The organism is Frankia sp. AgPm24 (assembly GCF_023243055.1).
GTDB lineage: Bacteria > Actinomycetota > Actinomycetes > Frankiales > Frankiaceae > Frankia > Frankia umida.
Genome location: NZ_JALKFW010000209.1, coordinates 1 through 57,671, shown reverse-complemented (window position 1 = coordinate 57,671; position 57,671 = coordinate 1). Strand labels below are relative to the sequence as shown.

The following is a 57,671-nucleotide window of genomic DNA, read 5'->3' as shown; positions in this document are numbered from 1 at the left end:
GACGCGTTGCGCAGTATCGACCTGGCGGTCTGCCCGCTGGCACCGGAGATGGTCGCCGCCTTCGCCGCCGGAGTCTTCTTCCTGCCCGCCGCGCGGCTGGCCGCGGTGGGCGACGAGCCGGCGGCCCTGGTCTCGACGGCGAGCGCGCCGTGGACGGAACCCGTGCTGGCCCGGTTCGGGGTGCACACCATCGCGGTTCCCTTCGACGAACACCACAAGCACTTCGGCAGCCTGCACCGGGCGCTGAACACCGTGCCAGAGCCACGGATTCCGATGCCGCGGCAGTGACGGTCGGATACCGAACTCCCGGCCAGTCGCGGGTTATGCTGGTGTCGCATTCGAGACAGGTGGGAGAACCACGTCATGAATTCCCGCGAGCCAGTGGGCGCATCCGATCCCGGCCCGACGGATCAGAACATCATCGACCACATCGCACTGGAACTCCAGCTGATACTCGGTGCCCACCACGGTCAGGGTTACGGTGGTGTGGTGGTCTCCGCCGCCCGGGGTGTGGTGACGGTCTACCGGACGGAGGAACACGCTGCTGGAATTGACGCGGTCATCGCCGGGAGATCTGACGCGCGTCATATCCGAGTCGCATCGGCTCGCCACTCCCACGCCTGTCTCAGCGAGATCCGCGATCGTGTCTCGGCGGACCTGGACTACTGGCGGCGACGCGGAACTGTCCTCACGTCGCTGGGCATCGGGGCGCGGGGCGAAGCCGTGGACATCGGCGTCGAGAGCCTGGTCGAGGTGGCCGCTGTCGAGCAGCGGTACGACGGTCTGCCGGTCGCGGTGACGGTGGTGCGGCCCATTCCGTTCTGAGCCCCACGCTTTCCTCCTCGCAGGCGCTATCGGGGCTTGCGGCCCTCGACGCCACGGGTGCGCGGGCGGCGGCCCGCGGGGTGGGAACCGGGGCCGGTGCGGCCCGCGGGGCGGAAGCGGCCGGCCGGGCGGGGGCGACGTCCTCGTCGGCGCATCACGCGGTGACCGACGAGGCTGGGACGCCGTCGATGTGTGTGGCGGTGATCGCGGTGATCAGCAGGCCCTCGCCGACGAGCCAACGTCCGTCGAAGCCGGTCAGGGTGCCTGACCCGAGCGCGGGACCCGCGACCAGCAGTCGTGCGCTGAACGTTCCTTCGGCTCGCACCAGCTTCTGCGTGGCCGTGAGGCCACCGTGGCTCCCGCCCGCATGCCCCGCCGCTGTCACCGCGGCGCCAGCCGTCGTGACCGGGCCGACCGGGCCGACCGGGCCGACCGGGCCGTCGAGGGCGTCGATGGTCTGGGCGAGCGGTGCGGTGCCGGGCTCGAGGCTCAGGTGGGCGTCCTCGAAACCCAGCCAGCGTTGAGCCAGCGGGAACCAGGCCTTGTACACCGATTCCTTGGCGCTGAACAGCAGGCGGTCCCACCGGACGGCCGGGTGGGACGCGGTCAGCGCGGCGAGGCGGTCCGCCTCGTCCGCGACGGTGATCTCGTGGGTGACACCGGGCGGGTTCGGCTCGTTCGGCTCGGCGTCGATACCCAGGGTGTAAACGTCACGGGACCAGGCGACGGCGGCCGCCCGGTAACCGGCACAGTGGGTGATGCTGCCGACCACGCCGGCGGGCCACCCGGGGGCGCCGCGCGGGCCGGGCAGGATCGGCGCCGGCGGCAGGCCGAGCTGGCGCAGCGCCTTGTGCGCGCAGATGCGGGCGGTGGTGAACTCGCGTCGGCGTTTCTCCACCGCCCGGGCGAGCAACGCCGACTCCTCGGGGAACAGCACGGCGGCCGGTTCGTCCTCGAACGCCTCGACCGCGATGGCCGCAGCGGGTAGCAGGCTCGAGAGCACCGGGCGTCAGCCTCGCGCCGACGCCGTCGCCGACGCGTCGCCGGACGCGGTGCCCACCCGTTTACGCTCGGGCCGCGGTACGTACGGCAGGATCTGACGCGGCCCGATGTACGGCCGGCCGTACGCCTCCCACGCGGCCCGTTCCCGCGGATACCCCATCGAGACCTCCTCGAAGCGGACATCGTCGTACCAGGTCGTGCGGGGAATGTGCAGGTGACCGTAGACGGCCGCCGCCGCGCGGAAACGCAGGTGCCAGTCGGCGGTGGCGGTGGTACCGCACCACAGGGCGAACTCCGGGTACCGCAGGACGTCGCAGGGCTGACGGACCAGCGGCCAGTGGTTGACCAGCACCGGTGGAACAGCCGGATCGAGTGCCGCCAGCCGCTGCTCGGTGTAGGTGACGCGGGCGCGGGACCAGTCGTCGATCCGCGGGTAGGGATCGGCGTGCAGCAGCCATTCGTCCGTGCACACCACACCTGTGCTGCGAGCCAGGTCGAGCGCTTCGTCCCGGGTGGTGGTTCCGGCCGGACGGAAGGTGTAGTCGTACGGGACGAACAGCGGGGCGACGACCACCGGCCCGCCCTCGCCGACCCAGACCGGGTAGGGATCCTCCGGGGTGAGCACGCCGACGTCGCGGGCGGCGGCGACCAGATAGCGGTACCGGGCGTCGCCCCGTAGCCGCAGCGGGTCCTGTTTGGCCGTCCACAGTTCGTGGTTTCCGGGCACCCAGATGACCTTGGCGAAACGGCTGCGCATCAGCCGCCAGATGGCGATGATGTCGGCGGCGATCTCGCCGACGTCGCCGCCGAGGATCAGCCAGTCCTCGGGGGAACCCGCCTCGATGCTCTCGACCAGGCCCCGGTTCTCCGCGTAGCCGATGTGCACATCACTGACGGCCATCAACCTGCCAGTGGGTTGACCAGCGGACTGGCCACTGCGCCGGCCGGAGGGCACCGGCGACTCCGCGGAGGACACACCACGAAGCCTACCGGCGCCATCGCGCCTCTGTCCGCCCGTCGCCGGATCTGACAGCCGACACCACCCGCGGTCGCTACGGGTCATCGGTGGGCGCCGCGGATCGCCGGTGGGCACGGGGTGGCCGTCACCGAGGTGCCGGTGGATGTTCGAATCAGGTCACCGCGGGGCATGCCGCAGGAGATCATGGCTGCGTCGTGGGATGTCGACGACGTGCGCGGGTTCGGGCGAGGGGACGTGGACGATGGGTGACTTCGGAACCGCGCTGCTGATCGGCCTCGGTGTGCTCGTGGCGGTCGGCCTTGTGCTGGCGATCGCCGCGCTGGTGGTGATCCGGCGCTACGACCTGCCGGTGCGCGGGATCGTGGCGACGTTGGGCAGCCTCGCCTACGTGGTGTCGCCCGTGGACGCCGTCCCCGAGATCCCGCTCGGCCCGATCGGCCTCATCGACGACCTGCTGGTGATCATCGGGGCCGTCGTGTACGTGCACGGACTGATCCAGTCCCGCCGCGGCGGCGGGAACGCGTCCGGCCTGTCCGGCGGTCTGCCCCACCAGCCCGCCCCGCCGCGGCTGGCCCGAGGCCAGCGCGGCCGACGCTGATCAGCGGCCCGGCGCGATCAGACGTCCAGGGCGATCAGACGTCGAGGCCGTAGGAGCGGGCGATCGCGGTCAGATCCTGCACCCCGCCCTCGCCGAGCGCCCGGAAATGCCAGCCGTCACCCTCGCGTAGCAGGTCACCGAACAGCATGGAGGTGTCGCGGGCAGCGGAGGAGGACAGATCGTAACGGACCAGCTCGGTGTCGGTGTCGGTGTTGACGACACGAATGTAGGCGTTGTGCACGTCACCGAAACTCTGCCGACGATACTCCGCGTTGTGGATGGTCACCGGGAACACGATCCGGGTGATCGCGCGCGAAAGCAGATCGAGACGCACGTCGATCTGTTCGTCGTCGCCGCGGCCCTCCCCGGTGAGGCTGTCGCCGCGATGCACGATCTCCCCGCGCGGCGTGCTCAGGTTGTTGTAGTAGACGAAATAGCCCCGGTTCGGGGCGAGGCCGTTGTCCTGTAGGGCGATCGCGCTCGCGTCCAGGTCGAACTCCTGCGCCCCCGGGCTGTTCGGGTCCCAGCCCAGACCGACCCTGATATGGGTCAGGACGCCCGTGGTTTCGACGAGGGCGGTGCTGGCACCCTTGGCGAGATCAATACCCACTGTTGTCCACACTCACTGTCGTCGTTTCCTACCTGCGCCTGCGGCCTGCCTGCTCCCGCCCCCGGCTCACCGAAGATCCACGTTGGACGCGGGATGCGTGATCAGCCAAGCACATACCGCCGGCTGGGGGCGTGGCAACGCGGATACTTGCGCATCTGCCATCCGGATACGGGCGCGGTGGAACGCACTGGTACCACCGCGGGCCACAGCCGCACCGATGGGGGTGCGGTCGGCCCGTTCCACGGGCGCGTGGTAGGGGTGATTGGCTAACGTCGTCAGGTGTGGATCAGCTTCCGCTGCTTGTCGGCTCCGGCGACATCGCCCGTGCGCTCGGTCTGACCCGTCAGGCGGTGGACCATCGGATGCGCGTCGACCCGGCGGCACCCAGACCGGCCGCGGTGGTGAACCGCACCGCCACCTGGGGCGGCACCCGGATCTGGTGGCGCGCCGAGGTCGACCGTTGGCTGCGCCTCGAACCCGAGCACTGGCACCTGCGCTGACGTCCGCTCTCCCGCGCCACCCGGGTCGCATGCGGTTGACCACGCTGACCTCGGATGGTTGACCTCGAGCGCACTCCAGGTCCTAGCGTCTGTGGCATGGCCACGCTTGAAGCGTCCGTATCGCCGCCGGTGCGGCCGTCCACCCACGTCGGCACGTCGACCGACGGCCACGCCGGTGACGGCGAGTCGACCTGGACGATCGCCCAGGCCGCCCAGGCCACCGGGGTGAGCGTGCACACCCTGCGGTACTACGAGCGGGCCGGGCTGATGCGGGAACCGGTCGCCCGGGCCGCCTCGTCGCATCGTCGTTACACCGCCTCCGACATCGCCTGGGTGAGTTTCCTGACCAGGCTGCGGCTGACGGGCATGCCGATCCGCGAGATGGCCCGCTACGCACGACTGGCCCGCGCCGGTGCCGGCACCGAGACGGACCGGCTGGCCCTGCTCACCGAGCACCGCCGTCGGGTGCTCGACCGGTTGCACGAGGAACAGCGCAACCTGGCCGCCATCGACCACAAGATCGCCCACTACGAGAGGATCCTCCGTTGATGCGTACCGTCACTCTCGGCTCCGCGGGCCTGCGGGTTTCCCGGCAGGGCCTGGGCTGCATGGGTATGTCCGACTTCTACGGCGCGACCGACGACACCGAGTCGATCGCGACGATCCACCGCGCCCTGGACCTCGGCGTCACCTTCCTGGACACCGCGGACATGTACGGTCCGCACACCAACGAGCGGCTCGTCGGCACCGCCCTCGCGGACCGCCGCGACGAGGTCGTGCTGGCCACGAAGTTCGGTATCATCCGGGACCCGGCCAACCCGGCGGCCCGTGGGATCAACGGCCGGCCTGACTACGTCCGGGCCAGCGTCGAGGGCTCGCTGGCCCGCCTCGGCGTCGACCACATCGACCTCTACTACCAGCACCGCGTCGACCCGACCGTGCCGATCGAGGAGACCGTCGGGGCGATGGCCGACCTGGTCACCGCCGGCAAGGTCCGCTACCTGGGCCTGTCGGAGGCGTCGGCGGCGACGATCCGTCGCGCCCATGCCGTCGCACCGATCAGCGCGGTGCAGACCGAGTACAGCCTGTGGACCCGCGATCTTGAGCGGGACATCCTGCCGACCCTGCGTGAGCTCGGTATCGGCCTGGTCGCCTACAGCCCGCTGGGCCGGGGTTTTCTCACCGGCGCCCTGCGTTCCACGGCGGACGTCGCCGCCGACGACTTCCGTCGCGGCCTCCCGCGACTGCAGGGCGACAACCTCGAGGCGAACCTCCAGCTGGTCGCCGAGATCGAGAAGATCGCCACCGACAAGGGGGTGACCCCGGCCCAGCTCGCGCTTGCCTGGGTGCAGCATCAGGGCGACGACGTCGTGCCGATCCCCGGCACCAAGCGCCGTCGCTACCTCGAGGACAACGCCAGCGCCACCGAGATCACCCTGACCGACGCCGAAGCGGACCGTCTGGGAACCCTTGGTGCGTCCGTCGCCGGCGACCGCTACCCCGACATGTCCACGATCGACAGCTGACGCGGAACCCTTCCCCCGGGAGCCCTCACCTCGGACGTCCGCTCGAGGGACGGGTGCCCTTGTGCTCGCCGGGGGTCAGTCGCCACCGGAGGGAGCGCAGACGCGGTAGCCGATACCGCGCACGGTGAGGATGTGGGTGGGCGCCGAGGGGTCCACCTCCACCTTGCGGCGCAGCCGCCGGACGTGGACGTCGAGCATCCGCGCCCCGCCGAAGTAGTCGTAGCCCCAGATCCGTTCCATCAGCTGCCGACGGCTGACCGCCTGCCCGCCGGCCACGGCCAGCTCGCACAGCAGACGGAACTCGGTGCGGGTCAGAGCCTGGTCCTCGCCGTGGCGACGCACCACCCCCTCAGCCGGCCGGATCTGCAGTTCGCCGACGCTGAAGGCCCGGCCCGGACCCTGCCCGGCGGGGCGGGTACGGCGCAACAGGGCGCGTAGCCGGGCCAGTGCCTCCGCGGACAACGGCGGAGCGGTGATGAAGTCGTCGGCGCCGGCCTCAAGACCCGCGACGATGCCCTGCGGGTCAGCGCGATCGGCCACCACGACCAGCGCGACGTCGCAGCCCGCCCGGACCTGCCGGCAGAACTCCAGCCCGCTCATCGGCGCCAGCTCTGGCTCCACCGCTGGCCCCGGTGCCTGTTCCGACGTCCGGGCCGAGGTCGGCATCGGCGTTGCCGTCGCCGTCGGGACGGGGAAGCTGACCGATGGGGGTCCGGCCGGGCCGTAGACGAGCGTGTCGAGTCGTTCCGCGGCGAGTGCGGCCCGCTCGGGTGGCGGTAGCTGTTCGCGTGCGGGCGGCCGGCTCGTCCCCCCGGGCCAGACCGGACGGTCGAACCAGGGATCGTCAAGGGCGGCCAGGTCGTCGGGCAACGGCAGGGCGCCCGGCTCGGTGCCCAGTGGGAGGCAGCTCAGGACCAGATCCACCGACCGGGAGGCGAGCACGGCGAGGGCATGGTCCGCCGAACGGGCGGTGTCGACGCCGTAGCCCTCGTCCACCAGCGTGGTCAGCAGCTCGCGGCGGGCCGCCGCCTCGTCACCCACCAGCAGAAGAGTCGTCCGCACCTTGGCCATTTTCCCCGAAGCCCACGCTGATTCCCAGCGGGCCTGCGCGGGTGGTGGGACCGCCGGCCCGTCCGACACCGGCTGATGGGCCGGGCAGCGCTCCGTTGTGGCTGGTAGGCGGGCCGCACGTGCCGTTGGGTAGGGGCGGCGAAGGGACGGACGGCCTCCAGCGGGGGTAGCCCTGGCTCCCCGACTGGGGACTGTGGTCCCGGCTCGATCGCGCCGCCTGGCCACCCGGGCGGTCCGGTCGTCAGGGCTACCGCGGCGGCCCCGCGGCGGGTTCGGTGGCGGCCGTGGTGTCCTCCAGCTGCCCCTCGGTCCGCAGGTAGAGCTCCTGGAGGCCGTCCAGCGTGGCCGGTTCGGGATGCTCCCACAGGCCGCGGGCGGCGGCCTCGAGCAGACGTTCGGCGATGCCGTGCAGAGCCCACGGATTCGACTCGAGGAAGAACTTCTGACTGTCGGCGTCCAGGGCATAGGTCTCGGCGAGACGCTCGTACATCCAGTCGGCCACGACTCCCGCGGTGGCGTCGTAGCCGAACAGGTAGTCCACGGTGGCGGCCATCTCGAACGCACCCTTGTAGCCGTGGCGGCGCATGGCGGCGAGCCAGCGGGGGTTCACGACCCGGGCGCGGAAGACCCGCGAGGTCTCCTCGGACAGGGTCCGGGTGCGTACCGCCTCCGGCCGGGTGCTGTCGCCGATGTAGGCCGCGGGTGCCCGGCCGGTCAGCGCCCGCACGGTCGCGATCATGCCGCCGTGGTACTGGAAGTAGTCGTCGGAGTCGGCGATGTCGTGCTCGCGGGTGTCGACGTTCTTCGCGGCCACAGCGATCCGCCGGTAGGCGGCTTCCATGTCGGGACGGGCCGGTGTCCCGTCGACGCCACGACCGTAGGCGTAACCACCCCAGGTGGCGTACACCTCGGCGAGGTCGGTGTCGTCACGCCAGTTCCGACTGTCGATCAGTGGCAGCAGGCCCGCGCCGTACGCCCCCGGACGTGACCCGAAGATCCGCAGGGTGGCACGCCGCTCATCCCCGTGATCGGCCAGGTCGGCGCGGGCGTGGGCCCGCACATGGTTGTCCTCGTCGGGCTCGTCGAGGTCCGCGACCAGCCGCACCGCGTCGTCCAGCATCGCCACGACATGCGGGAACGCGTCGCGGAAGAATCCGCTGATACGCACGGTCACATCGATGCGCGGCCGGCCGAGTTCCGCGAGCTCGATCGGCTCGAGTCCGTGCACCCGGCGCGACGCGTCGTCCCACAGCGGACGGACACCGAGCAGGGCCAGTACCTCGGCCACGTCGTCGCCGCTGGTACGCATCGCGCTCGTGCCCCAGACCGACAGGCCGACCGACTCCGGCCAGCGCCCGGTATCCGCCCGGTAACGCTCCAGCAGGCTGGACGCCATGGCCTGCCCGGTCTCCCAGGCGAGTCGGCTCGGCACGGCCTTCGGGTCGACCGAGTAGAAGTTACGCCCGGTCGGCAGCACGTTGACCAGTCCCCGCAGCGGCGATCCGCTCGGCCCCGCCGGTACGTACCCGCCGTCCAGGGCGTGCAGCACGTTGCCGATCTCGTCGGTGGTCCGGGCCAGCCGCGGGACGATCTCGGTCGCGGCGAACCGCAACACCGCCGCCACCGCCTCGTGCCGCCCGGCCAGCTCACCCGCCAGCTCCACCTCGTCGGACGGCTCCACCTCGTCGGACGGTTCCGCGGAACCGCTGCTCGCCGCGTCGATGTGCGGCTTCGGGCTGGCCGGCTCGCCGAGGATCGCGGTGACGGTGGGGTCGACAGCGGCCGGGTCCCAGCCCTGGCGCTCCAGCTCGGTGACCAGGGAGAGGGCGACGCGTTCGGCCTCGTCCACGGTGGTGCGCGACGCCGCCTGAGCGCCTTCGTCGAGACCGAGTGCCTCACGCAGACCGGGCAGGGTCTGCTGCCCGCCCCACATCTGACGGGCCCGCAGCATCGCCAGCACCAGGTTGACCTGGGCCGCACCAGTCGGTGCGACGCCGAGGACGTGCAGGCCGTCGCGGATCTGCGCGTCCTTGACCTCGCACAGCCAGCCATCGACGTGCAGCAGGAAATCGTCGAACTCGACGTCATGCGGCCGGTCTGCGAGGCCCAGATCGTGATCGAGGCGGGCGGCCTGGATGAGCGTCCAGATCTGGGCGCGGATCGCCGGCAGCTTCGCCGGGTCCATGGCGGCGATCGAGGCGTGTTCGTCCAGGAGCTGTTCGAGGCGGGCCAGATCGCCGTAGCTTTCCGCCCGGGCCATCGGCGGGACGAGATGGTCGATGAGGGTGGCGTGCGCCCGCCGTTTCGCCTGAGTGCCCTCGCCCGGGTCGTTCACCAGGAACGGGTAGATCATCGGCAGGTTGCCCAGCGCCGCGTCCGACGGGCAGGAGGCGCTCATCCCGACCGTCTTGCCGGGCAGCCATTCCAGGGTGCCGTGCTTGCCGAGATGAACCAGGGCATGCGCGCCGAACCCGCCCGCCGTCGGGGCGGCGGACAGCCAGCGGTAGGCGGCCAGGTAGTGGTGGCTCGGCGGCAGATCCGGATCGTGGTAGATCGCGACCGGGTTCTCCCCGAATCCACGCGGCGGCTGGACGAGCAGCACGACGTTGCCGGCCCGCAGCGCGGCCAGCACGATGTCACCGTCCGGGCTCGCGTTCGCGCCGTGGTCGACGTACAGCTCGCCGGGCGCGGGGCCCCAGTGCCGCTCGACGCGGTCGCGCAGATCGGTCGGCAACGTGTCGAACCAGGCCCGGTAGTCGTCGGCGCGGATGCGTACCGGGTTGCCGGCGAGCTGGGCTTCGGTGAGCCAGGCCGGATCCTGCCCGCCGGCCTCGATGATCCCGTGGATGAGGGCGTCGCCGTCGCTGGCGGCGACCCCGGGCAGCGCGTCCGGGCCGTCGGCGGGCCCGATGTCGTAACCGGCCGCGCGCATCGCGTGCAGGAGCCGCACGGTGCTCGCGGGGGTGTCCAGGCCGACGGCGTTGCCGATCCGGGAGTGTTTCGTCGGGTAGGCCGACAGCATCAGTGCGATCCGGCGATCCGCCGCCGGGACGTGACGCAGCCGCCCGTGCGCGACCGCCAGGCCCGCGACCCGGTCGGCCCGCTCGGTGTCGGCGACGTAGCTGGTCAGGCCGTCGGCGTCGACCTCCTTGAACGAGAACGGCACGGTGATCAGCCGGCCGTCGAACTCGGGGATCGCCACCTGGGTGGCCGCGTCCAACGGGGACAGCCCGTCATCCGAACCGGCCCACGTCGCCCGCGCGCTGGTCAGGCACAGGCCCTGCAGAATCGGGATGTCCAGGGCCGCGAGCGCGCCGACGTCCCAGGCCTCGTCGTCACCGCCGGCTCCGACCTTCGCCGGCTGACTGCCGCCGGCGGCGAGCACGGTGACGACCAGCGCGTCCACCCGGCCAAGGACGGCGAGCAGTTCCGGTTCGGCGGTCCGCAACGACGCGCAGAACACCGGCAGGGCCACCCCACCGGCACGTTCCACCGCCGCGGCGAGTTCCGCGACGAACGTGGTGTTGCCGGCGACGTGATGCGCCCGGTAGTACAGGATGCCGACCACCGGCCGCCCCGCCGGCACCGACAGCGCCTCGGCAGCCGCCGGATCGGCCGTGGCAACCGGATCGGTCGTGTCACCCGGGTCGGCGGCGAAACCCGGCAGGACCCCCCAGGACGGTGTGACCACCGGCGGGTCGAAGCCATCGCCGGTGAGCAGCAGGGTGTCGGCGAGGAAGCGGTGAAGCTCGCGCAGGTTCGCCGGGCCGCCCTCGGCCAGGTAGGCGTGCGCCTGGGCGCAGATCCCCCCGGGGACGGTGGAGGCGGCCATGAGCTCCGCGTCCGGCACCCGCTCCCCACCGAGGACGACCACCGGTCGCGGCCCGGCGAGCAACGCCGCCAGGCCCTCCTCCCACATCCGCCGCCCGCCGAGGATGCGCACCACCACGACGTCGACCCCGTCGGTCAGCCCAGGCAGGTCGGCCACCCCGAGCCGGGCCGGATTGCCGAGCCGGTAGCGGGCGCCGCTGGCCCGCGCGGACAACAGGTCCGTATCGGAGGTGGACAGCAGCAGCACCGCGGCGTCGAACTCGGTGTCGCCGCTGCCACCCGGGCCGCCGGACGCGACAGCCGTGGTGGGAGGTACCTCGGGGCGTGCGGGGGTCATGAAGTTGCCTCTCCCGGGGGATCCGCGTCCCCGTGTCAGCTGGCGCCAACGCTGCGCCGGCGGTGCCGGACGGCGACCCTGACCCGACGTGGACGCGCCGGCGGAAAACATGACGATGCCGTCACCCGCGGTGGCGCACCCGAACCGTTATCGGGACCTGCCGTGCCCCTGACGGCCGAGCCGAGTATCCCGGCTCCCGGGTGCCCGCCGAGCCTGCCCGAACCCGCGGACCGCGCTCGCCCGCCTGTGGCCACCGGTGACTGTGGCCACGGTGGTGCGGTGCCGAGTGCGTTCCTGGCCGACCTACCATGACAGATCGGCCACCCACACTGTCAAGCCGTGCCCACGTCAACGGACGTATCCCGGCCACTTTTCCCGCTCCGCCCGGCTGTGGGCAGTGACCGGATCGGCCGCGCCTGTCCCGGGGTTGCACGTATGCTCCGCCGGTGTCCACCAGCCGGCGGGAGCGCACCCAGGATGCCTGCCCCGGGGTGCTGCGAACGCATCCGGCCGCTGACGGCGCGCTCGCCCGGTTACGGCTGCCCGGGGGCCGGCTCGCCCCCCGAGCGGCGCGTGAACTCGCGGCGTGTGCCCGTGAACTCGGCGACGGCCACCTGGAGCTGACCTCCCGCGGCAACGTGCAGATCCGCGGCCTCGCTGACGGCGCCGCCGTGGCTCTGGCCGGGCGGGCCAGGGCGGTGGGCCTGCTGCCGTCGGACACCCATGAGCGCATCCGCAACATCGTGGCGTCTCCGCTGTCGGGGCGCGGCCCCGGTGGGCGGGACGTGCGGGGACTCGTGGCCGCCCTCGACGAGGGCCTGCGCGCCGATCCGGTGCTGGCGGCGCTGCCCGGACGAGTCCTGTTCGCGGTCGACGACGGTAGCGGCGACCTGGAGGGCATCCCGGCGGATCTGGCGCTGCGGGCGCAGCCGGGCGGCCGGACCCTGGTGTGTGTCGCCGGCGAGACGCTGGCACTGCGGGTCCCCGACCTGGTGGCGGTGCCCGCGCTGCTCGCCGCGGCTCGGGCCTTCGTGGACCGGGTCGCCGCGGGCGGACCAGCCGCGTCCGCCTGGCGGGTCGCCGAACTGCCCGACGGCCGCGATCAGCTTCTTGCCGCCGCGGCCGGCGTCGCCGCGACCGCCGGCGCACTCGTCGCCGACGACCGGCCGGTGACCCCGGGTACGTCCATCCCGGGTATGTCGACGGGGAGGTCGAAGCGGCCGGCGTCGCCGGGGGCACAGCCTGGGGCCCATGCCCAGCGGGACGGACGCTGGGCGTTGACGGCGCTCGTACCGCTGGGTCGGCTGCGGGCCGACCAGCTCGACCTGGTCGCCGGGATCGCCGAGCGGCTCGAGGATGCATCCGTCGGCGGCGACCAGGGCACGGCGGGTGCCGGCGCGCTGGTGGTGACGCCATGGCGGTCGGTGGTGCTGCTGGATCTGACCGCGGCGCAGCTGGCGGATGTCCGTACGCGGCTGGCCGCCGCGGGCCTGGTCGTCGAGGAGGACTCCGGCTGGCTCGGCGTGACGAGCTGCGCTGGACGTCCCGGCTGCGCCCGCGCCCTCGCCGACGTGCGCCGTGATGCCACCCGGGTGGCGCTGGCGGCGGGGGCCGGGGCGCGGCGGCCGGCACTGCCGGTGCACTGGTCGGGCTGCGGCCGTCGGTGTGGGCAGCCGTCCGGCGCCGTCGCGGAGGTGGTCGCGCAGCCGGACGGATATCACGTGCGAGCGGGGTCTCTGGCATCCTCGGCTCCGTTCGTGGTGACCTGGGCTCCGGATGCTCCGGTACCTGTGGGTGCGGCCGGTGACGGGGACCGCGAACCGGGTGTGGTGGACTGGTCGGCCCTCGTCGACGCGGTGACGGAGGCACGGGAGCTGCATCGACGGGAGACGGGCTGATGGAGACTGCGATGTCGGCGGGCACGCCGCGTCCGGAGTACGACTACATCCGGGACGGGGCGGAGATCTACCGTCGGTCGTTCGCGACGATCCGCGCGGAGGCCCGACTGGACGGGCTGCCCGCGGATCTCGCCCGGGTCGCCGTCCGCATGATCCACTCGTGCGGGATGGTCGACCTGGTCGACGACCTGGCCGCCAGCCCCGGGGTGGTCGCGGCGGCGCGTTCGGCGCTGCTGGCGGGGGCGCCCGTCCTGTGCGACGCGCAGATGGTCGCCGCCGGTGTGACCCGGCGCCGGCTACCGGCGGACAACGAGATCCTGTGCCTGCTGGGCGACCCGCGGGTGCCGGCTCTGGCCGCGCAGGTCGGTACCACCCGAAGCGCCGCGGCCGTCGATCTGTGGGTGCCGCGGCTGAACGGCGCGGTCGTGGCGATCGGTAACGCGCCGACGGCGCTGTTCCGGCTGCTCGAGCTGGTCGCGGCCGGAGCGGGGCGCCCCGCGGCGGTCCTCGGCGTGCCGGTGGGGTTCATCGGGGCCGCCGAGTCCAAGCGGGCCCTCGTCGAGGATCCGGTTGGCCTGGAGTACCTCGTCGTCCACGGCCGGCGCGGGGGAAGCGCGATGGCCGTGGCCGCCATCAACGCCATCGCGAGCGAAGCCGAATGACCGCCGTGCCCGAGCCGGTGGCCGAGCCGGTCGTGGACGAAGCTGCGGTGGGACGGCTGTGGGGGGTGGGGGTCGGCCCGGGAGACCCGGAGCTGATCACCATGAAGGCGGTGCGGCTCATCCGGGACGCGGATGTGATCGTGTATCACAGTGCGCGGCACGGGCGCAGCATCGCCCGCTCGATCGCCGCCACCCATCTGCGCGGCGACCAGATCGAGGAGGCCCTCGTCTACCCGGTGACCACCGGGGCGACCAGCCACCCGGGCGGTTACCGGGGGGCGATCGACGAGTTCTACGAGGACTGCGCCAAGCGGTTGGCCACCCACCTGGACGCCGGTCGCGACGTCGTCGTGCTCAGCGAGGGCGACCCGTTCTTCTACGGTTCGTTCATCCACCTGCACCGCCGGCTCGCCGATCGGTATCCGACCGAGGTGGTGCCGGGGGTGACCTCGCTGTCCGCCGGCTGCGCGGTGCTGGGTCGGCCGCTCGTCGAGGGCAACGAGGTACTGACCGTGCTGCCGGGCACCCTGCCACCGGACGTGCTGGCCGCACGGATCGCCGGGACCGACACCGCCGTCGTGCTCAAGATGGGCCGGACGTTTCCCGGTGTGCGTGAGGCGTTCACCGAGGCGGGCCGCCTCGCTGATACCTGGTATGTCGAGCGGGCCACCACCGCGGGCCAGCGCGTCGCCCGCCTGGACGAGGTCGACGCGGAGTCCGTGCCGTACTTCTCGCTGGCGGTGCTGCCAAGCCCCGTGCGCGGTCCGCGGGATCCGGCGCCGCTGCGGGCCGGGCAGGCCGAATGGGTGACATCTCCGGTCGGCGGTTCCGCCCGGCGGTCGGTCGAGGCGGTGCCCGAGGTCGTGGTGTCCGAGGTCGTGGTGTCCGAGGTCGTGGTGTCCGAGGTCGTGGGGATCGGTGACGGGCAGCCGGGGGAGGTGGTCGTCGTCGGGCTTGGCCCGGGGGACACGGCATGGCTCACACCCCAGGCCGAGGCGGCGCTCGCCGTGGCAGAGGACCTCATCGGCTACGGCCCGTACCTGGACCGAGTACCCCCCAACCCGCGGCAGCGCCGGCATCCGTCGGGCAACACCGTCGAGGCCGACCGGGCCGAACACGCCCTGGAACTCGCCGCGGCCGGAGCCCGGGTGGCGGTGGTGTCCTCGGGAGATCCGGGTGTGTTCGCGATGGCCACCGCCGTCGTCGAGGCGGCGGCGCAGGAGCGGTTCGCGCAGGTGGCGGTGCGGATCGTGCCCGGGCTGACCGCGGCCCAGGTGGTGGCGAGTCGAGTGGGCGCGCCGTTGGGGCACGACTTCTGCGTGCTGTCGCTGTCCGACCGGCTGAAGCCCTGGGAGATCATCGAGCGGCGCCTGCGGGCGGCCGCGGCCGCCGATCTCGTGCTGGCCCTGTACAACCCGGCGTCGCGGACCCGTCGGGAGCAGCTGGACCGGGCGTTCACGGTGATCCGGGAGCATCGTGCCCCGGACACGCCACTGGTGATCGGCCGTGACGTCGGTGGACCCACCGAGTCGATCACGGTGACGACGCTCGGTGACGTCGATCCCGCTGTCGTGGACATGCGCAGTCTGCTGCTCGTCGGCTCGTCGATGACCCGCATCGTGCGCCACCGCCGAACGGGCGACCTCGTCTTCACCCCGCGGAGCTATCCGGCCTCATAGCCCCGTCGAAGGCGCGGCCATGTTCTGCTCGTTGATCCTGGCGAGCGCCTCCTCGACGGAGGCCGTGAGGTCCGCGCCTGGTGGCGGTGCGGGCCGGTCGACGAGCACGACGGGCAGGCCCAGCTCGCGGGCGGCCGTCAGTTTCGCCGCGGTCATCGGTCCCCCGCTGTCCTTGGTGACGACGACGTCGATGGTATGGCTGCGCAGCAGCGTTCGCTCGGCGTCGACATCGAAGGGCCCCCGGTCGAGCAGAACGGTGTGCCGTGGCGGCAGGGGTCCCTCGGGCGGATCGACGCAGCGGATCAGGAACCAGGGGCGGGCCAGGGGCGCGAACAGCCCGAGATCGCCACGCCCGGTGGTCAGAAAGACCCGCGGCGCGGTCTCGGACCTCGCTCCACCAGGTGCGAAACCCTCGAGCAGTTCGACCGCGGCGACCATGGTCGGTACCCGCCGCCAGTCATCTCCCGGCCCCTCGTGCCAACCGGGCCGGCGCAGCACGACCAGTGGTAGCGCCACCGCGGCGGCCGCGGTCGCCGCGGATGCCTGCATCCTGGCCGCGAACGGGTGGGTGGCGTCGACGACCAGGTCGATCCGTTCGGCACGCAGAAGCGCGGCGAGCCCGTCCGGCCCACCGAAGCCGCCGATCCGCACGCGACACGACGGTGGAACCCGTGGGTCCCGTACCCGACCGGCGAGTGAGTACAGCACCTCGTACCGACTGTCCGCGACGAGCTCGGTGGCCAGTTGGCGAGCCTCGCCACTGCCACCGAGCAGCAGAATCCGGCGCGGCGCCGACGGCGCTGACCACCCGGGTGGCACCGGCCCTCCCGGCGATCCCCGCGGCGCGGCTTCCGGCGGCACCGACGACCAGCCGCTGGCGGGCGCCGGCTGCCCGTTGTCCGGCGCGAAGCGGCCCTTGGAGTACAGGAAGCTGTCCTGGAAGTCGCCCGCGGCCAGTGCCCGGCCCACGATGATCACCGCCGTCCGGGTCAGGCCCGCGGCGCGGGACCGCCCGGCGATGTCCGCGAGGGTGCCGCGCAGCACCGTCTCCCGGTCACGACTGGCCCACGCCACCACGGCCGCGGGGCAGGTCGGACCATAACGGGGGGTCAGCTCGCGGACGACCTCCTCGATCCGGTGGACCGCCAGATGCAGGACGAGGGTCGCACGCGACGCCGACAACGTGGTCAGGTCCTCGCCCGGCGGCATCGGACTGGACACCACCGACGTCCGGGTGAGAATCACGCTCTGCGCGATCCCGGGGATGGTCAGTTCCTGGCGCAGGGCGGCGGCAGCGGCCGCGAAGGCAGGCACTCCTGGCGTCACCTGGTAGGGGACACCGGCCTCGTCGAGCCGGCGTAGCTGCTCGGCCAGCGCGCTGTAGAGGGATGGATCGCCCGAGTGCAGCCGGGCAACGTCCTCGCCGGCCGCGTGGGCGGCACACAGCTCGGCGACGATCTCGTCCAGAGTCATCCGGGCGGTGTCCACGAGCCGGGCGCCAGGTGGGCACCAGGCCAGCATCTCGGCTGGTACGAGGCTGCCGGCGTACAGGCAGACCGGGCTCGAGGCGACGAGGTCACGGCCGCGGACAGTGATCAGATCCGCGGCGCCCGGCCCGGCTCCGATGAAGTGGACGGTCATCCGCGGCCCGACCTCAGGGCTGGGCGCCGTGCGGAACGGGACACGGGCCGCAACGCTAGCAGCCCGCGGCCGCACGAGCGGTCCACCGCCGGGCCAGGCAACGCCCGCACGCGCCCGTGTGGGCGGCGTGCGATCCGCCGGGCTCTCAGGCGAACAGGCCTCGAGTACCGAGGGTGATGACCTCGCTGGCCGCGCGGGGCGCGGGGACCTCCACGACCGGCGCGGCCCGGCGATCGGGCGGCAGGAGCGGGAGCGGTTCACGGACCGGCATCGGCTCCGAGCCGCGCACGACGACCGTGGCTGCGAGCAGTTCCTCAAGGGCAGGCGCGGCAGCGGGCAGGGTGGCGGCCTCGCCGGTGAACACCGCGCACAGGAACCACCGTGGCCCGTCGACCCCGACCACGCGCGCCCTGGTCGGCCCCTGATCGGTGAAAACCGGCAGATGAAGCTCGGGACCGCGCGGACCTGGCCGTTCGATCGCCTGATTCGACTCGTCCTGCTCCTGGAGGGCGCTGCGCAGATCCTCGCGGATCTGCGCCCACAGACCTTCCCCTCGTGGTGCGGCGAGCACGGAAAGCTCGATCGTGGAGGTTCCGTCCGTGACGACCAGCGCCGGCAACGGGCCGATACGGGACAGCCGCAGCCAGGTGCCGTCCACCCGTGGGATCAGCAACGCGCCGAAGTCGGCACGTTCACGTTCGTCCGCTGGCAGGTCGGCCAGATCGAAGGGACCAATGTGGGGGAGCCCATCAGCCTGTGTGATCCCTGACAGCGCGGTCAGGTCCGCATCCGCCTCGGCTACCACGGATGAGTCCTGGACCACCTCGCTCGGATCGACGGCGCCCGCCGGCTCGGCCGAGGGAGCTTCCGAGCGAGGCGTCCCGGGACGGGCGCCATCCGCGTCGCCGGACACATGGCGTCGCGTCCACATTGCAGCTCGTCCACCAAGCACTGAGCTCCACCTCCACTCCGGATCGTGAAGTGACAGGACGGCTCTTCTCGGTAGGCGCGCCGGTGAGGGGGTCGGCTTCCGCGGGGAGCGGCCCGGACTCCGTGGGCGCGACACCGCACCGGTCGCGGCCGCCCGGGCTGTCCGGCAGTCGAACCCCTCGGCGGAACATCCGCCCATCAAGTGACTTAAGGTAGTTGAATTTGTGCTCTGTGTCGCCGAGATGCGGATGTCGATCAAGGTCGAGCCGCGGTGTGTCGCGGCGTGGCGCGGTAAATCCGGTAACGGGATGGTGGAATCCCCACGCGTCCGGGACCATCAGGAGCGTGTCTGTTCCAAATCAGAAGGCGTCGCTGCCCAAGTCCTGGATGGTCTCCGAGTCGTTGAGCGGCGGCATGAAGCTTCCGTTTGTCGTCGGCCTGGACGATTCCGACACCCCGTACGACGTGGTCGACGCACTCGCCCTCGCTCCCTTCACGACAGGTGAACAGCCCTGGGCGCGTAGCGCGCGGCTTGACCGGCTGCGACCGGGGGCCACTCTCTTGCCTTCCGGGGCGAGGGTGCTGCGCTCGGTGGTCGAGGAAGCCCGCGACTCGCGTCTTGCCGTGGGCGAGGGGTGGACCGTGCGGGCGGTGCGTTGGCGCGGCGGCGGAGGTGAGGTCACCGTGACCGCGGTCACCGAGCAGCTCGCCCGTGGAGTTCTCGAGGACGTGGTGCGGGCCTCCACCACCGAGGTCGGCGCCGACAACAACGTGACCATGGGCTTCTGGTACCTGTCGAGTCAGCGAGGGCCCATCCGGACCAGCCGTCGCACGGCCACGACGAGCTGGTCGTCCATCCGCGACAACTACGCCACATCGACAGTGGGTGATCTTGAAGCGCTGATGTCAGTCCGCCGCGAGACAGTGGCCGGCAGGCTCATCCTGCTGCACGGCCCAGCCGGGACCGGGAAGACCACCGTGCTGCGCGCTCTGGCCCATGAGTGGCGATCGTGGTGCCAGGTCGACTGTGTCCTCGATCCGGAGGCGCTGTTCGCTGATCCCGCATACATGATGGAGGTCGCGATCGGCTTCGACGACGATGACGACGGTGACGGCGACAGCGACGCGGCGGACATCGCGCAGGAGTCGGCCGCGGACCCGGCGACGGTCGAAGCCGCGGGAGGCCAGGGAACCACCGGCGATGTCCAGGCATGCGGGGAGACCGATGATGCTGGCACCGGGGACGGTGATGCCGACGTCGGCGCGGCGAAGATCTCGGATTCTCCGGTGGGTGGGAGCGGGAGTGGGAGCGGTGCCGAGGACCGGATGGGCCAGCCGGTCCGTCGTCGTTGGCGGCTGCTCGTCATCGAGGACTGTGACGAGCTGATTCGCGGTGATGGCCGAGGGACCACCGGTCAGCAGCTCTCGCGGCTGCTGAACCTGACCGATGGTCTGGTGGGCCAGGGGCGAGAGGTACTGGTCGCGCTGACCACCAACGAGGATCTGCTGCGGCTGCATCCCGCGGTCGTGCGTCCTGGTCGATGCCTTGCCCAGATCGAGGTCGGCGCTCTGCCGTACGCGGAGGCGGTCTCCTGGCTCGGCACGGCGGAAGGCGTCGGTTCGACCATGACCCTCGCCGAGCTGTTCGCCCTGCGGGACGGCCGCGGCCTGCCGCGACCCGCGCGCGTCGACGCCCGTCACGGCCTGTACCTGTAAGTCACCGGTGTTCGGGGTGTCGTGCGCGAGTCGCGCGGCGCCCCGAGCCGGTATCAGGACGTGATCAGGCCAGCAGATATGACCGCATGCCCGCCGGACGAAGGCTCCTCGCTGTCGAGGGGCGGAACGCGGCTCCACGGCGAGGATCAGCCACGCTGTTGAGCTGTCACGGTGCGAAGGGCGCCGTGTACCGGCCGGACGGATCGCCCGCCAGCCCCGCGGGCCGGCTGCGAAGCGCGGGAGGACCCCGGGCCGCGTCGTGGCGGGAGCCGCGGTGACGGAAACCGCCACGGCCCGGTCGAGGTGTCGGACCCGGACGGCGACCCGCGCTGGTAGGTGGGCGGGAAGCCCGCGGTGATCGCATCTGCGCGGACGGCGGGACGCGGGTCGTCGCCGCACTGATCTCCGGTTGGCTGTGCCTGCGTCCGTGCCGGCGCTCGCCGCCCACCTGCTCGAGCGTCGGCCTCGGTGGAGCGGGACGAAGGCGAATGGGTGCGGCGGGGAAGGGATATCCCCGCAGGTGGGAGCCTCTCGCCCGAGAGCCGCTAAGGTAGCCCGCGATGGCGTCAATCATGACAATTTCGCCGGGGGCGGCGTACCGAATTCGGGGGATGGCGACGGTGCGGTGCGTCGCGTGTGGCCGCAAACGGCGGTGCGCGGTTCGATGTTCGGCGGAGGCGAGTGGATTCGCAACCTGCTGACCTGGGAAAACGTCATCATCGGCAAGATTGCGTCGACATTGTGGGGGTGTGACCGTGACCGCGGTACGCGTGGGAGACGCCGCCGGGGTGCCGACCGGTGAGATGAGTGCCGTCCCGCCGGGTGACGTTCCCGTCCTGGCCAGCCGGATCGATGCGTTCGGGGAGCAGGCGCGTCGCAACGCCGAGGCGCACTGGGACGCCGTGACGGATCTGCAGGAGCGGCTCGCCGTCGCCGCGGCCGGCGGGTCGCCGAGGGCACGTGAACGGCATGTCGAACGCGGCAAGCTGCTCCCGCGTGATCGGGTCGACGCTCTGCTTGATCGAGGGAGTCCCTTCCTCGAGCTCTCCCCGCTCGCGGCGAACGGGCTGTACGACGATCCGGTGCCGGGGGCGGGCATCATCACCGGGGTCGGACGGGTCAGCGGCCGGGAATGCCTCATCATCGCCAACGACGCGACGGTCAAGGGCGGCACCTACTACCCGTTGACCGTGAAGAAGCATCTGCGGGCGCAGGAGGTCGCGCGGCAGAACCGGCTGCCGTGTCTCTACCTGGTGGACTCGGGGGGCGCCTTCCTGCCGCTACAGGAGCAGGTGTTTCCTGATCGAGACCACTTCGGTCGGATCTTCTACAACCAGGCGCGGATGTCGGCGCAGGGCATCCCGCAGATCGCCGCCGTGCTGGGATCGTGCACGGCGGGGGGTGCCTACGTTCCGGCGATGGCCGACGAAGCGGTGATCGTCCGCGACCAGGGCACCATCTTCCTGGGTGGCCCGCCGCTGGTGAAGGCCGCGACCGGCGAGGTGGTCAGCGCCGAGGAGCTGGGTGGCGGGCTGCTGCACGCGCGCACGTCCGGCGTCACCGATCATCTCGCCGATGATGATCATCATGCGTTGCGGATCGTCCGGTCGATCGTGGCCACGCTGGCACCCCGTGCGCGGCGGCCGTGGGAGGTCGTGCCGGTCGAGGAGCCCGCTGTCGACCCCGCGGGGCTGTACGCGGCTGTGCCACCGGACGGGCGTACCTCCTACGACGTCCGTGAGGTCGTCGCGCGTATTGTCGATGGCAGCCGCTTCGTCGAGTTCAAGGCGGAGTTCGGCACCACCCTGCTCACTGGAACCGCCCGGCTGCACGGCCATCCGGTGGGCATCGTGGCGAACAACGGGGTCCTGTTCGGTGAGTCGGCGCTCAAGGGCGCGCATTTTGTCGAGCTCTGCGACCAGCGCGGGATTCCGTTGGTGTTTCTGCAGAACATCACCGGCTTCATGGTCGGTCGTGAGTACGAAGCCGCCGGTATCGCCAAGCACGGCGCGAAGATGGTCAACGCCGTTGCCTGCGCCCGCGTACCGAAGTTCACGGTCGTCATCGGCGGATCCTACGGTGCGGGGAACTACTCGATGTGCGGGCGGGCGTACTCGCCACGTTTCCTGTGGATGTGGCCGACCGCACGGATCTCGGTGATGGGAGGTGACCAGGCCGCGGCCGTGTTGGCCACCGTTCACCGTGATCAGCTTGCCGCCTCCGGTGTGGACTGGGGAGACGAGGAGGAGGCATCCTTCCGCACACCGATCCGTGAACGGTATGCGGCGCAGAGCAGCGCCTACTATTCGACGGCTCGGCTGTGGGACGACGGTGTGATCGATCCGGCGGACACCCGGACGGTGCTGGGGCTGGGGCTTTCGGTCGCGGCCAATGCTCCCCTCGATCCGGTTGGTTACGGAGTTTTTCGGATGTGACCTCTGCTCGTCGGAAAACAGTGCGGGCGACGGCGAGAGTGAGTGCAGTGGCATGCAGGGTGTGAACGGAGGGATCGACGTGACGGGCGGGAACGGTGAGAACCCGACTTCTGCTGGAGCGCTGCCCGCGCCGTCGCCGGCGGGGCCGACCACGAACGGTGTCCATGATTCAGGCATTTCCGTCTTCTTCGCGTCGCCCGCCTCGGCGGCTGGTGCGGCACCGGTGGTGAGCGAGGCCGAGACGTCACCGCCGGCCGCCGCCGACGGTGCGGCTGCGGGCGCCATCACGTCTGTCCTGGTGGCGAACCGGGGGGAGATCGCGGTCCGGATCATTCGGACCCTGCGAGAGCTCGGTGTTCGGGCCATCGCGGTGTATTCCGATGCCGATGCCGATGCGCGCCATGTCCGTGAGGCGGAGGTGGCGGTCCGCCTCGGGCCGGCGCCGGCCCGCGAGAGCTATCTCAACATCGACGCGGTGCTCGAGGCGGCCCGGGTCAGTGGCGCCCATGCGGTGCATCCGGGCTATGGGTTCCTCGCCGAGAACGCTGGCTTCGTGCGGGCGTGCGAGGCCGCCGGCCTCGTGTTCATCGGACCGGCGGTGACCGCGGTGGAGCTGATGGGCGACAAGATCGCCGCCCGGCGGACCGTGGCGGAGGTCGGCGTTCCCGTGGTGCCGGGCCGGTCGGTCCCGGGTATGGGCGATGCGGCCCTGGCGGAGGCCGCCGCCCAGGTCGGCTATCCGGTGCTGGTCAAGCCGTCGGCGGGCGGGGGCGGCAAGGGAATGCGGATCGTGCGTGAGCCCGCGCAACTCGGGGCGGCGATCGCCTCCGCCCGCCGGGAGTCGGCCGCCGCGTTCGGTGACGACACCCTGTTCGTGGAGCGGCTGATCTCCCGGCCCCGTCACATCGAGGTGCAGGTTCTGGCGGACCGGCACGGCACGGTGCTGCACCTGGGCGAACGTGAATGCAGCCTGCAACGGCGCTATCAGAAGATCATCGAAGAGGCGCCGTCGCCGCTGCTGGACGAACGGACCCGAGCGCGGATGGGTGCCGCCGCCGTCGCCGTGGCGCAGGCGGTCGGCTATGTCGGCGCGGGCACGGTGGAGTTCATCATGTCGGCGGACGCGCCCGACGATTTCTACTTCATGGAGATGAACACGCGGCTGCAGGTGGAGCATGCCGTCACCGAGCTGGTCACCGGGGTGGATCTGGTCGCCGAGCAGATCCGGATCGCGGCGGGCGAGCCGCTGCTGTTCGGGCAGGCCGACGTGCGTACCGCCGGGCATGCGATCGAGGCCCGGGTCTACGCGGAGAACCCGGCGCGCGGATTCCTGCCGACCGGTGGGGACGTGCTCGACTTTCGCGAGCCGGCTGGTCCCACCCTGCGGGTCGACGCCGGCATCGCCACCGGTGACACGGTCGGCACGGACTACGATCCGATGCTTGCCAAGATCGTGTCCTGGGGTTCGGATCGGCGGGTGGCCTTGGCGCGTCTGGACGCGGCGCTGGCCCGCACGGTCCTGCTCGGGGTCGCCAGCAACATCGGATTCCTGCGGGCGTTGCTGGGACATCCCGACGTCCGCGCCGGTCGCCTCGACACCGGCCTGATCGAACGTGATCTCGCTGGGCTGGTCCAGGACGAGCCACCCAGCGAGGCCCTCCACGCCTACGCGCTGTTGCGGCTGCTCGCCCTGCAGCCGACGGGAGCGCTGGTCGACCCGTGGGAGGTGCCCTCCGGCTGGCGTCCCGGCGAGCCCGCCTGGCTGAGCTGGGATGTGCTGCTGCCGGCCACGGTCGCACCGGCGGGGGGCGCCGTGGCGTCGCCGATCCGGACCGGCCATGCGCAGGACACCGGTGTCAACGGTGCGTCAGCGTCAGCGCCGGTGGCGGTGGCGGCGGTCGCCGGGACGGCGGCGGTGAACGGGTCGGGCGAAGCGGCGCAGGGCGTGCCGGGTCGCCATGCGACCCGGACCGTGCGGGTCTCGGCTCGAGGCACGCCCGCCGCGGCGAGGCTCCGCGTGGGCGAGGGGGCGCCGGTGGCGGGGTCCGTGCGGATCGCGGGTGACGATCTGCTGGTCACCGTCGGATCGGTCACCACCAGGTGGGCCTTCGCATGGGGTCCTGGCCCGACCGCGGGTGCGGGTGACGGACCGGGGCCGGTGTTGTGGCTCGGACGCGACGGACGGGCCTGGGGCTTCGAGTCGGCAGCCACGTCGTCCAGCCGGCGGCGTGCCACGACGGACGGTGGGACGGCGCGCAGTCCGATGCCGGGGACGGTCGCCGCTGTTCTGGTGACCTCCGGCGAGGTGGTCGCCGCGGGAGCGCCGCTGGTCATCGTCGAGGCGATGAAGATGGAGCACCCGGTGACAGCCCCGATCGCCGGCGTGGTCACCGACGTGCACGTCCATCGCGGCGATCAGGTCCGCCTCGACCAGGTCCTCGTGGTCGTCGCCGCGTCATCCCCAGACGGTCCGGCGCCAGGCCAGGTCCCGGTCCCAGGGCCAGGGCCAGGAACCGCGCTGGGAGCTGGGCTCGGAACGGGCGCGGATGCCGGCGCGGGAGAGGGACGCCTCGCCGGTGTCGAGGACGGACGTTCCGGTGAGGTCGGCACACCCGAAGGACGTGCGGCGGCCGGCTGACAGCGACGCGCCGGCCGTCACGCGTCGACCCCGACCGGCGACTGGCGACCGGCGGCGGGGTTCAGCGGGGGAGGATCGCCGAGATGCGGGCCAGGAGAGTGATCCTGGCTTCGTCCTCACCGAGATCGACAAGATCGATGATGTCGACGCCGATGGTGGACGCGGCGGGTTCGGCGGTCTCGACCTGTACCGCGACCAGCTTGTTCGTCGTCCCCGCCGGGTCGTTCGCGGTCCCCTCCTGGTCAAGGGAATGGGCGCGCGAGACGACGACGAGAGTGCGGGTCGGTGCGGCGTCCGCGTGCCGCGCGCGTTGCCCGTTGGTCCGGGTGCTGTCGGCTTCGGCGACCCGCCAGCCGGCCTTCCGAAGGTGGTACTGAAGCCAGACCGCCCAGGGCTGGTCGGTGGGCGCGTAGGAGATCACGATGTCGACGTCCGACGCCGGCCGCGGTGCCAACCGGCCGGCCGGGGTGTCCGCGGGCGATGACGGCGGTGACGGCGGTGACGTGGTGGTGGTGGCTGGGTGAGGCGCGCCCGCGGCTGGTGCCGGCGGGCCGGTCGTCGGCGTCGGGGATGGCGGGGTGGTGACGTCCCCGCTGGGCGCCGCGTGTCCGGGTACGGCGCTCTGGTGTGACGTCGGGGTGGCTGGCAGGGGGTGGCGTCCGAGGATGGCGGTGGCCGCGTTCGCGGCGAGACGCAGGAACCAGTCGCGGTCCTCCGGTCGGGTTGACGGTCTCACCATGCAGGTCAGGGCGCAGGCGAGCAGGGACAGCGGTACCTGGTCCCGCCAGTAGTCGACCAGAGAGACCTTGCGCGCCCAGTCCTCCGCGGCCTCGCGGGTGGCGCGGATGAACATCGCCAGCCAGCTGGGAAGCAGTTCTCCGGTGTTGCGCGGGTCGAGGAGCATCTCGATGGCGGCGGTGCGCCCCACCGGGCCGAGTTCGTTCAGCGTGCGGGCCAGCAGGTGAAGGACGAGGTGGGTGGGGTTACGGGTGAGCACCGCGTGGGCGGAGTACCGGGCGAGATCGATGAGCTGGTAGGACGTGCCCACGTCCTGCAGCGACATGGGCACGAGGACGTTCTCGATGTGCAGGTCGCCGTGCACCCGTCCGATGAACGTCGGCAGCACGATCGGGTCGTAGCGGTCGGTGTCGAACACCAGGCCGAACGGGTTCACCAGGGGATGGTCCTCGTCCGCGCAGGTCAGGGTGGTCCCGGGGTAGTCCTGGGCGAGCCTGGTGACCGCGCCCTGCGGGCCTGCGCGATGGTCGAGCTGGCGGCGCAGGATCGCCGGGACGGTGAGGTCGCGCAGTTGCGGCCGGCCGACCCAGTCGGTGAGGGTCGAGTCGACGACGGTGGCGCTGGCGGCGGCGAAGGCGGTGGCGGTGGCGGTCTGCTGGGTGCGGGGGAACTGTGGGCTCTGGCCGTTGAACAGGATCGGGAGTCCGCCGAGCGGGCGGCGCGGTGGGTGCAGCACGTCGTGCAGCACGGTCTGCAGGGTGACCATGTCCGACAGGCTGCCGCCCGCGACCCGCTGGAAGATGAACCACCACCCGTTGCCGCCGGAGACCGGGGCGCGCATCAGCTCGGCGAGATGGGCGTCGGCGAAGACCTTGTCGTGGTTCAGGGCGTCCTCGTGCAGGGCGAACTCGCCGGGGCGGGAGCCACCGGTGGCCTGGTAGACCTTCATGATGACCAGCTCGGCCCCGCGGAAGCGGTGATGCTCGATCACGGCGGCGATGACGGCCGAGGACCGCCCGTTCGTCAGCCACCGGTCGAGGGTGAAGCTGATGCCGGATGCGGCGCACCACTGTTCCAACGCATCGGCCGCGGCCGGATCGAGCCTTTCCCGCAGCCGCTTGTCCATGCAGGGAGAATACTGCCCGTCCGGGCTGATCTCGAACCGGACCGGGAGATGCCACGCGCCACGGCGCGATGTGCCGCGGGGAAATCCATGAACAGGAAATGGGCATTGTCCGGACCTGTACGCCACCCCTGTCCGACGTTGTCCGGATCTACCGCCATCCCCTTTGCGAAAAGCCCGACTCACGGTTGTCTTGGTGAGGCCGGACGAACGTGGTCTCGCCCACCTGATGCTCTGCTCCCGCGTCGCACTCGCGGGGAGGTGGGCGAAGCCGCCGACTCCGGGCTGTCGCCGAAGCGGGCCTTTCGTCGGGGGGAGGCCCGCTTCGGCGTTTCAGTGCGCCGTCGTGGTGTCGTGGCCTGCGACGTGCGATGTGCGTGCTGGAGGGAGGCCGCGGCGCCGGGGTGAGGCCGGGTGTCAGAGCGGACCGAACAGGCGAACCGTAACACATGGTGATTTAATGGGCCGGAATTCGTGGATGCGCCTCGGTGCGGGCGGTCCGGATCTCGACACCTGGTCGTGGAGTGTGTACGGAAAGCTTCCTGTACGACGTTGTACGGCGATCTGCGGGGGGCTTGTTCGCAGCGGCGGGAATGAGTTTATCTCGACAGACTGCGATCGTTTGTGAACGCAGCGCTTCACCGGGTGCGAGAGATGATCGTGAGGTCCTATGGGGGGAACCCGCGATGCGGGTGTGCCACGACCTGGCCGGCCGGGGCCGGGTCGGTTCGCGGACGCGAGGGCGTTGACGCGACCGGCCCTGGCTCTTGCCGATGCCGTCCCGTTCGCCGCCGGGGGGCTGGCCGTCGCACATCCGCGGGTCGTCACCGTGCTGCTGCTGTCCTTCGCCGGTCTGCTGGTCTCGACGCACAGCCGGCTGCTGGACGCCCTCGACGGCCTGCCCGGTGACCGGATCAATCCGGCCCGGCGGGCCAGCCCGCTGGTGCGGGGGCAGGTGAGCACGGTCGTCGTCGCGATGGCCGCGGCGGCCGCGGGCCTGGCGGTGACGATCGGGGCGCTGCTGCTGGTACCCACGGTGACCCACGGGCTCGGGTTCGCCGGGCTCGTCGTGCTGCGGACGCTTCAGGTCACGGCACGCCGGGTCACGGCGGCACCGACGGCGAGGGCCATGGTCAGGGCGGCCCAGTGGCTGGCCGACGCGGTGGTACCCACGCTCGCACCGGCCGCCGGGGTGCCCCTGGGGGTGCTCGCCGCCGGTGGACGGCCCGGGGTGGAGGCGTTCGTGCTGGCCGCGGGCTTCGCGTTGGGCGCCGCTGTCACCGGGGCCACCGTGGTCGGCCTGCGGGACCTGCCCATCGACCGACTCACGGGACGGCTCACCACCGCCCTGATCACCGGGGTGCGGCTACGGCGACCGAACGGGTTCGTCTTTCCGTCCCGTTACGTGCTGCTGGTCTGCGCGGCGCAGGCGGGGCTGCTGATCGCCGTGGCCGTGGTGGTGGGACTCGGCCTCGCCGACGATCCGGGCACCCCGACGGCGGGCCACGGTCTGGCGGCCTGTTCCGCGCTGGCCGCGGCCCTGGTCGCGGCGATCGGACTGGTCCATCTGCTGCGTTCGGGTGCGCCCGGCCTGGATCCGGTGCAGCGGCGTCCGCCGTCGCCGCCCGGCGCCGGGTTCACGCTGATGAACCTGCTGGCCTGCCACCTGGCGGCCATCGCCTGGCTGTTGACCACCCCCGGCGCGCTGCCGTGGTGGACGTCCCCGCCGGTTCTCGTCGGCTGGGCGCTGACCGCGGCGATGTGGGTCCGGCCCCGCTGACCGGGATCAGGAGGCCTCGGCGGTGGCCAGTCCCGCGAGGGTCGCGGTGGTGGCGTGCTGGGGGCCGAGGACCCGCAGGCTGCGTTGGTGGGCGGCCAGGTAGCCGGCCCGGGCGGCGGGCGCCAGCCGTCCCCGCCGCCGTTCGACCTCGCCGTAGAGGCCGACGGCTGCCAGCGCCCGCGGATGATCCGGTCCGAGTACCTCCTGGCAGGTCGTGACCAGTGCCTGGGCGTGGTCGGCGGCCCGCTGCGCGGCACCGCTGCGCAGCGCCAGCCGGGTCAGATGCGCCAGGGTGACCAGGGTCGCCGGGTGGGTCGGACCGAGGATGTCGCCACGTGCCGCCCACACCGCGTGCAACATCTCCTGTGCCTCGTCGAGCTGGCCCAGCTCGGCGAGCACATCACCGATGTTGTTCCGGGTGGTGAGCGTGTCGCGGTGGGTCGGGCCAAGGGTGGGCACGCGACGCTCGAGGGTCAGTTTCAGCAGCTCCAACGCCTCGGTGAAATGGCCGAGTTCCCGCAGCGTCCGGGCCAGATAGTGCTGCGTCGTCAGGGTGTCGGCGTGGCTGGCGCCGAGTAGTCGGACCCGGGCGTCCAGAACCCGGCGGAATCCGGGTTCGGCGTCGGCCTGCCGCCCGAGCGCCGCCATCACCCGGTACAGGTCATGCTCGGCGGCCAGCATGTCGGCGTGTTCGGCACCGAGCAACGGGCGACCCATCGCCAGCACCGTCTCGTAGGCGGCGACGGCCTGGGTGGGATAGCCGGTCGCGCGCAGGAACCGACCGCCCCGCGTGGCGGCGACGAGCAGTTCCGGCGGTAGCCGCAGCCTGGCGCGGACCGCACCCGGGATGTCGGCGAGCAGACCCAGGGCCGCGTCCCAGTGCGCGCGCAGCCTCGCCCACCAGGTCCAGTGCTCGGGATCGCGCGGGTCGAACCGGGTGGCTCCGGCCAGCAGCGCGGTGACGGCCTCCAGGTAGTCCTCGGGTCGCTCGCCGTGCACGGCGTGGCGCCGGAAACTGTCCTGGACGAGCGGGTGCAGCCAGATCTGCCACTGCGCCGGAGTCACGCCCGAAACCGGAGCCGCCGCGGCCGAGGAACCGTTGTCGCTGGGCCGCGCGGGACGGACCGGTGTGGTCGTCGAGGGCGCCGGGGACGGCACGAGTTCGATGAGGCCCTGGCCGGCCAGGGCGTCCAACAGATCCCACAACTGGGTCGCTCCCAGCTTCCCGAACAGCGGGCCGGTGCTCAGCGTCGCGGGATCCAGCAGTTCCAGCGGGATGAGGTCGCACCCGAAGCAGGCGAGCAGGGTCAGCAGCGGGCGGGCGGCGGGACGTCCCTGGTCGGTGAGGACCTGCAGGGACAGCTCCCAGGTGGGGCCGACCAGCGCACGTTCGCGGTCACGGCCGGTGGTCCGCGGCGAGGCGCCGTCGAGGGCGGGGGAGGTCCCGTCGAAGTCCGGCAGGACCGGCCCCGCCGCGCCGGCGCGCAGGACCTGTTCGTAGGCCAGGTAGGTGCGTGGCACCTCCTGGTCGCCGAAGTGCGCCGGCATCCGCGCGGTGCGGGCGAGGAAACGGCCGGCGAACGCGAGCGCCAGCGGGAGCCCGCCGAGGCGACGTCCCAGCGTCCGCGCCTCGGCCGTCGAACCGGCGCCCGGGCCGGCGAGGGCGCGCAGCGCCGCGCCGGCGTCCTCGTCGGCCAGGACCCGAACGGGATGGAGCGCGACCCAGCGCCCGTCGGGGCTGTCGTCCTCGTGGGGGCCGGCCTCGGCCGGCCAGGCGGACCTGTCCCGGGTGGTGACGACCACCATGCCGCGGGTGTCATCCAGCCGGCGCAGCCATCCGCTGCCGTCGAGAAGTTCGCCGCCGGGCAACGCCAGCTGGGCCGCCGGATCATCGACGTTGTCGATCACCAGCAGCCATGGCTCGTCCAGCGCACGCAGGTAACGCCACACCAGGTCGGGAAGGCTGGCGTTGCGCAGTTCGTGGCGGGTCGCGCCGAGTTCCACCGCGAGCGCCGCCATGGCCGCCGGCACCGTCGCGGCCGTCGTGACACCGATCCACCAGGTCCGGATCACGCGTCGACGTGCCCGGTCGGCCAGGGCCAGGGCGACTGTGCTCTTGCCGATCCCACCCATCCCGTACAGAACGTGCACCCCACCGTGGCCGGTGTCGGCATCGGTCGGATCGCCCGCGGCCGCGGGCAGGTGGGTCGAGAGCCGGGTGAGGATGTCCTCGCGGCCGAACAGCGTGCCGATGCGGTCCAGCCGGGCGACCGGAGGAGCGACGGTGATCGTCGCGGCGAGCTCGCCGGCTCCGGTGCCCTCGCCCTCCCCATCGCCCCGGTCATCCCGGTCATCCCGGTCATCCCGGTTGTCGCGGCTGTCTCGGACGGAGCCGCCGCCAGGGCGCGGGTCGGTGCTGTGTTCCTCGTCGGCCGGGCGGGCGCGGCGCAGGCGCATCCAGGTGGCCGTCCAGTGTTCGAGTTCGGCCTCGTCGGACACACCGCAGGCGCGCAGCATGTCGGTGAGCAGGTCTGCTGGCTGCAGGCCGGGTAGATGCGCACCGCTGAAGTAACCACCGGCGGTGCTGGCCGGAATCCGCACCCGCTGCGCGACGGCGCGGATGCTGAGCCGGGCTCGGAGTCGCACGCTGGTCAGCGCGCGGCCGAATTCGACGTTGGTCGTGATAACTGCCAGATCAATCGACTCAGACACGCGTACATACCCCAGAAACGAGAGTAGCAGACCGTGGTGGTTTACCTGCACCAATATGCCGTGGCCTGACGTGTGGGGATAGCAGGGTCCGAAAAGCGACAGCGACCACCCGCCCCGACGATGCTCCGTCCACCCGCCAGGGGCCATCATGCGACACTGACCCGCTGCTGAGGAGGGATATGCGGACGGCTTCAGGGGAGCCCGTCGAGGGCGCCCGGGACCGTGCCGACGAGGCCGGGTCCGCCGATGGTCCCGGGCCGTCCGATGATCCCGGGCCGTCCGATGGTGTCGGGGTGCCGGTCGGGCAGGTGATCGTGGTCGGTCTGGAGGGCCTTGGGCGGCTCGGGCTGCGGCTGGTCGAGCAGCTGCGGGACTCCGGTGTCGGCGTGGTCGGGGTGGACGACCGGGTGACCTCGGTGGCGCGTCGCCGCCTCGAACGGCTCGGGGTGCGTCTGGTGCTGGAAAGCCCGCACGCCCCGGACGTGTTGCGCGAGGTCGGTGTCGCGCGGGCCCTGGCGGTGGTGGTCTGCCATGAGACCGACCTGGAGACGCTGCAGACGGCGCTTGTCGTCGCGGAGGTGGCGCCGCGGGTCCGTCTGGTCGTCAACGTCAACAACGCGCAGCTCGGTGATCAGCTGGCGGACGCGCTGGGGCAGGCCCGGGTGCTGAATCTGGCTGTACTCGCCGGGCCGAGTTTCGTCGAGGCCTGCATACGCTCCGCCGTCACCCACGCGTTCACGATGAGTGCCCGGGCTGACGCCGAGGTGTTCGCCGTCATCGAGGAGGAGATCTCCGGACGGGGCGCGTTCCGGGCCCGTTACGGCGATCTCACCCCCATCTCGTTGCGCCGGGCCGGTGAACGCCGCGGTGAGGTCTGCCCGCCGCGGGACACCCCGCTGCATCCGGGCGACCGGCTGACCGTCCTGGGTCGGCTCGCCGAGTTCGACGAACGCGGCATGGAGGTCTCCGGCCTGCACGACGCGCGGCTGTTCGCGACCCTCGGACATCGCGGCCACGGCGCTGGCGTGGGCAGCGCCGCCTCGTCGGGCCGGCCCTCGTCGGGTGACGGGCTGGCGAGGATGTCGGGCCGGCCGCGATCGCGGCGCGGTGGTCTGCGGTGGGTCAGGGACCTGGTGGCCTCGGTCCGGGGCGAGCTGGACCGGCCGTTTCGACTGGCGATCAGCGTCGTGCTGGCCATCATGGTCACCAGCACGGTGGTTCTGTCGCTGACCTACACCGACAACAACAGTGCCGCGCCGGCGAACTTCGGGCCGGTCGACGCGCTCTACCTGACGGTCGAGACGATGGTCACCGTTGGCTACGGAGACTTCAACTTCGGCGCCGCGGACCATTGGCTACAGATCTTTGGTATCGGGTTGATGCTGTTCGGGGCGTTGTCGATCGCCGTGGTCTACGCGTTCATCACCAATGTCATCATCAGCCGGCGGCTGGAACGGGCGCTGGGCCGTGGACGGGCCGGAGCCGTCCGTGACCATGTGGTGCTGTGCGGTCTGGGTTCGGTCGGTGTCGCCACCATGGACGGGCTGCTCCGGGCCGGCCGTCAGGTCGTCGTCATCGAACGGGACGAGAACAACCGTTACCTCCCGGTCGCGCGGGAACGATCCGTACCGGTGATCATCGGGGATGCGACGGTGCGCTCGACGCTGCTCGAGGCCGGTCTCGCGCACGCGACCACGATCGCGGCGCTCACCAGCGATGGTCTGGCGAATCTGGAGGCGGTGCTGTCCGCGCGGGAGGCCCACGACGAGCTGCGCGGTGGCCGGGGCGCCGCGGACGAGCTTCGGGTGGTGCTACGGACCGTCGACACGACCATGGCGGACGAGGTCGAGCGCCGGTTCGGGATTCACACCGCGCGCAGCGCCGCCGACCTCGCCACGCCGTACTTTGTCGGGGTCGCGCTCGGGTACGACGTGCTGAGCACCTTCTACGTGGATCGGACACCGTTTCTGGTGGCCCGGATGACCGTGCGTGGCGGCGGTCACCTGGTCGGCCCGACGCTGCAGGAGCTGGCCACCGGCACCCGGGTGCTCGCGGTGCGCCCGGCGTCCGCGGCGGATGCGGCGAACTCCCGGCCCGGTCGGCACACGCGGCTGTGTGCGGGTGACGCGCTGCTTGTCGTCGGGCCGGTCACCCGCATCGTCGACATGGTGCGTCGTAATCAGGCGGGCGGCCTGGAGGCCGCCGCCGAGTTCTCGGGGCCCTGACGGCGTCGAGGATCCTTCTGATCGGGCTCCTCCTGTTCGGGGGATATCTGGTTCGCGGCCAGGGCTTCAATCCTGGAATCAACCGGAATGGCGGTCGGATCCCGCCGAACACGGTCTGTTGCGCTGGGTGCCGCTGGGGAATGTTCCGGTCAGTTTCCGTGACCAGGATGCCGCGACGAGAAGCGGACCCGCGCGGATGCGGGCGCATACCCACAACGCAGGGCAGGGGGGCCGACATGGCCGAGAACAGGACAGTCGGGACCGGACGGGCCGGGCATGACGCTGGCAGGACGACCCGCCCGACACGAACGACCGGGATGGCCGGAGCCTCTCCGGTGGCGGGGACGCGGGCGGTCGGCGCCGACGGCGGGGATCGGGGCGAGCGCGAGCTGGCCCGCTGTTGGGACGACGATCCGCGGTGGGCCGGTGTCAGCCGCACCTACACCGCACAGGACGTGGTGCGGCTGCGCGGAAGCGTCGTCGAGGAACACACACTGGCCCGGCTCGGCGCCGAGAAGCTGTGGCGGTCGCTGCACGAGTCCGACTACGTCCAGGCGCTGGGTGCGCTGACCGGTAACCAGGCCGTCCAGCAGGTCCGGGCGGGGCTGCGGGCGATCTACCTGTCCGGTTGGCAGGTGGCGGCTGATGCGAACCTGGCCGGGCAGACCTATCCGGACCAGAGCCTCTACCCGGCCAACTCGGTGCCGGCGGTCGTCCGGCGGATCAACAACGCGCTGTTGCGCGCGGACCAGATCGCCTGTGCCGAGGCGGGCCATGCCTCGAGCACGGTCATTCCCGCCCCTGCCGCCGCCCCCGCGGTTCCCTCCGCGGGCACGGTTTCCTCGACCGTTAGGAGCAACTCGTCCGGCAGGGCTTCCGGTGCCGGCGCGGGGACGGACTGGCTGGTGCCCATCGTCGCCGATGCCGAGGCCGGGTTCGGCGGGGTGCTGAACGCCTACGAGCTGATGACCGCGATGATCGCCGCCGGGGCCGCCGGCGTGCACTGGGAGGACCAGCTCGCCGCGGAGAAGAAGTGCGGCCATCTGGGTGGGAAGGTGCTCGTCCCGACCGGCCAGCACATCCGGACGCTCAACGCGGCCCGGCTCGCCGCGGACGTCGCCGGCGTCCCCACGATTGTCATCGCGCGCACCGACGCGCAGGCGGCGACGCTCATCACCAGTGACGTGGACGAGCGTGATCGTCCGTTCGTCACCGGCGAGCGCACCCCGGAGGGTTTTCATCGGGTGCGGGCGGGTCTGGCGCCGTGCATCGCCCGCGGCCTCGCCTATGCTCCGTACGCGGACCTGCTGTGGATGGAGACGTCCACACCGGATCTCGAGATCGCCCGTCGGTTCGCGGAGGGAATCAAGGCGCGTTTCCCCGACCAGCTGCTTGCCTACAACTGCTCACCGTCGTTCAACTGGCGGGCGCATCTTGATACCGCGACCATCGCCAGGTTCCAGCGGGAGCTCGGGCAGATGGGCTACGCGTTCCAGTTCATCACGCTCGCCGGGTTCCACGCGCTGAACCACTCGATGTTCACCCTCGCCCACGGCTATGCCCGCGACGGCATGACCGCCTACGTCGAACTGCAGGAACGCGAGTTCGCCAGCGAGGCCGACGGCTACACCGCCACCCGCCACCAGCGTGAGGTCGGCACCGGCTGGTTCGACCTGGTCAGCGCCGCGGTCAACCCCTCCTCGGACACCATGGCCCTGCGCGGGTCCACCGAGGAGAGCCAGTTCGCCTGAAAACCGGGTGGACGATGCGCGCGGCCGTGGTTACCGTGACCGCCGTGAAGCGCGCTGATGCCCTCGTGACGACGACGCCGGAGTCCGTCCCGGCGCGCTGACACGTTGACGTCCAGCCGAAGCCCCGGGGCGAGTGCCCCGGGGCTTCGCCATGTGGGCACTCGCCTCGCCCGTCCGCGAGGAGACCGCGATGTCCGATCACCACCCCGGCCCGACCCATCCCGCCGGCCCGACCCGTTCCACCGGCTCGGCGCGACCCGCGGGTTCGGCCCGTTCCGTTGGCGAGGGGGCGTCCTACGATCATCGACGGGTGGGGCGGGAACTGGGACTGTTCGACACCGATCCGTTGATCGGGGCGGGCCTGCCGTACTGGCTGCCGGCTGGGGCGGCCGTCCGACGGGCGCTGGAGGAGTACGTCCGTGACGCGGAACGGCGGGCCGGATATCAGCATGTCTACTCGCCGGTGCTCGGGAAACGGGAACTCTACGAACTGTCCGGACACTGGTCGCATTACCGCGACGAGATGTACCCGCCGATGGAGGTGGGCGCGGAGCAGCTCGTCCTGCGGCCCAGCCTGTGCCCGCATCATGCGCTGATCTACCGGTCGCGCGGGCGTAGCTATCGTGAACTGCCGCTGCGGCTCGCCGAACTCGGCGGGATGTTCCGGTCGGAACTGTCGGGCGTCCTGGGTGGCCTGGCGAGGGTCCGGGCGATCCAGCTCAACGACGCGCACATCTTCGCCACCGTCGACCAGGTCGCGGGGGAAGCGGCGGCGGCGCTGGGGATGATCCGGGCGGCGTACGCGGCCATGGGAGTGGTGCCCGTCCGGTACCGGCTGTCGCTGCCGAGCGAGGGTGGCAAGTATGTCGCGGCGCCGCGGCTGTGGGAACGGTCGACCGCGCTGCTGCGGGAGGTGCTGGACGGCGCCGAGGTCGCGTACGAGGCTGTGGCCGGGGAGGCCGCCTTCTACGGGCCCAAGATCGATGTTCAGGTCGCCGACGCCGCCGGACGGGAATCGACCCTGTCCACCATCCAGATCGACTTCTACCAGCCGGAGCGGTTTGACCTGCGCTACACCGGTGCGGACGGCGAACAGCATCGTCCGGTGATGATTCACCGCAGCATCATCGGTTCGCTGGAACGGGCCCTTGGGGGGGGGGGGGGGGGGGCCGCGCCGGGGGGGGGGCCGCCGGCGCGGGGGGGCCGCGGGCCGGGGCCCGCCGCCCCCCCCCCCCCCCCCCCCCCCCCCCCGGGGCCCTTCCCAGCTGGCTGGCGCCGGTCCAGGTGATGATCCTCCCCGTCACCGAGGCCGAACTCGCCTCCGCCGCCGCCCTGGCCCGCCGCTGCCTCGAACCCGAGGTCGACCTGCGGGCCGAGATCTGCGCACCGGACCGAGGCTCGCTCGGTGCTCGTATCCGCGCCGCTCGCCACGTGCCCTACCAGGCTGTGGTCGGCCCAACCGAGGCCGCCGCCGGCCACGTCGCCCTGCGCCTGCGCGACGGCCGTCGCCTCGCACCCGGACCCGCCGAGGCGGCGCTGCGCGCGATTCGCGCGGCTGCCGCGTCGCAGCGAGCCCAGCCTGGATGAGGCCATCCGATCGCTCGCCGAGTTCGCCGGTGGTCGAAACGGCGGGTCGAACCTGGCGGGGCCCTCCTTCCTCGGGTGGGGGCGGAAGGGATCGTGCTAGCGTCCGGGCGGTCGCTGGTGGTGACGGGTGCCACCCTCGACCGCCGGTGATGGATGCGGGGCGTCCGGGTGCGGTCGGTCAGGTGAGGGTCGGACGGGAGGTGTGCCGTGCCGGACACGGGGCTCAGTGACGAGCAGGAGGCGCTGCGGCGTTCGGTCGCCGAGTTCGCCCGGGAGGTGGTCGCGCCGGTGGCCGCGCACCATGACGAACAGCGGTCGTTCCCGTACGAGGTCGTCGCGGCGATGGCGAAGATGGGGCTGTTCGGACTGCCGTTTCCCGAGCGGTACGGCGGGATGGGCGGCGATCTGTTCTCCCTGTGTCTGGCGATCGAGGAGCTGGCCCGGGTCGACTCGTCGGTGGCGATCACCCTGGAGGCCGGCTGCGGGCTCGGCGCGATGCCGATCTACCGGTTCGGCACCGAGGAGCAGCGGCAACGGTGGCTGCCGGCGTTGTGCGCGGGGGAGGCCCTGGGCGCCTTCGGCCTGACCGAGCCGGAAGCCGGTAGTGACGCGGGCGGCACCCGAACGTCCGCCGAGCTGGTGGACGGCGCCTGGGTCGTCAACGGGTCGAAGTCGTTCATCACGAACTCCGGTACCGACATCACCCGGCTCGTCACCGTGACCGCCCGGACCAGCCCGGCGTCCAGCCCGTCCGGCCGGACGAGTCCGTCCGGTGGCGGCGGTGGGCCGCCCAGGGAGATCAGTGCGATCGTGGTGCCGGTGCCCAGCGCCGGGCTCGAGGTGGGGCCGGCGTACTCGAAGGTGGGCTGGCATGCCAGCGACACCCATCCGCTGACACTGACCGACGTGCGCGTACCCGCGGACCATCTGCTCGGGGAACGGGGCCGCGGCTACGCGAACTTCCTCGCGATCCTCGCCGAGGGCCGGATCGCGATCTCGGCGCTGGCCGTGGGCCTGGCCCAGGGATGCGTGGACGAGTCGGTCGCCTACGCCCGCAGCCGCCGCGCCTTCGGCCAGCCGATCGCGTCCCATCAGGGGATCGCTTTCATGATCGCCGAGATGGAGGCGCGCACCCACGTCGCCCGCACCGCCTACTACGACGCGGCGGCCCGGGTCCTCGCCGGCCGGCCGTTCGCCAAGGAAGCCGCGATCGCCAAGCTGGTCAGCAGCGCCGCCGCCGTCGACAACGCCCGCGACGCCACCCAGATCCACGGTGGCAACGGGTTCATGAACGAGTATCCGGTCGCCCGGCACTGGCGGGACAGCAAGATCCTCGAGATCGGTGAGGGCACCAGCGAGATCCAGAAGCTCCTCATCGCCCGTCACCTGGGCCTGTGACCGGGATGACCGCGTCCGACGGCGGTGCGCCTCGCCACGACGGCGCTTCATCCCCCGACGCCGCTTCATCCTCACGCGGCGGCGACACGTCGGCGGGCTCGCGGCGGCGGGTCGAGCAGCGTGGGCTGTACTTCGACGAACTCGAGACGGACGTCGTCTACGCCCACCGGCCGGGCCGCACCGTCGGCGAGGCCGACAACACGCTGTTCAGCACCCTGACGATGAACGCGCAGGCCCTGCACCTGGACGAGGCGTGGAGCAGCACCCAGCCGTTCGGCACCCGTCTGGTGAACAGCATGTTCACCCTGTCGACCCTGGTCGGGCTGTCCGTCAGCCAGCTCACCCAGGGCACCACCGTCGCCAACCTCGGCTTCGGTGAGATCCGTTTCCCGACGCCCGTGTTCCACGGCGACACCCTCAACGCCGAGACGGTCGTGCTCGCGAAGCGGCGTTCCCGTAGCCGGCCCGGCGAGGGCGTGGTCACCTTCGAGCACACCGCCCGTAACCAGCGCGGCGAGATCGTCGCCGTGGCCGTCCGCACCGCCCTGATCCTGCTCGCGCCCTGATCCCTGTGCCCGCTGGCCGCAGGCGCGTGTCACCGCAGCGGCAACTGCCAGATCCCGGCGGACGGCGGGCCTCCCTTCGCGTCTGCCACCGTGCCGGCGACGCGTACGGTGGCGCCCGCCACGAGGACCCCGAGCAGCTCGGTGCGGGAGGCCGTCGCCAGCGGGATCACGGTCCAGCGCCCGCCGGTGGGGTCGCCGACCGCGAGCGCAGGTCGCAGGTCGGACGCGCCGCCGGTCGACCCGATGCCGAGCACCCGGTTGTCCGGTAGCCGGGCCAGCGAGGTCAGGACCAGGCCGGACGGCAGCGAGGCGGCGGTGAGCTCCCAGCGCGCGCCGTCGGAGGATCGGCGTAGGCGGGTGACTGTGGCGCTGCCCGCCAGTTCGGTGCCGGCCGCGAGCAGCGAGCCGCCGGCCAGCTCCACCGCGCAGTCCACCCGCTGCTCCGCCGGGCCGCCGAGACCCTGCACGGTCACCCGGGTCCAGGCGATGCCGTCGACAGACCGCCACACCGCACCCTCGCCCCGGTCGTCCGCTGGCCGTCCCACCGCGAGCAGGGCGTCGGCATGCGGGACAAGGCCGGTGATCTCACCGGACAGGTCAGCGGCGCTGGGCACAGCGGTCCAGCCGCGCCCGTCCGATGAGCGCCACAGCGCCGGACGGCTCGCCTCGGCGCCGCCACTGGCCGCCGGGGTGGGCGAGACGGCCGGGCGGATGCTGCCGACGGCGACGAAGCCATGGCCGGGAAGGTAGGCGACAGCCGCCATCGACCCTGACCGCGCGCCGGCTGGCAGCACGACCGTAACGGCCTGCCACCGTTGCCCCTCGGCGGACACCCACGCCAGCGGGGTCACATCGGCGGGGGCGGACGTCAACTCGCCGCCGGAGGTGCCCCCGACGGCGACCTGTGTACCGTCCGGGCCGGCAGCCAGGCCGGAAACGACCGCGCCCGCTGTCCGCGCCGGATCTGTCGCACCCGTCGGGCCCGTCGGGCCGAGCAGGCGGGTGCCCAGCCGGGCAGCCGGGACAGCGGATGGTGCGGTTCCGCTGCCGGCCGAGGACGGCGCCGGCCCGACCGAGGACGACGGTCCGGTCGTGCCAACGGCCTGCCCGGTGTCACGTCCATTGGCGTCCGAGCCACCGGGGAACAGCACCGTGACGATGATGATCGCGGCAACGGCGGCGACCGCCGCCGGGATCGCAAGGCGGGCTTGTCGGCGATGACGTTCGCGGTCCCGGCCATCGCCAGCGGAGCCGTCCTCTCGGCCGGTTCGGCGGGACGCGCCGGTCTCGATGACCAGATCGCTCGCGTCACCACCGTCGCTGGCAACGTCGTGATGTCGCGCCGGGTCGGTCAGGTCACTGGTGTCGGGGCGTGCGGTCTGTGCGGTCTGTGTGGTCTGCTCGGCCGGTGGGCCTGGTGCCGGTGGGCCTGGTGCCGTCGGTCCTGGCGGCGGCGTCCGCGGCTCGGCTGGCGCTGCCGGCGAGGTGGGAGTGTGGGTGGTCAGGTCGGCGAGAGGTGGCCGGTGGTGGGCGGTCGCGTCATGGGTGGCGTCGAGGAGTGCGCGTTCGGCGCGCACGATGACGCCGCTGGCGGCCAGCCAGCCGGAGCCGAACACGGCGGTGGCCGCCGTCGCGAGCTGGCGGGCGAACTCGGCGGCGCTGCCCTGCCGGTCGTTCCGGTCCCGTTGCAGGGCCTGGCGGATCACCGCGGCCAGCGGATCGGCGACCCCCCGGGGCGCCGGGGCGGGTTCGTCGACCTGGCGGCGCCAGATCTGCGCGGGGGGCAGCCCCGGGTCGATCGGCATACCGCCGGACAGCAGCCGGAACAGCACCACCCCCAGCGCGTACAGATCGGTCCCGGCGCCGACCCGGCCGCCGCCGATCTGTTCCGGCGCCATGTAGCCGGGGGTGCCGGCGATCGAGTGCACCGAGGTGCTGCTGCCGCCGAAGAACCGGCTGATGCCGAAGTCGACGAGCTTCGGTGCGCCGTCCCGGGTGAACAGGATGTTGGCGGGTTTGACGTCCCGGTGCAGCACCCCGGCGGCGTGGGCGGCGGCCAGCGCGTCGGCGGCCGCCAGTCCGACCGCGCAGGCCGCCGCCTGGGACGTCGTGGGCAGCCGGGTCCGCAGCGTCCCGCCACCCAGATGCTCCATGATCAGCAGGGCCAGGTCGTCGCGTTCGACGTAGTCGTAGATCCGCACGATGTGCGGGTGGTCGAGGCCGGCGAGCACGTCGGCCTCGCGGCGGAACCCGGCCCGCGCCTGCACCCCCGCCCGGGTCAGCACCTTGACGGCGACCCGCCGGGAGATCTGCCGGTGCCGGGCCTCGAGCACGACCCCGCTCGCGCCCTGCCCGAGGACGACGCCGAGCTCGTAGCCGGGCAGGGCCGCCTCGACCTGGGCGCGTTCGACCAGCACCGGTTACTTCGCCACGTCGATACTCGTCGGGCTGTTCTGCGCGTTGCTGACCACCGTGACCACCGACGACGCCGTTCCAGCGGGAACGTCCACCTGGAAGGTGCACGGCCGGCCGGAAACGGAGTCGAACCGGCTGCCGGTGCACTGGTCATCGTGGATGCCCGTGCCACTCACCGAACGCACGAGGATGGCCGCGCCACGAGAGGTGCCTGTGACGGAATAGGTGGTTCCGGCGGAAGAGGAGGCGACGACGGTTTTCTCCAGAGCGATGGACGCCTGCCCGTCCAACGTGGTGGTCGCGGTGCTCCGCAGGCCGTTCTGGTCGGTGACTGTCACCGACGCCTGATGTACACCGGCCAGATATTCGTGGTACGCGGACGTGGGCTCGGTGCTGGGCCCATCGCCTTCTCCGTCGCCGAAGTCAAAGAGGTACGAGACGATCGGGGCCGACCCTGGCCGTGAGCCGGAGGCATTGAGTCGATAGAGGTAGCCCCCGACGCCACCCGCCGGCGCCCGTTCGAACACGAGCGCGGCCGTCGGGGGAACGCGGGCAGGGGCGGTGACCTGGGTGCCGGCATTGGCGGTGGAAGAGCGGCCCGCCTGATCGCGGACGGTGACGTTCACGGTGTAGGTGCCGGCGGCGGTGACGGAGTGGTGGATGGTGGCGGAGGCCTGCGGCCCGACGGTGGTGCCGTCGCTGAAGGCGAACGTGTAGCTGGCGATCGATGCGGAGCCGGCCGTGGACGCCGAGGCGTCGGCGACGATGTCCGTGGGCACCGTCGGCTGGCTGCTGCTGGTGGTCAGGCGGGCTATCGGCCCGGCGGCGGTGGTGGTGACGTGCGCGGTCGCGCTGGCCGTCGAGCGGAGCCCGGCACCGTCCGTCACCGCGACGGTCACGGTGAAGTCGCCGGCCCGGGCGAAGGTGTGCGTTGCCGTGGCGCCGGCGGCGGTCGTCCCGTCGCCGAAGTCGATCGTGTAGCCGTCGATCGGGCTGGATCCGGCCGTCGAGGCGGACGCGTCAACCCGGACCGCCAGCGGTGCCTCGCCGGTGGCCGGAGTGAGAGCCACCCGGGCCGTCGGTCCGGTCGCGGTTGGCTGCTGCGGGGCGGGCCCGGCGCGCACCGTGATTCCCGCGTTCACGACCGAGACCGGTCCGCTCGCAAGCGTCACGTTCGCGCTGATCACGTAACGGCCGGGTGCCGTCCAGGCATGGGTGGTGTTGATGCCCTGCGAGGAGGGGCTGTCATCGCCGAAGACCCACGAGGCATCGACCACCCCGGAGCCGGCGACCCGCAACCGCACGTTCTGCCCGACGGTGGCGCTCGTCGTGCTCGCCTCGATCGTCAGCCGCGGCTGCTGTGGCTGTGGATCGGTCGTGAGCACCGGGTCAGGCCGGGTCTGCCCGCCACCGGGCCCCGGGTTCGCCGGTCGCGGGGTCTGTGGCACCGGGGTCTGTGGCGTCGATGGCAGAACCGCGCCGTCGGAGGGCGGGCGGGTGGAGTTGGGCTCGGGCTCGGGGCTGCGTCCCGTGGGCGCGCCGGCCGGCGGGGGTGTGGGGGTCGAGGCGCCGCCCGGCGGGGTCGCGGTCGGCCGCGGGACGTCACCGGTGCCCGGGCCGTCAGCCGGTGTGCTGCCAGGCGGGTGGTCATCGGCCGATGCGCCGTCACCGACATCCGTCCCGCCTGGTCCCGCGCCGATGCGCTCGGCGCCGTACTTGCGGACCTCGGCGGTCGAGCCGTCCAGACGGATCACTCCGGCGACGCTGCCCGCCGGGTCGTTGTAGAAGACGAAGTCTCCTTGCGTGGTCAGGCTGAACTGATGGCGGGGTGCCAGAACGCGCCGGGTGACCAGCTTCCGGCCGGCGGCCGTGTCCACCACGTGCACGGCGCCGGCGGTGAAGTCAGGCACGAAAACCCGGTCGCCGAGACCCACCGGCGCGCCCAGCTCGTGTCCGGCCGCGTCAAGGTCGATCACCGACCCACACTGACGGGCGGCGAGGTCTGCGATCGTGAGCACCCCGCGGCTGCCCACCGCCGCGTACACCCGGTCCGAGTCCGAGGCGCCGGCGATCTGCACATCGCTGTCGGCTGCGCCGACGTCCAGACAGGTGGACGGGCGTGCCGCCCCGTTGGACGACAACGGGCTGACCTGCCGGCGGACCAGGTTGACGAGGACCGGCCGGCCATCCGCGAGCACCAGCCGGCTGTGCGTGGGGTCGGCCGTCCGGGGCCGGTCGTGTCGGGTCGTCCCGTCGAACCAGACGAGGTCTCCGGTGGACGTGTCGACCAGCCACAGCCGCCCGGCCCGGTCGACGACACCGCCATCCGTGCCCACCCTGGCCGCCAACGACTGCCGTCCGCGCACCGACAGCGTCGAAGCATCACTGGTCGTCACCACTCCGGCACGATTATCCAGCAGGTAGAGCGATTCCGAGCCGACGAACAGACCGGCGGTGTCGCCGGCGGTGAGCAGACCGCTGCGGTGGTCCCAGGCGTAGGTCGCGCCGCTGATCCGACCCACGGTGCCGGTGGAGGCATCGACGACGAAGGCGTCGAGATCCGCCTGGGCGATGCTCAGTGACCCGGGGGGCAGGCCTGGCCGGCCGACCCGCACCTGCGTGATGACCTCCGCGGACGCGCCGTCCACCAGCGCGACCTGCCCGACCGCATCGGAGACCAGCCAGGCCGCGTCACCGCCGATATCGATCCGATGCTGCCCGCCGGCGTCCGCCGTCCCGGCGACGACCAGCGCGACCAGGAACAGGACGGCGGCGAGCAGGCCTTCCGCCCATCGCCGACGCGCCGGGTGCACCCGGCGACCGTCGGCGTCGGTTCGAGGCTCAGCCATCGGACCTCCCTGCCGTCACGATGGCCCGCCCACCTGCGCCCTGGCGTCCGGGATGTCCGCCGGGTCCGGGACGTCCGGAGCGCAGTACCGGCCTCGGGTCGAGGGCCGCGCGCAGCCGTCGCGGCCACCACACTGCGGCGGCGATCCGCTGACGCAGCAGCACCACCAGCTCCCAGGCCTGCGCGGCGTCGCCGTCCGCAGGCTCCCCCCGGTCGTACAAGGCCTGGCTGACCAGCGGCGCCAACCGCAGGAGCGGTTCGGTGACGGCCGAACCGAGCACGGCCGCGTCCCGGAGGACCTCCTCGACCGAACGGGTCGCCGCCGGGGAGACACCCCACTCGGACAGCCGATCGCGGGCCTCCCGCCAAGCCGCCGCAACCCGCTGGCCGGGCGGGCCGGTGCGGCACCGGCGCCGCCGTCGGCGGGCCTTCTCCGCGACGACGGCCAGGGGGCCGAGTACCCCGAGCACCAGCAGAACGGCGAGCAGCACCACCACAACGACGTGACGAGCGGACATCTGGCCGTCCGCGTCGCGCTGGTCGAGCGTGGGCAGGGCTGACAGCGGCGCCGTGGTCCGGCCCGACGCGGCGGCCGCGGTGGGCGGCGGGTTTCCCGTGCGGCCTGTGCCCTGGCCGGCGGCGTCCGGAGGTAGTTCGAGCGCCAGATGACTGGTGTCGGTCGGCTCGAACGTGACCCAGCCGAAACCAGCCAGGTAGACCTCTGGCCAGGCATGCGCTCGCGCCTGACTGATCGTGTAGACACCAGGCCGGCCGGGGGTCCGCGGGCCCAGCAGGTAGCCGACCGCGATCCGGGTGGGAAAGCCGCGCAGCCGGGCCAGGAGTGCGAAGGCAGCGGCATGCTGCTCGGCGTAGCTGTGTCGCTCCCGCGGATCCTCACTGGTCAGCAGCCTGGTCAGCGCGCCGTAGGAGTGTCCGGGGCGGCCGGCGAGGTCGTAGGGGAAACGCGTCGGGTCGCGCAGGTAGCGCTGCAGCGCGGTCAGCTGGGCGTAGGGCGTGGCGGCCCCGGCGGTGGCCCGGGCCGCCACCATGGCCAGCTGCGGTGGCGCCCCGGGCGGGACGGTGCGGTAACGGGCCAGCGAGGGTCCGGTGCCGGCGACCGCGTCCGCCAGGCGGTCGGGTGACATGTCGGCGACAGCCGCGGTGAACCGGTAGCGCGCGCCACGGGCGCCACCGGGAGCGGTGCTGATCAGGGTGCCGGTTCGGGCGTCGAACGCCGTCGGCGTTCCGCGCAGCCGGGAGGGTTGGCCGGCCACGGGCAGCAACGCCGTGTCGAGGTGGTCCAGGGTGACATCCCCCCGTACGGTGATCGTCCCAGTCGCGACCTGCCCCGACCGTTTTTGATCCGGGTCGGAGGGAAGTGTGTGGCCCACCGGCAGGTAGGGGTCGAGGTTGCGCCAGCTTGCCCCGTCGAAGTCGCCGAGCACCGCGGTCAACACCCGGTCGACGGGCAGCCGTCCGTTGGACGAGGCCAGCCGGATCGTGCCCAGAGCCCGCGGCGGCGCGGCGGACAACTGCGGGCGGACCTGTGCCAACGGGTCCAGTTGGGCGACGGCGAGCACTGGCTGGGGATGGACGGTACGCGGGTCGAAACGACCGCTTCCGGGTGCGACGGCGGTCAGGGTGATCCCGGCCAGCACGGCCACCACCACCACTGGCGCGCCGAGCAGGACCGCACCCGCGCCGAGCCCGGGCGCCGCGTCATCGCCGCGCCGAGCTCCGCGGGCGAGGCCGAAACCCAGCCCAGCAAGCGCCAGAACCGTACTGGTGGCCAGGGGCGGGTGGTCCGACAGTGTCAGCAGCGACGCGGCCACGGCAAAGGCGAGAACAAGTGGCGCAAGTGGTGCAAGCGTGGTGTCGGACCGGGTCGCGAGAGTCACGGCCAGCGCGGTCGCCAGCCATAACAACAGGACGGGAACGGCCAGCAGGCTTGGACGCGGATCGGTGGGTAGGCCAGCCGCCAGGAGGCTCGACCAGCCACGCCGCAGTCCGGACAGGGCGGCCCGCGGGCCGCCAACGGCTCGGCCGTCGGCCCAGCCGAACACGGCGACGACCAGAAAAGTCGCCAGTCCAGCGAGGCTGACGACAACCCGCACGTCCATCCTGGTGCTGAGGCGCCGCGCCGCGCCGGTCGCCGCCGCGCTCGCCAGAACCGCGCCGGCCAGCACAGGCCACGCGGTCCATCCGGCGAAAAGGGCGGCGAACTCACCGGCCACAGCCAGCGCCACGGTCAGCAACAGCGCCGCCTGGGCGAGCTGCCACGACCGGCCCGATCGGGACCTCGCGGGCATGCTCACCGCACGGTTCGGTTCCACACGGTGGCAAAGTCCGCGCTGGTGGCGGCAGCCACCGTGAACGCTCCCGGAACCGCAGGGGCCGGGCCGCCGGCATGCGCGCCGAGAAACGCGACGCTGGCCGCGGGGAACCGGCGCAGCGTAGGCCCGACGGCGTGTAGCGCCGCCTGCCGCGGGGTGCCGGTGACAATCGCCAGTGCGGCGCCGTCCTGGGCCGTGTCGAGCCCGGAGATCGCGGCGAGGCCAGGATCGTCGTCGCGCCGCCCGGCCTCGGCGAACAGATCGAGCAGCGCCCCTCGTCCGGAGGCGCCCCGCTCGGCCGAGGCCAGTGCACCGCCGGTGGTGCGGGCCTGCACCGGATGCCCGCCCTCGAATGCGGCAACCGCGAGGGAGACGGCGACCCGTACCGCGGATTCGAAGGACTCGTCGGTGTAGGGCGCGGCGCTGGTGTCGAGCAGTACCAGCATGCGCGGCTCGTGTGGGACCACGTTGTGACGGATCATGAGAGTTCCGGTGCGGGCGGTCGACGGCCAGTGGATCAGCCGGAGGTCATCGCCTCGCGCGTACTCACGCAGGCTGTGGAACGCAACTCCGCCCGCCGGTGCAAAGGCCGAGGTCCGGCCGTCGAGATCGGGGAACCGCCCGGTGGGCAGGGGCGCCATCGGATGCACTCGTGGATACACCCACAGCCGGGTGGGGGAGGGATAGGTGTTGGCAGCGCGGAACAGGCCGAGCGGGTCGCTGTGCCCGACTGTCAGTGGGCCTACCGGATGAACCCCGCGCCGATCGGTGGGCAGCGGGTAGTCGATCTCCCGGGAGGCGCCAGCGGCGAGGCTCGGCACCGTCACCCGCACCCGCTGTCCCGCCACCGCCTCAACGGCGACAAAGGGCGGGCACCGCCTCGAACCGACGTTGGTCACGGTCAGGACACCATGTGCCTCGCCGCCCTGCGCGACCCGGCTGGGCTCGATCCGCCGCGCCACCCGGACGCGCGGTCTGGCCAGCAGCCAGAGCGCGCCGCCAGCAAGAACCACCAGACCGGTGACCCCGAGACCGAGAAGTTCGGGATACCGCAGCATCGGCCAGCTCGCCAGCAGCACGGCGGTGGCCACGAGCGCCCCCCAGCCGGATCTAGTGATCATCTGTGGATGGCGTAGGCATCCGGAATCCGTACTGATGCCGTGATTCTCGCCAGCACATCCGTTCCGGTGAGCCCGTCGAGCCGCGCGTCGTGACGCATGATGATCCGATGCCCCAGCACGACCGGCGCCAGTGCCTTCACATCGTCCGGCGTCACGAACGGACGCCCCGTAGCCGCGGCTCTGGCCTGCGCGGCCCGGGCGAGGGACAACCCACCGCGTGGGCTGACACCGAGCCGGATCTGGTCCGGGTAGCGCCTGGTGTCCGCGACGATCATGACAATGTAGTCGTACATCTCCGGCGACAGGTGCACACCCCGGACGATCTCGGTCATGCGCAGCAGGTCGGTTTCGGCGAGCACCGGTTGCAGGTCCTCCGGCTGGGCACCCCGGGTGCCGGCGGCGAGAATCGCGACCTCCGCCGCGTGGTCCGGGTAGCCCACCGTGGTGCGGATCATGAACCGGTCGATCTGGGCCTCGGGAAGCTCATAGGTACCGCCGTGCTCGACCGGGTTCTGCGTCGCGATCACCATGAACGGGCGGGGGACCCGGTAGGTGGTCGAGTCGACCGTGACCTGCCGTTCCTCCATGACCTCCAGCAGTGCCGACTGTGTCTTCGGGGAGGCCCGGTTGATCTCGTCGACGAGTGCCACGTTGGCGAACACCGGCCCCTGGTGAAACTCGAACGTCCGGCTGGCTGCATCCCAAATCCGCACCCCGGTGACATCGGAGGGCAGCAGGTCCGCCGTGAACTGCACCCGCCGGACCGTGCCGCTCACCGACTGGGCAATCGCGCGGGCCAGAGATGTCTTACCCACACCGGGGACGTCGTCGAGCAGTAGATGCCCCTCGGCATACATGCACAGCAAAGCCCGCTCCACGACCGCGGGATTGCCTCGGAAGAACTCCGAGACGGTGGCGGCCAGAGCCCGATGACGCTGTGAAAACCAGTCGGCGTCCGCCGCGGATGTCTCCACGTAACTCCCCGCACCTACGTGACCTTGCTTGCCTGACGCATATGTGTCGCCCGCAGGCGGACGGGCCGAAGAATCACACTGTGCAACATTGCCCGGGCCTGTTCCACCGTCCGGTACGAACCCGGCAGGCGGGCACCCTCAAGATCGAGAATTTCGCTGCCGACAACAGGCATATCAATACCGGGCCTGCTAACGCCAGGCGTGTTGATGTGCGGGACGTCTCTCGCCACGCGCCCCCGTTCGTGGACGGCGGACAAAACGATACACGACGAACGGATCGACGGTGGTTTCCTTTCTTGCGGACTGTCAGAGTGCCCTGCTTCGGCGCTCCTGAGAGCGGCGCAAGCCCCCGCTGTCAGCGCGGAACGGGCTCCGGCGCGTTCACCTGCTCCTGTCTCCCTCATGGTTTCTCATGCCAGTTGGGCCAACCCGCCGGCCAGACTTCGATCTCGCGGCGGCGGTGTAGACGGACGAAGGTCTGGCCAGGTCCGGGCGCGGCGAAGCGCTCGCCATATCGCTGGCGGTAGATCGGATGCCTGCGCCAGGACCAGCGGATCGGATGGTCGGCCCGGGGTAGGTCACGCCAGCGTTCCCGGTTGCCGTTCCACAGTCGCCGGCGCAGTAGCAGCCGCCCCGCCGTGCGGCGCAGAAGCTGCCATTGCGCCAGCCACCGTGGCGGATCCAGCCAGACCACGGTGTCCGCGCGGGCCCAGATCAGATCCTGGACAGCGGAGTAGTTACCGTCGACCACCCAGGTGGGTGCGGCGGTGGCCGCGTCGACGTCGTCGACGAAGGTCGGCCGGGGCACCCAGCCGGGACCATGGCGCAGTTCGTCAAGCTCGATGTGCGGTACGGACAACGTGGCGGCGAGTCGGCGGGCCAATGTCGATTTGCCTGACCCGGACACACCCACGATCAGTACCCTGCGCACGACAAAAGATCATATTCGGCCAGGGTGCGGCAGCCGAGGGCGGGTGGTGGCTCTCGCCCGCAGCTGGCTCGGCAACGCTCAGCCGGCCGCCGCGCGCCGGATCTCCTCGATATCGATCTTGGACATTGTGAACATGGCCTCGGTGGCCCGCCGCGAGCGCTCAGGGTCCGGATCGCCGAGCAGCTCGCCCAGCGCGGACGGCACGATCTGCCAGGACACCCCGAACCGGTCCTTGAGCCAGCCGCACTGGCTCTCCACGCCACCATCGGCGGTGAGCACGTCCCAGTACCGGTCGATCTCGGCCTGGGACTCGCAGAACACCTGCAGGGAGAAGGCCTCGGTCTGCGGGAACTCGGGACCGCCGTTGAGCGCGACGTACTCCCGACCGTCCAACTCGAACTGGACGGTCATCGCCATGCCCTCGGGCCGGCGCCCGCCGGGCCCGTACCGGCTGACGTTGGTGATGCGTGAGTTCGCGAACAACGACGTGTACAGCTGCGCGGCCTGCTCGCCCTGATCGTCGAACCACAGACACGGCGTGATGGGGGGCATGTGCGGACCCTTCGTCGGGATCGGTCATCGGGATCGGTCGCCTGCATTGGTCGCCTGCATTGGACGCCTGTTCGCATCCGATGGCAGAACCGTAGCCGTCCCCTCCGACAGTTTTCGCCAGCCGTCGGGCCCGTCGGCCTTCACCTCCGCCGGGTCCGTCACCCGGCGCCCGGCGCCCGGCGCCCGTCACCGTCGTGCGCGTGGTCCGTCGGCGCCGTCAGAGGTCGGACGCCCGGGGGTCGCGCGACGGGCGTGGTCAGGCTCGGAAGCTGTCGGGGTCGGCGGTGATCCAGTCGGCGATCCAGGCTGGCGGCGGGTCGGCGAGCAGCTCGCCGGGTTCCAGCCAGTCGAAGAGCTCGGCGTAGCTGCGGGTGTCGGTGTGGGTGACGCGGCGCATCAGCATGCCGGGGTGCAGCTCGCCGGGTGTCGCGCAGCCCAGCGACGCCATCATCTGGACGGCGGTGGCGACGGTGGCCTGCTGGTAGCGGCGGACCCGCTCGCTCTTGTCGGCGACGTCCAGCGCGCGGGCACGCCGCGGGTCCTGGGTGGCCACGCCCACGGGGCAGGTGTTGGTGTGGCAGCGCTGCGCCTGGATGCAGCCGACGGCCATCATCATCGCCCGCGCCGAGTTGGTGTAGTCGGCGCCCTGGGCGAGCCGTTTGACGATGTCCACCCCGGTGGCGACCTTGCCGCTGGCCCCGATCCGAATCCGGTCCCGCAGGCCGACACCGACCAGCGCGTTGTGCACGGTGATCAGGCCCTCGGTGAGCGGTGTGCCGACATGATCCTCGTATTCGAGCGGGGCCGCGCCGGTGCCGCCTTCGGCCCCGTCGACGACGATGAAGTCGGGGGTGACGCCTTCGGCGACCATCGCCCGGCAGATCGCCAGCAGTTCCCGCCGGGATCCGAGGCACAGCTTGAACCCGGTCGGCTTCCCGCCGGCGAGCTCGCGCATCCGCGCGATGAACAGCACCAGCTCCCGCGGGGTGGCGAACACCCGGTGGCCGGACGGGCTCACGCAGGTCACTCCGGCCGGGACTCCCCGGGCGGCGGCGATCTCGGCGCTGACCTTCGCCGCCGGCAGGATGCCGCCAAGGCCTGGTTTCGCCCCCTGGCTGAGTTTGAGTTCGACCATCCGTACCGTCGGCAGTGCCGCCTTGTCCCTGAACCGCGCCGGGTCGAAGTCGCCGTCCGGGGTGCGTGCCCCGAAGTAGCCGCTGCCGATCTCCCAGACGAGGTCGGCGCCGTGGCGCAGGTGGTGCTCGGTGAGGCCGCCTTCGCCGGTGTCATGGGCGAAACCGCCGGTGGCGGCGCCCCGGTTCATCGCCAGCACCGCGTTGGCCGACAGCGACCCGAAACTCATCGCGGAGACGTTCAGCAGCGCGATGTCGTACGGCTGCGTGCAGTCGGGGCCGCCGACCCGCACCCGTGGCGGTGGCGCGTCGGCGGCGACGTCCAGCGGTGCCGTCGAGTGTGGCAGGAACTCGTAGCCGACCGCGTTGACGTCCCGCTCGGTGCCGAACGCCTGGTCGCTGTGAATACCCTTGGCCCGCTCGTACACGCTGGTGCGCACATCCCGGTCGAAGGGTGTGCCGTCGTAGTTTCGCTCGATGAAGTACTGCTGGATCTCGGGTCGGATGTGCTCGAGCGCGAACCGCAGATGCCCGGCGACCGGGTAGTTGCGCAGGATCGCGTGCCCCGACTGGAGCAGGTCGTAGGCGGCGAGTGCCAGGACTGCGACGAGCACGCCGACCGCGACCCACCACGGCGCGCTCCACAGCAGGGCGGCGCAGATCGCCCCCGTGAGGGCGACGACCAGACCGGCAACCATGCCCACGGGGAACATCGCGTCTGTGGTCCTCTCCCTGCGGCGGCCTCCTCGATCGTGAAACCGTGCCGGGCGTGGGGACGGTGCGCTGACCGTACTGACCGCCGGTGCGGCTTCGCGTCGTGGCGATGGAAGCGACGCTATCTGGGGGCCTCGCTATCTGGGGGCCTCGGTGAGCAGGGCGCGCAGGACGGGACGGCGTCCTCGGGCGTGGCGATGGACCGCACCAGAACACCCTGCGCCGCCAGGTCATCGTCTGGTGTGACCGGTCAGGTGTCCAGGCTCACCGTCAGATGATCGTTTGCGATGCCTGGATGGTGGACCCCGCGGCGCCGTAGGCGGGGCGCCGTGTGGTCCCGGTCGTCGGTGCGGCGGCCCGGCGCGATCACCGCACCGGCGACCGGCTGGCGAGGCCTTACGCGCCCGGAACGCGGTCCAGGAAACCGGTGACCGTGCGGATGCGGCCGTCCGCGGCGAAGGTGACGACATCAAATCCCGCCACCGGTGCCGAACCGTCCGTGCGGGAGACCAGTTCCCAGCCGAAGCGGGCGACCTGGTGATGGATGTCCGGCGAACCGGTCAGGCGGAACTCGTAACCGGTGAACTGCTGCTGTACGCCGCGGATCAGTGTGGCGAGTGCCTCGTGCCCGGCGACGTCGGCAAGGGGGTCGACGTAGGTCGCGTCCTCGGTGAGGGCGGCGGCCACCGCCCTGGCCAGAACGTCGCCGGTGGTGTTCCAGGCGGCGAGATAACGCTCGACGGACTCGAGCTGGGACGGCGCCGACACAGTCTGCTGTTCTGCTGTCATGGGCACACTGTGTCGCGCCGCGCACAGGGTCGTCGATGACGTCGGAGGTCATCGACGACCCGCGGATCTCGCCGCCGGACGAACGCCGGACGTGGTCGTCGTGGTCTAGCCGCGGTCGGGCACCGGCTGCGGCGCCGGCGGTCCCACATAGCGGGCGGAAGGCCGGATGATGCGGGGATCAGCGGTCTGCTCGAGAACGTTCGCCGTCCAGCCGATCGTGCGGGCCACGGCGAAGGTCGGGGTGAACATGTCCCGGGCCAGGCCGCACAGCTCCATCACCACGCCGGCGTAGAACTCGACGTTGGTGTGCAGCTCCCGTCCCGGTTTGAGTTCGGCCAACAGTTCGACCACCCGCCGCTCGACCCGCACGGCGAAGGTGACCAGATCGCCGCCGAACTCCTCGGCCACCGCCCGCAACATCCGCGACCGGGGATCCTCCGTGCGGTACACCGCATGACCGAAACCCATGATCCGGTCGCCCGCGAGGACATGCTCGCGAATCCAGGGATCGATCCGCTCGGGGCTGCCGATCGCGTCCAGGGTGTCCAGCGCCCGGCTCGGCGCTCCGCCGTGCAGCGGGCCCGACAGCGCGCCGATCGCGCCGACCACACAGGCCGTGAGATCCGCGCCGGTCGAGGCGATCACCCGGGCGGTGAACGTCGAGGCGTTGAAGCCATGGTCGATCGTGCAGATCAGGTACCGCTCGATCGCCCGGACCTGGGCCGCGGTCGGCTCCGCGCCCCGCAGCATCCACAGGTAGTTCGCGGCGAACGCCAGGTCGTCGCGAGGGGCCACCGGGGCCAGCCCGCGCCCAAGCCGGTGCAGGGCCGCGGCGAGTGTCGGCGTGACCGCCCCGACCACAAGCGCGTCGTCGAGGCGGCTGGCCGCGTCGACGTCGTAGAGCGGCCGCATGCCGCGGGACGCGCCGACCAGGGACAGCGCCGTGCGCAGCCCGTCGAGCGGACCGCCCTGACGTCCGGCCCGTGCCAGTGTGGGCAGGACCTCGATGATCTCGGGTGGGAGGTGGCGCAGCGGGGCCACCCGGGCGGCGAACGCGGCCCGGGCCTGCTCGCTCGGCAGCTCACCGAACATCAGCAGCTGCCACACGTCCTCCAGCCCGCGGCGCTCGGCCAGCTCGATCGCCGAGTACTGCCGGTAGTGGTAGAAGCCCTCGCGGCCACGGACGTCGCCGAGTTCCGTGCGGGTGACGACCAGCCCCTTCAACCCGGGCGGTGCCTCCGCCAACCCGGGCGGTGCCTCCGCGCCCGTCGCGCCCTTCGCCCTCGTTGTGATCACCATGATGATTGACCTCCTCGCCATCAACGATTGATCCAGTCATCCAGGAAGTCAACGTTGATTACAATCAACGTGAACCAGTACACTTGCCTCGGCTGGTGGGGAGGCGGGCGCTACGGGAATCTGGAGGGCTCTGGTGGAGGACGAGCGGGCACGGCTGACCTCGCGGGAGGTCGCCCAGCGACTCGGAGTCAAGATCGAGACGGTGTACGCCTACGCGAGCCGCGGCCTGCTGCACAGCCGGCGCGAACCCGGGCGGCGTGACAGCACCTTCGATCCCGCGGAGGTGGAGCGTCTGCGCGAAAGCGGGCGTGGCGGCCCCGGCCTCGCCGTCGGGTCCGCCCGGGTGCCCGGTGGGGGCGGGGTGGACGCGACGTCCGAGGGTGCGTCCGGGCTGCCGGCGGTGCGTACCCGGGTGACCGTCATCGAGGGTGGTCGGCTCTACTACCGGGGCATCGACGCCGTCGATCTCGCGGCCCGGCACCGGTTCGAAGCGGTCGCCGGCTGGCTCTGGCAGGGACGGCTCGACCCGGTGGTGCCCTTCGTCGTGCCCGCCGAACTGGCCGGGGTGCTCGCGCGGGTCGGTGCGCTCGTGCCGGCGCGCGCTCGGTTGACCGATCGGCTGCGGATCGTGGTGTCGCTCGCGGCGGCCAACGACCCGTTGCGCTTCGACCTGCGTGAGGAGAGCGTCCTGCTCACCGCCCGCACCCTCGTGGCGGCCCTGGTGGCGGCCGTGGCGCGGCCGTCGGTCGGCCCGTCCGGCCCATCCGACGCGTCCGGCCCGTCCGGCCCGTCCAGCCCGTCCGACGACGAGCAGGGGCCGCTGGCGCGACGGCTGTGGTGGGGGCTCACCGGGTCAGCGGGTGATCAGGACGCGCTGGCCTGTCTGGACCAGGCCCTGGGACTGCTCGCGGACCATGACCTGGCGGTGTCCACGTTCGCGGTACGGGTCGCGGCCTCGGCTCGAGCGGACCCGTACGCGGTGGTCGCCGCCGGTCTCGCCGCGCTCGACGGTCCGCTGCACGGCGGGGCGAGCAGGCTGGCCCACCGGATGATCAAAGAGGTGCTGGACGGGGACGACGCTGTCGGCGTGCTCTCCGAGCGGTTGCGCACGGGGCAGCCGGTGCCCGGATTCGGGCATCCCGCCTACCCCGAGGGTGATCCGCGAGCCCGGGCCCTGCTGCGGGCGCTCAGCGCCGTGCCGGCGGCGCGGCAGGCATGCGGGGCCGCCCACGAACTGGTCCAGGCGGCCGGGCGGGAGCGTGCCCCGCACCCCAACATCGATCTGGCCCTGGCCGTGCTCACACTCGCCGCGGGGATGCCCGCCGATGCCGGCGAGGCGATCTTCGCGGTGGCGCGGTCCAGCGGATGGCTGGCGCACGCGCTGGAGGAGTACCAGGAACGCCCCCTTCGCCTTCGCCCGCGCGGCGTCTACGTGGGCCCACCGGTCACCCCGACACCCTGATCCCGCCCGTCCCGCGGGTCTCCCGCCCACGCCGCGGGTCTCCCGCGCCGACCGCCGTCCGGGGGTACCCGCCGCGGGTCAGGACGGGGCGGCGGCGAGTGGCGCGCGGTCATCCGGCCATACTGTGAGGTACTTCCGCACGTAAGACCCTTTTGTCATTTTTGGTCCGGCGCGCCACCGCGAGACGGTGGGCATCACGGAGGCCCTCATGCCCCTGTCCGCACGCCCGCGGCGGCTCGGTGTGTTCGCGACGGTCAGCGCGCTTGCGACGGTCAGTGCGCTGCTGGTCGCCCTGACCGCCTGTTCGGGATCGTCCAACGGTGACGGTGACCTGAACCTCGTGCATCAGGGTCGGCTGACGTTCGCGACGAGCGCGCCGATGGACACACCCTGGTTCGCCGACGGCCAGCCCACGAACGGCCGCGGATTCGAAAGCGCGCTTGCCTATGCCCTCGCCGCGAAACTCGGCTTTTCCGCCGACCAGGTGCGGTGGACGACCGTGTCACGTAACGACGCGCTCGCTGCGGGCAAGAAGAACTTTGACATCGACATCGACCACGTGGCGATGAGCCCACAGCTTCGCGAGAACGTTGACCAGAGCGCCGGCTACTACACCGTCCCGCAGACGGTCGTAGCACTGAGGACCTCACGGATCGCGCAGGTGACCACCCTGGCCGGACTTCGGGACGCCAAGCTGGGGGTCCCGGCGACCGGGAACGGGCAGGCCACGATCACCAAGCTGATCGCACCCGTCCAGGAGCCCGCCGTGTTCACCGATACGAACGAGGCGGCCGAGGCGTTGGAAAACGGGCCAATCGATGGCATCGTCGTCGACTTCGTCACGGCTTTCGCGCTGACGCACACCCTGCCGAACGCGTTCATCCTCGGGCAGTTCTTCGGGGCGGAACCGGTGGACCAGCTTGGCATGGTGTTCGAGAAGGGAAACCCGCTGGCGCAGAGCGTCAATGACGCGCTCGCTCGGTTGCGCGAATCGGGGGATCTGCTCAGAATCGCCGGCCAGTGGCTTGGGGCCGAAGCCGGAGCCCCCGCTCTCCAGTAGTTCGTCAGCCCAGGGGCGACCGCGGGCCAGACGCCTCGCGGATGTGGGCGGGGCCGACAGGCGCAGAACCGTGCGTGATTTTTCCATCACTGTGGGCTGGCGGGTGGCGGGCGGGGAACGCTGCCGTGTCCCAGCGCTGGTGGTGATCGGGCCAGGGGTGAGACAGGATCGTGACAGGGGGCGGCCATGGCCGGGAGGTCCGGTCGGTGCCGCGGCAAAAATGTCGCCACTGCAATGTTGCGAAACGTCCGCCAAACCGTAACCATGTTGGCCCGTGATGACCTATGACGACGTACTGCAGGTAACGGATCCGGTCGAGCGGGCCAGGCTCGCCGATCAGATGATGTGGGCGGACCATCCCCGACGTTTGGAACTACGGACCGTACGCGGGATCGCACTGCGGGAGGCCCTCGACCGCGGACTTGACGCACAGGACATTGCCAGTCGCCTCGTGGTCACGGTGGCGGATCTGGCCTGGATGGCCGCCCCGGTATCGCCCGCTGCGGCCTGAACGGCGCGGTGGTCGGACAACGGCGTCCGTCCGCCCGACGCGGCTCGCGGGTTCGCCCGCGCGCGGAACGCACCTTTCGCACAGATTTTCCAGCCGGATTTTTCCTGTGTTTTGTTTGATTTTTCTTACTTAGAGTAATCGCAGTGCTGTGTCTTCGGTTGTGGCTGGTGTGCTCTCGAGGCGATCCCGGCCTTTCCATGCCGGGCTGGCGTCGATCTTCGGTCTCGGGTTGCAGCTGGATTTCTAGCTCCCTGACCTGGACTTTTGCCCTTGTGTGCACTGGAGTGCATGCGTCGGGGCGGCTCGTCGGCTATCTCGGTGCGACGGGCCATCCATCCCCATCCTCAGTCGGGGCCCGCTTCCGCTCCCGAGATCAATCACTGAATGTGATGACTCTCCAGGGCATCGAGTGCGGACTGTTTCCAGTCGCCTGTCGTCCGGTCGAGGGGTGCCGCGCGGCTGTCGGTGTCGGTGCCGGCGCTGAGGGGCGAGGGCGCTTCCGATCACTGGGTGAGTCGCCGGGGCGAGGATGTGATGTGAGCTCGCGGCCGGGACAGGCCGGCGGGCTGGCTCCCGCGGGTGCTGTCACCAGCTGACGGTGCTGTTACCAGCTGGCGGTGTTGTAGTCACGGCAGACGGGGGCCGCGGGCGGTGACCCTGGCTGCGACGGTCGGCCAGGTGCCAGGTGCCAGGTGCCAGGTGCCAGGTGCCAGGTGCCAGGTGCCAGGTGCCAGGTGCCAGGTGCCAGGTGCCGGTGGGTCAGGGTCGGGT

Annotated in this window: 38 protein-coding genes and 3 pseudogenes (1 of these 41 running past the window's edge); 21 read left to right on the top strand and 20 right to left on the bottom strand. The window is 71.8% G+C overall.

Annotation, left to right across the window (positions count from 1 at the left end; genetic code table 11):
* On the top strand, positions 1-288 hold the 3' end of the coding sequence (locus tag MXD61_RS21635) for an arginine deiminase family protein (RefSeq protein ID WP_308222814.1). The gene continues 1,203 nt to the left of window position 1, outside the view; only the last 288 of its 1,491 coding nucleotides appear in the window; its start codon lies off the left edge, out of view; it ends in the stop codon at positions 286-288.
* 75 nt (positions 289-363) lie between these two features.
* On the top strand, positions 364-825 hold the full coding sequence (locus MXD61_RS21630) for a hypothetical protein (protein ID WP_248815280.1): 462 nt from the start codon (positions 364-366) through the stop codon (positions 823-825).
* 154 nt (positions 826-979) lie between these two features.
* Here the strand turns inward: MXD61_RS21630 and MXD61_RS21625 are convergent, their stop codons facing one another.
* Positions 980-1,828 (bottom strand): 4'-phosphopantetheinyl transferase superfamily protein, encoded by an 849-nt coding sequence (locus MXD61_RS21625; RefSeq protein ID WP_248815279.1) that lies wholly within the window; start codon positions 1,826-1,828, stop codon positions 980-982.
* A gap of 6 nt (positions 1,829-1,834) precedes the next feature.
* Complete coding sequence (locus MXD61_RS21620; protein WP_248815278.1) at positions 1,835-2,728, bottom strand: metallophosphoesterase; 894 nt, start codon at positions 2,726-2,728, stop codon at positions 1,835-1,837.
* A gap of 319 nt (positions 2,729-3,047) precedes the next feature.
* Between MXD61_RS21620 and MXD61_RS21615 the strand changes: the two genes are divergently transcribed.
* On the top strand, positions 3,048-3,404 hold the full coding sequence (locus tag MXD61_RS21615; protein ID WP_248815277.1) for a YkvA family protein: 357 nt from the start codon (positions 3,048-3,050) through the stop codon (positions 3,402-3,404).
* 34 nt (positions 3,405-3,438) lie between these two features.
* Here MXD61_RS21615 and MXD61_RS21610 read toward each other — a convergent pair whose 3' ends face one another.
* On the bottom strand, positions 3,439-4,014 hold the full coding sequence (locus tag MXD61_RS21610; protein ID WP_248815276.1) for a TerD family protein: 576 nt from the start codon (positions 4,012-4,014) through the stop codon (positions 3,439-3,441).
* Between the two features lie 281 nt (positions 4,015-4,295).
* Between MXD61_RS21610 and MXD61_RS21605 the strand changes: the two genes are divergently transcribed.
* From MXD61_RS21605 to MXD61_RS21595, 3 genes are all read left to right on the top strand, one after another.
* The gene (locus MXD61_RS21605) at positions 4,296-4,514 is read left to right on the top strand and encodes a hypothetical protein (protein ID WP_248815275.1); all 219 of its coding nucleotides are present in this window, start codon (positions 4,296-4,298) and stop codon (positions 4,512-4,514) included.
* A gap of 96 nt (positions 4,515-4,610) precedes the next feature.
* On the top strand, positions 4,611-5,063 hold the full coding sequence (locus MXD61_RS21600) for a MerR family transcriptional regulator (RefSeq protein WP_248815274.1): 453 nt from the start codon (positions 4,611-4,613) through the stop codon (positions 5,061-5,063).
* Positions 5,063-6,040: an aldo/keto reductase gene (locus MXD61_RS21595; protein WP_248815273.1), complete on the top strand. Its 978-nt coding sequence runs from the start codon at positions 5,063-5,065 to the stop codon at positions 6,038-6,040. Before MXD61_RS21600 ends, MXD61_RS21595 begins: the two co-directional genes overlap by 1 nt.
* Positions 6,041-6,115: 75 nt before the next feature.
* On the opposite strand, the gene MXD61_RS21590 is transcribed toward MXD61_RS21595, so the two are convergent.
* Positions 6,116-7,102, bottom strand: a complete 987-nt coding sequence (locus tag MXD61_RS21590) for a response regulator transcription factor (RefSeq protein WP_248815272.1) — start codon at positions 7,100-7,102, stop codon at positions 6,116-6,118.
* A 256-nt stretch (positions 7,103-7,358) separates the two neighbouring features.
* A complete protein-coding gene (gene cobN / locus MXD61_RS21585; RefSeq protein ID WP_248815271.1) occupies positions 7,359-11,279 on the bottom strand; it encodes a cobaltochelatase subunit CobN in 3,921 nt (1,306 codons plus the stop codon).
* Positions 11,280-11,725: 446 nt separating this feature from the next.
* On the opposite strand from cobN, the gene cobG reads away from it, so the two are divergent.
* The 3 genes from cobG to MXD61_RS21570 are packed head-to-tail and all read left to right on the top strand — an operon-like array spanning position 11,726 to position 15,518.
* Complete coding sequence (cobG, locus tag MXD61_RS21580; RefSeq protein ID WP_248815270.1) at positions 11,726-13,177, top strand: precorrin-3B synthase; 1,452 nt, start codon at positions 11,726-11,728, stop codon at positions 13,175-13,177.
* The gene (locus MXD61_RS21575) at positions 13,177-13,839 is read left to right on the top strand and encodes a precorrin-8X methylmutase (protein ID WP_248815269.1); all 663 of its coding nucleotides are present in this window, start codon (positions 13,177-13,179) and stop codon (positions 13,837-13,839) included. Before cobG ends, MXD61_RS21575 begins: the two co-directional genes overlap by 1 nt.
* Entirely contained in the window at positions 13,836-15,518 is a 1,683-nt protein-coding gene (locus MXD61_RS21570; protein WP_248815268.1) for a precorrin-2 C(20)-methyltransferase, read from the top strand. The genes MXD61_RS21575 and MXD61_RS21570 overlap by 4 nt, the downstream gene beginning before the upstream one ends.
* On the opposite strand, the pseudogene MXD61_RS29010 reads toward MXD61_RS21570, so the two are convergent.
* From MXD61_RS29010 to MXD61_RS21555, 3 genes and pseudogenes are all read right to left on the bottom strand, one after another.
* Positions 15,513-16,292: pseudogene (locus MXD61_RS29010) on the bottom strand (cobalt-precorrin-6A reductase); the annotation flags it as partial. The gene MXD61_RS21570 and the pseudogene MXD61_RS29010 sit on opposite strands and share 6 nt — an antisense overlap.
* Positions 16,293-16,427: 135 nt before the next feature.
* Positions 16,428-17,159, bottom strand: a pseudogene (gene cobM / locus MXD61_RS29005) (precorrin-4 C(11)-methyltransferase); the annotation flags it as partial.
* 145 nt (positions 17,160-17,304) lie between these two features.
* The gene (locus tag MXD61_RS21555; protein WP_248815267.1) at positions 17,305-17,964 is read right to left on the bottom strand and encodes a DUF3710 domain-containing protein; all 660 of its coding nucleotides are present in this window, start codon (positions 17,962-17,964) and stop codon (positions 17,305-17,307) included.
* A gap of 470 nt (positions 17,965-18,434) precedes the next feature.
* Between MXD61_RS21555 and MXD61_RS21550 the strand changes: the two genes are divergently transcribed.
* From MXD61_RS21550 to MXD61_RS21540, 3 genes are all read left to right on the top strand, one after another.
* Complete coding sequence (locus MXD61_RS21550) at positions 18,435-19,805, top strand: DUF5925 domain-containing protein (protein WP_248815266.1); 1,371 nt, start codon at positions 18,435-18,437, stop codon at positions 19,803-19,805.
* Positions 19,806-20,608: 803 nt separating this feature from the next.
* Positions 20,609-22,240 (top strand): carboxyl transferase domain-containing protein, encoded by a 1,632-nt coding sequence (locus tag MXD61_RS21545; RefSeq protein WP_248815320.1) that lies wholly within the window; start codon positions 20,609-20,611, stop codon positions 22,238-22,240.
* Between the two features lie 52 nt (positions 22,241-22,292).
* The gene (locus MXD61_RS21540; RefSeq protein ID WP_374629341.1) at positions 22,293-24,878 is read left to right on the top strand and encodes a biotin carboxylase N-terminal domain-containing protein; all 2,586 of its coding nucleotides are present in this window, start codon (positions 22,293-22,295) and stop codon (positions 24,876-24,878) included.
* 61 nt (positions 24,879-24,939) lie between these two features.
* On the opposite strand, the gene MXD61_RS21535 is transcribed toward MXD61_RS21540, so the two are convergent.
* Complete coding sequence (locus MXD61_RS21535; protein ID WP_248815265.1) at positions 24,940-26,742, bottom strand: toll/interleukin-1 receptor domain-containing protein; 1,803 nt, start codon at positions 26,740-26,742, stop codon at positions 24,940-24,942.
* Between the two features lie 742 nt (positions 26,743-27,484).
* Between MXD61_RS21535 and MXD61_RS21530 the strand changes: the two genes are divergently transcribed.
* A complete protein-coding gene (locus tag MXD61_RS21530; RefSeq protein WP_248815264.1) occupies positions 27,485-28,519 on the top strand; it encodes a 4-hydroxybenzoate polyprenyltransferase in 1,035 nt (344 codons plus the stop codon).
* 6 nt (positions 28,520-28,525) lie between these two features.
* Here MXD61_RS21530 and MXD61_RS21525 read toward each other — a convergent pair whose 3' ends face one another.
* Positions 28,526-31,231: an XRE family transcriptional regulator gene (locus tag MXD61_RS21525; RefSeq protein WP_248815263.1), complete on the bottom strand. Its 2,706-nt coding sequence runs from the start codon at positions 31,229-31,231 to the stop codon at positions 28,526-28,528.
* Between the two features lie 179 nt (positions 31,232-31,410).
* Here MXD61_RS21525 and MXD61_RS21520 point away from each other — a divergent pair, with 179 nt between their 5' ends.
* The 5 genes and pseudogenes from MXD61_RS21520 (at position 31,411) to MXD61_RS21495 (ending at position 38,758) form a co-directional block, all read left to right on the top strand.
* Positions 31,411-33,456 carry an NAD-binding protein gene (locus tag MXD61_RS21520; RefSeq protein ID WP_248815262.1) on the top strand — a complete coding sequence of 682 codons (2,046 nt, stop codon included), beginning with the start codon at positions 31,411-31,413 and terminating at the stop codon, positions 33,454-33,456.
* Between the two features lie 317 nt (positions 33,457-33,773).
* Positions 33,774-35,207, top strand: coding sequence for an isocitrate lyase family protein (locus tag MXD61_RS21515; RefSeq protein WP_248815261.1), 1,434 nt, complete (start codon positions 33,774-33,776; stop codon positions 35,205-35,207).
* A gap of 310 nt (positions 35,208-35,517) precedes the next feature.
* Positions 35,518-36,794: pseudogene (locus MXD61_RS21510) on the top strand (aminoacyl--tRNA ligase-related protein).
* A gap of 207 nt (positions 36,795-37,001) precedes the next feature.
* Positions 37,002-38,192, top strand: a complete 1,191-nt coding sequence (locus MXD61_RS21500) for an acyl-CoA dehydrogenase family protein (protein ID WP_248815258.1) — start codon at positions 37,002-37,004, stop codon at positions 38,190-38,192.
* A gap of 5 nt (positions 38,193-38,197) precedes the next feature.
* Positions 38,198-38,758: a MaoC family dehydratase gene (locus MXD61_RS21495; RefSeq protein ID WP_248815257.1), complete on the top strand. Its 561-nt coding sequence runs from the start codon at positions 38,198-38,200 to the stop codon at positions 38,756-38,758.
* A 29-nt stretch (positions 38,759-38,787) separates the two neighbouring features.
* Here the strand turns inward: MXD61_RS21495 and MXD61_RS21490 are convergent, their stop codons facing one another.
* The 10 genes from MXD61_RS21490 to MXD61_RS21445 form a co-directional block, all read right to left on the bottom strand.
* On the bottom strand, positions 38,788-41,175 hold the full coding sequence (locus MXD61_RS21490) for a serine/threonine-protein kinase (RefSeq protein ID WP_248815256.1): 2,388 nt from the start codon (positions 41,173-41,175) through the stop codon (positions 38,788-38,790).
* Positions 41,176-41,178: 3 nt separating this feature from the next.
* Positions 41,179-44,022 (bottom strand): PKD domain-containing protein, encoded by a 2,844-nt coding sequence (locus MXD61_RS21485; protein WP_248815255.1) that lies wholly within the window; start codon positions 44,020-44,022, stop codon positions 41,179-41,181.
* Positions 44,015-46,330, bottom strand: coding sequence for a transglutaminase-like domain-containing protein (locus MXD61_RS21480; RefSeq protein WP_248815318.1), 2,316 nt, complete (start codon positions 46,328-46,330; stop codon positions 44,015-44,017). Before MXD61_RS21480 ends, MXD61_RS21485 begins: the two co-directional genes overlap by 8 nt.
* Before the next feature lie 2 nt (positions 46,331-46,332).
* Positions 46,333-47,475, bottom strand: coding sequence for a DUF58 domain-containing protein (locus MXD61_RS21475; RefSeq protein WP_248815254.1), 1,143 nt, complete (start codon positions 47,473-47,475; stop codon positions 46,333-46,335).
* On the bottom strand, positions 47,472-48,449 hold the full coding sequence (locus MXD61_RS21470) for an AAA family ATPase (protein WP_374629339.1): 978 nt from the start codon (positions 48,447-48,449) through the stop codon (positions 47,472-47,474). Before MXD61_RS21470 ends, MXD61_RS21475 begins: the two co-directional genes overlap by 4 nt.
* Before the next feature lie 400 nt (positions 48,450-48,849).
* Positions 48,850-49,380, bottom strand: coding sequence for an AAA family ATPase (locus MXD61_RS21465; protein ID WP_248815253.1), 531 nt, complete (start codon positions 49,378-49,380; stop codon positions 48,850-48,852).
* Between the two features lie 78 nt (positions 49,381-49,458).
* Positions 49,459-49,932, bottom strand: coding sequence for a VOC family protein (locus MXD61_RS21460; RefSeq protein WP_163550076.1), 474 nt, complete (start codon positions 49,930-49,932; stop codon positions 49,459-49,461).
* A gap of 256 nt (positions 49,933-50,188) precedes the next feature.
* Entirely contained in the window at positions 50,189-51,778 is a 1,590-nt protein-coding gene (locus tag MXD61_RS21455; RefSeq protein WP_248815252.1) for an FMN-binding glutamate synthase family protein, read from the bottom strand.
* Between the two features lie 397 nt (positions 51,779-52,175).
* Complete coding sequence (locus tag MXD61_RS21450; protein WP_248815251.1) at positions 52,176-52,568, bottom strand: nuclear transport factor 2 family protein; 393 nt, start codon at positions 52,566-52,568, stop codon at positions 52,176-52,178.
* A 105-nt stretch (positions 52,569-52,673) separates the two neighbouring features.
* Positions 52,674-53,867, bottom strand: coding sequence for a citrate/2-methylcitrate synthase (locus tag MXD61_RS21445; protein WP_248815250.1), 1,194 nt, complete (start codon positions 53,865-53,867; stop codon positions 52,674-52,676).
* Positions 53,868-54,000: 133 nt separating this feature from the next.
* Here MXD61_RS21445 and MXD61_RS21440 point away from each other — a divergent pair, with 133 nt between their 5' ends.
* The 3 genes from MXD61_RS21440 (at position 54,001) to MXD61_RS21430 (ending at position 56,900) form a co-directional block, all read left to right on the top strand.
* A complete protein-coding gene (locus MXD61_RS21440; protein WP_248815249.1) occupies positions 54,001-55,329 on the top strand; it encodes a citrate/2-methylcitrate synthase in 1,329 nt (442 codons plus the stop codon).
* A 208-nt stretch (positions 55,330-55,537) separates the two neighbouring features.
* Positions 55,538-56,389: an ABC transporter substrate-binding protein gene (locus tag MXD61_RS21435; RefSeq protein ID WP_248815248.1), complete on the top strand. Its 852-nt coding sequence runs from the start codon at positions 55,538-55,540 to the stop codon at positions 56,387-56,389.
* A 277-nt stretch (positions 56,390-56,666) separates the two neighbouring features.
* Positions 56,667-56,900, top strand: coding sequence for a hypothetical protein (locus MXD61_RS21430; RefSeq protein WP_248815247.1), 234 nt, complete (start codon positions 56,667-56,669; stop codon positions 56,898-56,900).
* Positions 56,901-57,671: the final 771 nt, after the last annotated feature.

Bases quoted from the DNA above. Each gene is read 5' to 3' on its own strand.
- MXD61_RS21540 (WP_374629341.1), top strand. From the start codon at position 22,293: ATGCAGGGTGTGAACGGAGGGATCGACGTGACGGGCGGGAACGGTGAG.
- MXD61_RS21630 (WP_248815280.1), top strand. From the start codon at position 364: ATGAATTCCCGCGAGCCAGTGGGCGCATCCGATCCCGGCCCGACGGAT.
- MXD61_RS21455 (WP_248815252.1), bottom strand. From the start codon at position 51,778: ATGTTCCCCGTGGGCATGGTTGCCGGTCTGGTCGTCGCCCTCACGGGG.
- MXD61_RS21570 (WP_248815268.1), top strand. From the start codon at position 13,836: ATGACCGCCGTGCCCGAGCCGGTGGCCGAGCCGGTCGTGGACGAAGCT.
- MXD61_RS21450 (WP_248815251.1), bottom strand. From the start codon at position 52,568: ATGACAGCAGAACAGCAGACTGTGTCGGCGCCGTCCCAGCTCGAGTCC.
- MXD61_RS21595 (WP_248815273.1), top strand. From the start codon at position 5,063: ATGCGTACCGTCACTCTCGGCTCCGCGGGCCTGCGGGTTTCCCGGCAG.
- MXD61_RS21545 (WP_248815320.1), top strand. From the start codon at position 20,609: ATGAGTGCCGTCCCGCCGGGTGACGTTCCCGTCCTGGCCAGCCGGATC.
- MXD61_RS21515 (WP_248815261.1), top strand. From the start codon at position 33,774: ATGGCCGGAGCCTCTCCGGTGGCGGGGACGCGGGCGGTCGGCGCCGAC.
- cobN (WP_248815271.1), bottom strand. From the start codon at position 11,279: ATGACCCCCGCACGCCCCGAGGTACCTCCCACCACGGCTGTCGCGTCC.
- MXD61_RS21495 (WP_248815257.1), top strand. From the start codon at position 38,198: ATGACCGCGTCCGACGGCGGTGCGCCTCGCCACGACGGCGCTTCATCC.
- MXD61_RS21430 (WP_248815247.1), top strand. From the start codon at position 56,667: ATGACCTATGACGACGTACTGCAGGTAACGGATCCGGTCGAGCGGGCC.
- MXD61_RS21600 (WP_248815274.1), top strand. From the start codon at position 4,611: ATGGCCACGCTTGAAGCGTCCGTATCGCCGCCGGTGCGGCCGTCCACC.
- MXD61_RS21460 (WP_163550076.1), bottom strand. From the start codon at position 49,932: ATGCCCCCCATCACGCCGTGTCTGTGGTTCGACGATCAGGGCGAGCAG.
- MXD61_RS21535 (WP_248815265.1), bottom strand. From the start codon at position 26,742: ATGGACAAGCGGCTGCGGGAAAGGCTCGATCCGGCCGCGGCCGATGCG.
- MXD61_RS21520 (WP_248815262.1), top strand. From the start codon at position 31,411: ATGCGGACGGCTTCAGGGGAGCCCGTCGAGGGCGCCCGGGACCGTGCC.
- MXD61_RS21575 (WP_248815269.1), top strand. From the start codon at position 13,177: ATGGAGACTGCGATGTCGGCGGGCACGCCGCGTCCGGAGTACGACTAC.
- MXD61_RS21480 (WP_248815318.1), bottom strand. From the start codon at position 46,330: ATGCCCGCGAGGTCCCGATCGGGCCGGTCGTGGCAGCTCGCCCAGGCG.
- MXD61_RS21445 (WP_248815250.1), bottom strand. From the start codon at position 53,867: ATGGTGATCACAACGAGGGCGAAGGGCGCGACGGGCGCGGAGGCACCG.
- MXD61_RS21435 (WP_248815248.1), top strand. From the start codon at position 55,538: ATGCCCCTGTCCGCACGCCCGCGGCGGCTCGGTGTGTTCGCGACGGTC.
- MXD61_RS21485 (WP_248815255.1), bottom strand. From the start codon at position 44,022: ATGGCTGAGCCTCGAACCGACGCCGACGGTCGCCGGGTGCACCCGGCG.
- MXD61_RS21615 (WP_248815277.1), top strand. From the start codon at position 3,048: ATGGGTGACTTCGGAACCGCGCTGCTGATCGGCCTCGGTGTGCTCGTG.
- MXD61_RS21475 (WP_248815254.1), bottom strand. From the start codon at position 47,475: ATGATCACTAGATCCGGCTGGGGGGCGCTCGTGGCCACCGCCGTGCTG.
- MXD61_RS21620 (WP_248815278.1), bottom strand. From the start codon at position 2,728: ATGGCCGTCAGTGATGTGCACATCGGCTACGCGGAGAACCGGGGCCTG.